Here is a 57671-nt window from a genome sequence, read left to right as displayed (position 1 = left end):
GCGAGGGCCCGGCTCAGAGCAGGTGCGCGGCGTCGTCGACCAGGGGCAGGATGCGGCGGGTCAGGTCGGCGACGGCGCCCTCCGAACCCTCCAGCGCGAGGGTCGCCCGCGCCACCCGCGCGGTCTCCTCGTCGCGCGCGGCGGTCGCCGTCAGCAGCGCCACGAAGTGGTCCACCAGCCAGGTGCGCAGCTCGTCCAGCGGCGGCTGCTTCCCCTCGTCGAGCCAGATGAGCGACGCGGCCTCCACCGCCGTGATCCACACCCGCACCATCATCCGCAGCCGTGGGCCGGGTTCGGGCGTGCCGAGGTGGATGAGGATCTGCTCGGCGGCGGCGCGGCGCACGCCGTCCACGATGGCGTTGGTCCGGGAGGTCTCGGCGACGCCGCCGCCCCGGAGCAGCGCGGAGAACCCCGCGTCGTGCTCGTCCACGAAGGTGAGGTAGCGGGTCAGGACCCGGCTCAGCCGCTGGGTGGGCGGCCCGGTCTGCGGCTCGGTGAAGCAGCCCCGCAACTGCTCGGCCGCGCTGCCGATGGCCGCCTCGTACAACTGCTGCTTGCCGCCGGGGAAGTACCGGTAGACCAGCGGCCGGGAGGCGCCGGCCGCCGCCGCGACGTCGTCCAACGAGACGTCCTCCGGCGGGCGGTGGGCGAAGAGTCCGAGCGCCGCGGCGAGCAGTTCGGCGCGGCGCTCCTCGACGCTGAGCCTGCGGTAGGCGCCACGGGGCGCGGGCCGTGCGGTGGCCGCGGGGGCGGTTCCGCCGCTGGTCATGAAGGGCTGCCTCTCATACGAGCAGCCTATCCGGCGGGTGCGGCGACGGGCCGGGACCTACGGGAGGCCCGGCGGCCGGCCACCCGTGCGAGGTGGCCGGTGCCGCGCCGGCGGGGGTGGCGTCAGGCCAGCAGTCCGCTGCTCTGCCACAGCTTGCGGCCCACGCCGCGCAGCACGCCGATGTCGTCCAGGAAGTCCGTCAGCCGCTTCGCGCCGGTCTGCATCACCTCGCGGCGGTGGCCGCTGGCCTTGACCTGGGCCACGGCCTCCCGACGGTCGAGCCCGACGTCCGAGTAGACCTTCGGGTTGATGAAGGCGACGGAGAAGATGCGGGCGAACTCGCCGGAGACCAGCCGGGTGTACTCGGCCTCCCAGCGCGGCGCGGTCACCATCTGGCGGCGCAACTCCTCGCGCGCGTAGCGCACGTGGCGGGCCTCCTCCACGACGTGGATGCGGGTGACGCCGCGCACCAGCGGCTGGATGCGCTCGTCCGGGAAGGTGAGCCGCTGCATCCAGTCGAGTATCTCCTCGCCCAGCAGGGTGGCGGTGAAGGAACCCGGCGTGGTGGAGATGGTCTTGAAGAGGCGACCGAGGTTGTGGTGCAGCCGCGTGACCGGGTACGCGGGGACGTCCGACTTCTGGATGAGCCGCGCGAACATCATCGAGTGCCGGCACTCGTCGGCGATCTCGGTCAGCGCGTACCGCACGTGCGCGCTGGTGGTCGGGCGGTCGTAGATGTGCCGGATCAGGAGCTGCATGAGGATGATCTCGAACCAGATGCCGAGCGAGGCCAGGGCCGCCGACTCGTGGCGGGAGAGCTGTATCCGCTGCTCCTCCGACATCCGCTGCCACATCGGGGTGTCGTAGAGCGAGACCAGCTCCGGCGGCCAGAACCACTTGCCCTCCTCGAAGGGCGCGTCCCAGTCCAACTCCTTGTCCGGGTCGAAGGAGTGCTTGGCGGAGGAGTCGAGGAGGCGCTCGGCCACCTGCTCGCGGTCCTTGAGCAGTCCGAGGGCGTCCCGGAGCATCTCGATCTCGTTCATCGTCGCAGTCATGGCTGAGGACACCTCGCTGATGGGTTACCCGCGGTCACGCTCTTATGAGACTGCGTGTCAGCAAGGCAGTCAATCCCTTGTGCGCAAGTTGTTGACTATGCGGTAACAACTGGGCGGGGCCCGCCTTCGCGCTGGTCCGGGTGGCGCGGCTCGGGGGCGTCATGCCCGGCGGGTGGGCCGGCGGGGGTCTCGCGTACGCTCCCCGCGTGCCGGTCGCCCGCTCGTGGCCGGGCCGAGCGCGCCCCGGCGTCCGCGAGCGCGCTGTTCAGTCGTAGCCGAGCCCCTTGCCGAACCGGAGTGCCGCCGTGAGCAGTGAGTCCCTCGTCCCACCCGACTGGAGCCGGCGGATCGACCCGCCGATGACCGGCGACGAGCGCGAGACGCTCCGCGCCTACCTCGACTTCCACCGCGCCACGCTCGCCATGAAGTGCGCGGGCCTGACCGAGGAGGAGTTGCGCGAGCGCTCCATGCCGCCGTCCACACTGACCCTGCTCGGCCTGGTGCGGCACATGGCCGAGGTGGAGCGCACCTGGTTCCGCCGGGTGATCGGCGGCGAGGACGTCCCGCTCGTCTGGTCCGCCGAGGGCGACTACCAGGAGGCGTACGACGCGCGCTCGGCCTCCGCGCCGGAGGCGTTCGCCGCCTGGCGCGCCGAGGTGGAGCACGCCCGGCGCGTCGAGCGGGCGGCCCCGTCCCTGGAGGTGACCGGCCACCAGCCCCGCTGGGGCACGGACGTGTCGCTGCGGCTGGTCATGCTCCACCTGATCCACGAGTACGCGCGGCACAACGGGCACGCCGACTTCCTGCGCGAGGGCATCGACGGCACCGTGGGGGCCTGACGTCCGCGCCCCGCCGCCGCGGCGACCCGGCGGGGCCACGTCGTGGCGTCGCGGAGCGCGGCGGGGCGGGGCGGGGCGGGGCGGGGTGCGGCGGGGCGGTGGCGGGTCGGGGGTGGCTGTCAGACGGCCTTGACCAGCCCGTCGTCCACCCGGACGTCGGCACCGGCGATGCTGGCCGCCTGGCCGGAGAGCAGGAAGGCGACGAGCGAACCGATGTGGGCCGGCTCCGCGATGTGCCCGGTCGTCAGCCCGAAGCGCTTCGGCAGGTGGGCCACCACCTCGTCCTGCGGGACGCCGAACGCCGCGGCCAGGATGGCCGCCGGGCCGTCCGGGTCGGTCCAGCGCTCGATGTTGATCGGGCCGGGCGAGACGGTCAGGGCCCGCACTCCCTGCGGTCCGAACTCCTGGTCCAGCGCCTTGGTCAGCGCGTTCAGCGCCGCCTTGGCCGCCCCGTAGTCCACCGTCGTGGGCGCCGGGACGCGGGCCGCCGTCGAGGAGATGTTGACGATGACGCCGCCTTGGCGCAGCAGGTGCGGCAGGGCGGCCCGGGTGACGCGCACGGCGCTGGTGAAGTTGAGGTCCAGCGTCCGCTGCCATTCGGCGTCGTCCAGGGCGAGGAAACCGCCCGAGTTGTAGGTGTCCTTGCCACCCACGTTGTTGACGAGGAAGTCGAGCCCGTCCAGCGTGTCCGCGGCCTCCGCGACCAGGTCGCGCGGCCCGTCGGGCGCGGTGACGTCGCACGCGATCGGAACGGCGCCGGATTCCTTCAGCGCGGGCGTGAGGGTGCGCGCGCAGCCGGCCACGCGCACACCCTCCGCCAACAGGGCCTTGGTGATGGCGAGACCGGTGCCGCGGCTGGCGCCGGTGACGAGGGCCTTCTTGCCGGTGAGGTGGAGGTCCATAGCTTCTGGTGCACTTCCTCCGAAGTAGCCCGCGAGAGGGCCTCACGGGGTGAACAGTGGTGAAACGCACGTAAGTTACCCATGCCGGGCAGAGGTCAAAGCGCGCCGCGTCTCCCGTACGCAGCGCGCCCCCGCCCCGCGCACCGGCGCGCGCCCACACGCGCTCCCGCCCCGCCCACGCGCTCCCGCTCCGCCCGCGCGCGTGGCCGGCCGGGGGTGTCGGGGCGCCGGGGCGCACGGGAGGGCGCTCGGCGGGCGGAACTGGCGTGCGTGGGGGACAGGGCGCCGCTACGGTCGCGGCATGCAGGACCGACCCGATCTCGATGAGCGCGCCGTGCGACAGGCCCTCGACGCCTGGGGGATGGGCGGCGCGCACCTCACCTACGCGCCCGTCGGCTTCGGCGACTACCACTGGGTCGCCGAGACCGGCGCCGGTCGCCGCGCCTTCGTCACCGTCGCCGACCTCACGCACAAGGACCAGTGGGGCAGCGGCCCGGACGCCGCCTTCGCCGGGTTGCGCGCGGCGATGGAGGCGGCCGTCGCGCTGCGCGCCCAACCGGGCCGCGACTTTGTCGTGGCCCCGCTGACCTGCCGGGACGGCGCGGCCATCCAACGCCTCGGCCCCCGGTTCGCGATCAGCGTCTTCCCGTACGAGAGCGGCGAGGCGGGCGCGTTCGGGCAGGAGCTGTCGCAGGACGAGCGTGGCGAGGTGCTCGACCTGCTGGCGACCCTGCACCGCAGCGCGGTACCCGAACCCCTCGCCGACCTCCCGCCGGAGTCGCCCACGGGCGAGGCGCTGCGGCGGGCGCTGGCCGAGTGCGGGCGCCCGTGGCACGGCGGCCCGTTCGCGGAGCCGGCGCGGGAACTGGTGGCCGGGGCCGCCGCCGCGCTGCGCGAGCGGCTGGCCGCGTTCGACGGGTTGGCGGCCGAGGTGGCCGGGCGGGGCGCGCGGCGTGTGGTCACCCACGGCGAGCCGCACCCGGGCAACGTGCTGTGGCGCGCCGGTTCGGGCCGCGCGGGCGGCCGGCCGCTGCTCGTGGACTGGGACACGGTGCGGCTCGCCCACCCCGAGCGCGACCTGTGGCTGGTGGCCACCGGCCCCGCCGACCTGGACCGGTACGCGCGGGCCAGCGGGCACACCCCGGACCCCTCGGCGCTGGCCCTGTACGCGCTGCGCTGGGACCTGGGAGACGTGGCCGAGTACCTGACCTGGTTCCGGGGGCCGCACGAGCGCACGTCGGACACCGAGGCCGGCTGGTCGGGACTGCGCGAGACGGTGGCGCGGTTGACGGCTGGCGGCTGACGCGCTGGCATGCCCCGCGCGGACGTCCGACACCCGCCGCGCGCTCCCCTAACCACCCCCACGCTCGTCGCCCCACTCGCCCCGGCGGGTGGCGCGCCACGCCGCCCCGCCGTGGGACCGCCCCGCGTGCCCCCTACGTGCCCCCACCCGCTCCGGCCCCACCGGTTGCCGTGAGCGCCCGGTCGGGAAGGGCTGCCAACAGGCCACGGGCGGTGCGGTGACGCGCCGCCGACGAGCCAGGGCGGCAGCGCGGAAAGGGGCGGCATGCGGGTCAGGAAGACGGGTTGGTACGACCGGGGAGAGGCGGGCCTGCCACCCTCGATGGCGCGGCTCGCCCCCAGGGGGCCGTACGCGGACGGCTGGTTCCCCCTCGCCACCAGCGGTGAGCTGCGGCGGGGGCAGGTGCTGACCCGGCGCCTGATGGACGAGGACGTCGTGCTCTACCGGTCGGCCAGTGGGAAGGCCCGCGCGACGATGGCGCACTGCCCGCACATGGGCGCCCACCTCGGCTACGGCGCCACCGTGTGCGGCGAGGACATCCGCTGCCCGTTCCACCACTTCCAGTTCGGTCCGGACGGGGCGTGCGTGCGCACCGGCTACGGTACGCCGCCGCCCGCCAAGGCCCGGCTGGCCACCCTGGAGTGCCGCGAGATCGAAGGTCTGGTGTTCGTGTGGCGGCACGCGCTGGGCAAGCCGCCGCAGTGGGAACTCGACGTCCGCTCGGGCGAGGGGTTCTCCCGCCCGTACCCCACGGTCCGGGCGCTGGTGGAGTATCCGCAGGACGTCATCGAGAACATCGTGGACTACGGGCACTTCGGGCCGATCCACGGCATCCGGCACGAGGTGGTCGAGGAGCCCTGGTTCGACGGCCACCGGATGGGCACCACCTACCGGTTCCACCCGGCCAAGGGCGCCGACGACTCCGCGCGGGTGTCCTCCGTCGCGCCCCTGGTCAAGGTGGTCGTCCAGGGCATCGGCGTCGGGTACACGGAGATCGAGGTGGCCAAGCTCGGCCTGCAGATGCGCACCCGGTTCGCCGTCACGCCCGTGGACTCCGCCCATGTCGACCTGCGCCTGACCACCAGCGCCCGCTGCGCCCGGCTCGGCCCGCGCGGCGCGGCCGGGCTGCCGGCCGAACTCGCCGCCAGGGTCCTGACCTGGCTGTTCTGGTTCGACACGCGCAAGGACTTCCCGATCTGGGAGCACCGCAGGTACGCCCAGCAGCCACGGCTGGCCAAGGGGGACGGGCCGGTCGTGAAGTTCCGCCGCTGGTCGCGGCAGTTCTACAGCGCCGAGGGGAGCGCCGACATACGGGCGGGGGCGGCCGACGCCGGCGACCCGCCGGCCGCCGAGGAGCCCACGGGCTAGCGAAACGCGCGGCGCGGAGCGCGGCCGAAGCGTCCGGGCCGCGACCACACCACGCCGCCAGCGAGCGGTACGGCACGAGACGGGCGTACATGACGAGCGTGACGAAGGGTGCACCATGAGCAGGTGGAAGCGGCGCGAGCGGGACCCGAAGGACCCGGCCCGCGCTCCGTCGCCGAGCAAGGAACAACCCCAACTTCCGTACGCCAACGGCTGGTTCGCCGTGGCCACCAGCGGTGAGGTGCGCCCCGGCAAGGTGCTCGCCCGGCGGCTCAAGGGCGAGGACGTGGTCCTCTACCGCACCACGAGCGGCCGGTTGAGCGTGACGCGTCCGTTCTGTCCGCACCTCGGGGCCCATCTGGGCCACGGCGGGACGGTACGCGGCGACAACCTCGTCTGCCCCTTCCACCAGTTCCAGTTCGACCCGGAGGGGGTCTGCGTCAAGACGGCCTACGGCACCCCGCCGCCCAAGGCCCGGCTGGCCACCCTGGACTTCCGCGAGGTGGACGACCTCGTCTTCGTCTGGTCCCACGCCGAGGGGAAGGCACCCCAGTGGGAGGTCGAGAGCATCATGGGGGACGGGTTCCGCACGCCGCGGTGCACCCGGTTCCCGCTGGCGGCCCACCCGCAGGACGTCGCCGAGAACTTCGTCGACTTCGGGCACTTCGGCACGCTGCACAAGGTCAGCATGGCCCCGCTGGGAGGCCAGGAGACCGACGGGCACCTGATGCGGTTCCAGTACGAGATCTGCCCCGGTGGCGAGCGCGCGGGCGCCAAGCGGTACGCGACCCTGCCCGCGATCCGCGTGACACTGGAGGGGATCGGCAGCGTCCGGGTGGAGGCCGACGCCATGAAGTTCGGCTTCGAGCTGCGGGCCCGGATGTCCGTCACGCCCGTGGAGGCCGACCGGAGCGACATGCGGGTCTCCGTCGCCCTGCGGCCGACGGGCTCCGGCCGCCGGCCGGTCGCCTCGCTGGTGGCCGTCATGGCGCCGTACGTCTTCGCCCCGGCCGCCGCCGTGGACATCCGCCGCGACGCCGCCATCTGGGCCTACAGCAGGTACCAGGAACAGCCCCGGCTCGCGCAGGGGGACGGCCCGGTCATGCCGTTCCGGCGCTGGGCCCGGCAGTTCTACAGCGATCCGGAGCAGGCCCCGGCGAAGGCCGGCTGACGGGCCCGGCGCGGGCCCGGTTCCGCCCCGCGCGGCAGCCGGGCCCGCGAAACGCGCTTTCCCGACCCGCGCCCCCGCCCCAGAATGGGCGCATGATCAACAGGTTGGCGCGCCGGGACGAGCTTCCGGTGCTGCGGGACATCGAGCGGGTGGCGGGGGAGAGCTTCCGGGCGATCGGCATGCCGGAGATCGCCGACGACGAACCGCCCTCGCTCACCGAGCTCACCCACTACCAGCGGGCCGGGCGCTGCTGGGTGGTCGTGGACGACGGGGACTGGCCGGTCGCGTACGGGCTGACCGACCCGGTGGACGGGCGGCTGCACATCGAGCAGGTCTCGGTCCACCCGGACGTGGCCCGCCAGGGGGTCGGCCGCGGCCTCATCGACCACCTCGCGGCGCGCGCCGGGGCCGAGGGGCTGCCCGGGGTGACGCTCACGACCTTCGCGGACGTGCCGTGGAACGCGCCGTACTACGCGCGTCGCTGCGGGTTCCGGGTGCTGTCCGACGCCGAGGTGACGCCCGGGCTGCGGGAGATCCGGCGCCGGGAGGCGGAGATCGGCCTGGACCGCTGGCCCCGGGTGTGCATGCTGCGCGAGCGCTGACCGCCCGGCGGTGAACGGGCCGACCCGGCCCTCCGGGGGCCGTGGCGGCGGGGCCGACCGGGCCTGTGGTCGGTTTATGTCCGATCCGTGGAACTGATCGTATGGTCGATCGTTGCTATCCTCGGGGGGCTAAGCGTGGCTGTGGTACGGACGTTCCACGGCGGTGAAGCCCTCACGGGGAGCGTGTAGGCCAGTGGACAAAGACGGTATGACAGTCGGCGTGACGGGCCGGGGGCCCGATCCGCGCGCGGAACGGAGCCGGGCCGCGGCGCTCGCCGCTGCCCAGGAACTGCTGATCGAAGAGGGCTGGGCGGCGGTCACCCATGTTGCCGTCGCGGCCCGTAGCGGCGTCGGCCGCACCACCCTCTACCGGCACTGGCCCGACTCGGCGATGCTCATCCGCCAGTTGCTCGCCCAGCTGTTCCAGATCGACCACTCCTCCCGCACGGGCGACCTGCGCGAGGACCTGATCTGTGAGCTGCGGGCCTTCCAACTCCTGCTGGAGAACCCGACCGGCGACCGCGCGCTGCGCGTGATCATCGACCAGGCGTCGATCGACGCGGAGTACGCCGAGGTCCTTGAGCAGTGCCGGCACAAGGGCGCCGAGGTGCTGACGGCGATCATCGAGCACGGCCGCGAGCAGGGCGACCTGCCGGCCCGGCTCGGTACGGAGGAGGCCATCGGGCTGCTGCTCGGGCCCATGTTCTTCCGCCGGCTGGTCGCCAACAGCGGCTTCGAGCGCGACTACGTGACCGAGTTGGTCGACGGCTTCCTGCGGGCGTACGCGGTGGAGGTGCCGCCGGAGTCGCAGCGCGAGCTGACCCCGGAGCGGCGGGCCGAGCCCGTGGCGGGCGCCGCGTACTGATCCGCGAGCGTGCGGGCCGGCCCCTCGGGGCCGGCCCGTGCCGTATCCGCGCGGGCGCGGCCCGTGGCGCGCGTGCCGTGGGCGTCCAGCGGTGCGGTGGCGGCCGTCGCGCAGCGCTTCCCGCCGGTCGCGCTCAGCGCTCAATTCGCGCCGCGATAGGGGTTTGACCAGGCCCAAAAAGCCCTCGTGGGGGCGGGCGAGGTAGGCGCCCAGTAGGGGTCTGGTGCAAACTGCTCCACATTAGTCAGTTCAGCGTGGAGCGTGATGCATGGCGAAGACGGACGGCGCGGCGGTCGGTGTGACGCACCGGGGGCCCGATCCGCGTGCGGAGCGCAGCCGGGCCGCGGCGCTCACGGCGGCGCAGCAACTGCTGATCGAGGACGGTTGGGCCGCGGTGACGCACGTCGCCGTGGCGGCGCGCAGCGGGGTCGGCCGGACCACGCTTTACCGGCATTGGCCGGAGTCGGCCATGTTGATCCGTGACGTACTCGCCCGCTCCTTCGAGGTCGAACATTGCGCGCCGACGGGCGACTTGCGGACCGATTTGATCTCTGAATTGCAGGCGTTTCGCAGCATGCTGCTCGATTCTGTGGCCGAGCGTGCGCTGCGAGTGATGATCGAGCGGGCCGCGGCCGACCGGGCCAGCGCCATCATCCTGGAAGATTGCCACCGCAAAGGTACGGAACTCATACGGGAAATTGTCGAGGCGGCGAAGGTTCGGGGCGAGCTGTCGCCGGACCTGCCCACGGACGCCGCGATCGACAAGCTGGCCGGCCCGATGCTCTTCAAGAGGCTGTTTTTCAACGGAACGTTCGATGACGGCTATGTAACCGATCTCGCGGACCGCTTCCTCGCCACCTACGCGCTTCCGCAGGTCCGGGGCACGGACTGACCTCGCGCGCCCGGGTCCGGGCGCGACGCACAAGCAAAGCCCGCTATGCTCGACGGCCAGATGTTTCAGTGAGACTCCAGCGGCGCTCTATTCGTGCCGCAGACCCTGGTGAAGTCTGCTCTATGAAACATCTTGTACCGCGCACGGGGGAGAGCGAACGGAGGCGCTCATCGGGGGGTCTGGCGAGCCCGGTGTCACAGGACTGATGAGTGTGCTCGTGTTGCTGCCCTTGGCCGGAGGCGACGTGGCCTGAAGTCATGGCGGGAGTGATTTCGTGAACCAGCTCATGGATAGCGGTGTCTGCGAGGCAATTCCCATATTGTCCGTAACGAACCGTGAGAAAATGCACCAACCCCGTTCTGCCCGGTTATTCGGAAGGGAAGGGGAAATTGCCGAACTCTGCGGAATGCTGCACGATCCCGGAATCCGGCTACTGACCATCACCGGACCCGCCGGCGTGGGCAAGAGCGCACTGGCGAACGCCGTGCTCGCCACGTCGGTGCCCTATGCCGCCGACGGCATCATCAAGGCCGACCTCGCGTCGACGGGCAGCCGCACCATCGCCTGGCGGCAGGTGGCGGCGGCGCTCGGCATCGGCGGTGACGCGGCGGCGCTCGCCCTCCCGGAGCTGGTCGGCTCCGAGATCGGCGATCGCGAGCTGCTGCTCGTCCTGGACAACTGCGATCTCGTGGCACCGCTGCTGTCCACCGACATAGCGGCGCTGCTGCGCGCTTGCCCGGCGCTACGCGTATTGCTGACCAGTCGCATTTCCCTTGAGGTGTACGCCGAGCACCTGTTCCCCGTGGCGCCCTTCCCCGTGGGTTCCGGGGGGCGGACTCCGTACAGCTCGGTGGCGGTGCAACTGTTCATCGACCGGGTGCGGGCGCATTACCGCAGCGACGTGTTGCACGGCGGCGAACTGCACAACATCGCCGAGATCTGCGAACTCCTCGACGGCGTGCCGTTGGCCATCGAGGTGACCGCGCGGGCCGTGGGCACGCTCAGCCCGCGGGCGCTGCTCGAACAACTGCGGCGCGGGGCCCACCCGTACAACAGCCGTCTCCTCGACGTGCCGACCCGTCACCAGTCGGTACCCGGGGCGCTGTCCTGGGGCGACCAGGCGCTCTCCGCCGAGGAGCGGGCGCTGCTCCAGCGACTCGCGGTGTGCGAGACCTCCATCGACCTGCCCACCGCGCAGCGACTGGGCAACCTGTCGCTGATGCAGGCGGCGCGCAGGTTGGATTCGCTGGTGCACAAGAGCCTGTTGGTGAGCGCCAAGCGGGAGGGGGGCGAGCCGGAGTTCCGGATGCTCACCGCGACCCGCAACTACTACCGCAAGCGGCTCGCGCAGGACCCCGAGGAACAGGCCGAGGCGCGGAACCGGCACGCCGACCACTACGCGAAGTTCGCCGTCGCCGCCGAACGCGGGCTGCGCATCGCGGAGGAGCGGGCCCACTGGCTCGCGCTCGCGCAGACCCGGCTGGCCGACATCCGCACCGCGATCCGGCGGCTCCAGGCCAAGGGGGAGCACGCCACCGCGGTCCGTACGCTGCTCGCCCTCGAAGAGGCGTGGGTCGTGCACAACGAGCTGCGCGAGTCCGCGGGGATACTGTCCCGCTCCGTCACCGCCCTGGAGGCGGCCGACGTACGGGACGCGCGGGACGCGGCGCTGCTGGCCGACGCGTTGGAGACGGCGGGTCGGTGGGCGATGGCGGGCGAGGAGCTCCAGAGCGCCCGGGCGTTGCTGACCCGGGCCGCCGAGCTCTACCGCGGCACGGGGGACCCCGGCGGGCGGGCCCGGGTGGCCACGCTCCAGGGGGAGCTGCTGCGGCGCGCGGGGGACAACGAGGCGGCCGAACGGCAGGCCGAGTTCGCCGTGACCGAGCTGGACGCGATCGGCGACGTCAGGAACGCGGCCGCCGCACGGCGCCTGCTGTCCCTGGTACGCGCCGCGAGCGGCAAGCCGGAGGCGGACGCACCGCTGGTGCGGGCCCTGGAGGAGTTGCGGTCCCTGGAGGAGCCGTACGCCCGGGCCGTCGCGCTGGTCCACCTGGCCCGGGTACGGCTGGCCACCGGCCGGTCGGCGGAGGCGTACACCACGGTCCGCGAGGCCATGGAGATCCTCACCCGGTACATCGGCGGCCCGGCCGATGTGGTGCTCGCGCTGGAGACAGCGGCTCGCTCGGCGCCGAGCGGAGGCGGCACGGAGCGAGCGCACGTCCTACGGTTGTTGGGGCTGGCCAAGGCGTTGCGGGAGCAGCACGAGCTGCCGCCGAGCGCGGACGGGGCCGCGCTGCGGTCGCTGACCGACCAGTTGCGGGAGGCCACGGGGGACGCGGCCGACGGTGACAGTGGTCGGACCGCCACCGCGGTGGACACGCCCACGCTCTACTCGGCGCTGGCCACCGCGCTGTCGGCGCCGGTGCCCAAGCCCGTCGAGGGCCCGGGGACCGACGCCAGGCTGGCCGGGCTCACCCCCCGGCAGCACCAGATCGCGGAGCTGGTCGCCGAGGGCATGACCAACCGCCAGATCGCCCGCTCGCTCGAGCTGTCGGAGTGGACGGTCGTCAACCATCTGCGCCAGGTGATGAACAAGCTGGAGTGCCCCTCCCGCGTGCACGTCACCCGCATCGTGCAGCAGACGGCCGCGGGATAGCACCACGCACCACCCTGCCGGGCCCGGCGCACCCGACGGTGCCGGGCCCGGCGCTTTTCTGCTCTGCCTGACCCCGGCCGGTCCTGGCCGGGCTGACCGGCCCCGCCCGGCCCCGCCCGGCTGGCCGGCCCTGCGAGCGAGCCTGACCGGCTTCGGCCGGCCCCGCCCCGCCCCGAGCGCGCGCCCGGCGCACGCGGTGGGGTGGGCGCGGGCCCGGCTCACTTCACCCGGTACGCCGCCGCCCGCGCCATCGCGTGCAGCTCGGCGGCCCACTCGGCCGGGAGCGCCGCGCTCACCGCGTCGTTGGCGACCTTCAGCCGCTCCTCGATGACCGACTCGACGCGGTCCTTCATGCCCGTCTTCAGGAGCAGCGCGTGCAACTCCTCGGGGTCCGTGTTCGGCAGGTCGTCACCGACCAGCGCCTTGACCTCGGGCTCGTCCTGGAGGGCGAAGGACATCAACAGCGTCATCTTGTGCTGCTTGAAGTCGAGACGGGCCGGCTTGCCCGTGATGTCCGTGTCGCCGAACGCGTCCAGCAGGTCGTCGCGCAACTGGAACGCCTCACCGAGCGCGAGCCCGTACTCCTCGAACGGGGTCAGCAGCTCGGGCGAGCCGCCCGCCAGCATCGCGCCCACCGCCAGCGGCCGGTAGACGGTGTAGCGGCCGGACTTGAACAGGGCTATCCAGCGGGCCAGCGGGATGTCCGGCTGGAACCTGGCGGCGGCCCGCACGTCCAGGAACTGGCCCACCATCAGCTCCGTCGACAGCTCGCCCCACACCGAGCGCGCGGCCGGCGGGCAGTGGGCGAGCAGCCGCTCGGCGTAGACGATGGCGAGGTTGCCGGCGAGCATCGCCACGCTCTGCCCGTAGTGCCGGGCGTCGCCGTGCCAGTCGCGCTCGCGGTGCAGCGTGGCGTGCAGCACGTGCGCGGTGGGCCCGCCGCGCCGCAGCTCCGACTCGTCCAGCACGTCGTCGTGGAGCAGCGCCGAGGTGTGCATCAACTCCAGCGCGGCGGCGGCGTCCACGGCCACCTGGGACTCGGGGTCGCCACCGGCGGCGAGGTAGGCCGCGATGCAGAACGCCGGGCGCAGCCGCTTGCCGCCGCTTTCGACCATGGCGCCGACGCAGTCCACCAGCTCCAGCGCGTCCGGGTTCTGCTCGCTCCAGTACGCCCGCTCCTGCGCGAGCAGCGCCGCCAGCCGCTCCTCGACCCGGGCGAGCATGCGGTCGCGCAGCTCCCCCGGTGTGCCCTGACGGGACGGTGTGCCCCGACCGGCGTCGGTGTTGGCCACGGTGGTCGTCGCCTCGATGGATGTCACAACAAGCTCCCCGGCATGGCGGAAGACAGAGTCCTCGGTGGTGGTCGTGCGGGTGTCGGCGCCGTGGCCGACGGTGTCGCGCTGTCGCGTCCGGCTCACCCGGGTCGCGGCCTGGCGCGTCGACGGTGATCTGGGTGATCTGGGCGTGCTAGGCGGTCTGGCGGCTCGGCAAGGATCTCAGGTGGCTGCCCGGTGGCGGTGTCTGCTCCGTGGCGGGCGGGAGCCAGGGTGGGGCGCCGGGGGCGCGTCTGGGGTGGGGGACTGGGGTGGCCCCGTCACCCGGGCCGCGCGGGACGCCGACCCGGGCCGGCCGGGGCGTTTGCCGCGCGGAGCGGCCCACGACGCCGCCGCCCGGGCCCGTCCCGGAGGCCGGTCCGGCCGGGGCGTGTGGACGGTGCGTACGAGCCTGTGCGTGCTGCGAGCGCCCGGCGTGCGCGGTGGTGCGGTCGTGGTCGTCTGAGTGGTCGCCGGGAGCGGCGGCGGGGTCGGCGAGTACGGCACGGTGCCGTGCTCCGGCGGCGGGTCGGCCGCCTGGGCAGCGCGACGTGGCCGCCGCGGCGCGCCAACGCGCCGGCGTCGCGGTGGCCTTCGCCCGCCTGTCCCGGTCCATGGGTCAATCCTGCGGTTCTGGGCTGCTCGGGGCCATGACAACGTCCTGCCAGCGGCCGGGGCGCGGCCTGGTCAGCGCGCGGTCCACCAGCGCGCCGGCGGCACCGGTGTAGTGCGTCGGCTCGACCAGGTCGGCCAGGCGCGCGGCCGACAGGTGCCGGGTCACCTCGGGCAGCTCGCCGAGCACGGCCTCAAGGGGGCGTCCGGAGGCCGCGGCGTCGGCGGACGCCCGGCTGAGCACCTGCCGGGCGGTGGCCTTGCCGAGCAGCGGCGCCAGCGCCGCCGCGATCCGTTCGGAGACGAGCTGGCCGCCGGTCAGGTCGAGGTTGGCGCGCATCCGGTCGTGGGCGACGGCCAGGTTCTCGGCCAGCTCCACGGCGTGCGCCGCCGCGCCGCCCGTCAGCCGCAGACACGCGCGCAGGGGCTCCCACTCGGCGTGCCAGCCGCCGGCCGACCGCTCGTCCTCGACGGCCATCGCACCGGTCACCGTGGCCGCGAGCTGCGGCACCTGGAGCGCGGCGGAGCGGATCACGGTGGCCAGCACCGGGTTGCGCTTGTGCGGCATCGCCGACGAGGCGCCGCGCCCGGCGACCGCGCCCTCACGCACCTCGCCGACCTCGGTCCGGGTCAGCGACTGCACGTCCACGGCGATCTTGCCGAGCGCGCCCGAGGTGAAGGCGAGCGCGGCGGCCAGGTCGGCCATCGGGGTGCGCAGCGCGTGCCAGGGCAGCACCGGCTGGGCCAACCCGGTCTCGGCGGCGAAGGCGGCGGTCAGCTCGTACGCGTACGAGGCCGCGCCCGGCGAGCCGTGCCCGTGTCCCGCGTACTCCAGGTAGCCGGCCAGCGTGCCGGCCGCGCCGCCGAGTTGGACCGGGAGCTGTTCGCGCACCCGGCGCAGCCGCTCCGCCGCGTCGAGCACGAGCCACATCCAGCCGGCCGCCTTGAGACCGAAGGTGGTGGGCACGGCGTGCAGGGTCAGGGTGCGGCCGGCCATGGCCGTGTCCCGGTGCCGCTCGGCGAGGCCGGCCAGCGCCTCGGCGGTCCGGTCGAGATCGGGGATGACCAGGCCGAGGGCCCGGTCGGCGACCAGCATCGCGCCGGTGTCGAAGATGTCCTGGCTGGTCGAGCCGCGGTGCACGTACTCGGCCGCCGCCGCGTCGCGCGCGGCGACCACCGAGGTGAACTCCCGCACGAGGCCGACCACCGGGTTCGCCGCCTCGCGGGCGCTTCGGGCCAGCGCGAACAGGTCCAGGTGCGTGGCGCGCGCCGCGTCGCTGATGGCCCGGGCCGCCGTGGCCGGCACCGTGCCGAGCCGGGCCTGGGCCCTGGCCAACGCCGCCTCCGCGTCCAGCATGGCCTGGAGCCAGGCGTGGTCGGTGACGGCCGCCTCCACGGGCGTGCCGGCGCGCACGGGCGAGAGCAGCCCCGCGTCGGCGAACTCGTCGCCGCGCGCCCCTTCCGCGCTCATCGGTCGGCCGCCCGCGCCGCGAGCGCCGGGGCCGGCGCGTCCGGCGCGCGGGTCGGGTCGTCACCGAGCACGGCCCGCGCGATGGCGTCCGAGTCGCTGAGGATCACCGAGCCCACGCCGGGCCGGATGCCGGCCGCCGTCACCCAGTGCACGGCCTCGGTGGGCACGCCGTACGCGAACCGCCGCGGGTGGGGCACGCCGTGCGCGTCCAGCAGTCGGTAGGGGCGCTCGGTGACGGCCAGCCCGCCGGTCTCGTACGCCGTGCCGTCCGTGGCCGGCAGCCGGTACGGGGCGCACTGGCCGGTGGCGAGCAGGTGGCGCAGCAGCGGATCGGCCGTGCGGCGCAGGTCGATCTCCGGCAGCCGCGCCTCGATCAACACCCGGGCGGTGACCCGCGAACCGGGCACGGCCGGCGACTCGGCGACGAACGCGCCCGCGTCAGTGTCGGCCTCGATCCGCAGCGCGGGCCCGGCCACGCGCAGCGTGCCCGCCTCGATCAGCGCCACCAGCTCCTCGATGCGCCGGGCGGGCGGGCCGATGGACAGGTAGGCGTTGAGCGGGGTGTACCAGCGGTCCAGGTCGGCGCGGTAGGAATCGCCGCTCAGGCCGCCGTGGTCGACCGCGAGCCGCAGCTCGTTGCGCAGGTCGCGCAGGACGTCGAGGGCGGCCTTGAGCGGGCCGCTGACGTTGCCCGCCCGGGCGGCCGCCAGGTCGCCGCGCAACTGGTCGAGCAGCCAGTCCCGGAAGTCGTCCGGGCCGCTGAACTCGCGCTCCGCGTAGGGCTGCTCGATGGCCGACCAGTCCCACCACTCGGCCGGTGGGATGCCGAACGCGGTCAGCAACTCCGCGTCGGCGGCGCTGACCGGCGGGTGGGCGGACGCGGGGCCGGCCGGCTGGCCCGCGCTGCCGGACGCGCCACGGGCGGTGTCGGGGCGGGCGTCATCGGGGTGGGCGGTGTCGTACGCCGTCGCCGCGCCGTCCGCCGCGTGCGCGAGGTAGCGCTCCCGGAACGTGGCGACCCGTTCGGCCTCGCCGCGCGCGGTCAGCAACGCGCTGTAGTAGACGGTCTCGACCTCGCGCGCCACCAGCGGCCACAGCGTCTCGCGGAAGGCGAGCCCGGGGGTGCCGGCCGCCTGCGCGCGCAGCTTGGCTATCAGCTCCGGGGTGAGCAGGAACGGCTCGTGGCGGCCCTCGACGCCCTTCTCGTTCTCGCCCCGCGCGTGGTACGGCATGCCCCGGCGCGAGCCGGCGTACAACCGTGGCTCCCGGCCCGACGGCAGGTAGACCAGGCGGCCCGCGCGGCGCTCGTAACGGCCGCCACGGCCCTGCGTCAACAGGGCCATGTGATCGAAGAAGTTGAGCCCGAGCCCGCGCAGCAGCACGGTGTCGCCCGGTTCGACGCCCGAGAGGTCGGCGTCGGCCGGGTTGGCCGGCGGCACGTACACCAGGCCGTGCCGGTCGGCGAAGCCGGCCAGCTCCGCCTGTGCCGGCGACGGCTCGACGGGCAGGTGGCCCTGGGCCAGGACGACCGCGTCCAACCCTTCGAGCCGGGTGCCGTCCTCCAGCGTCACGGTCTGGGTGCCCGCCACCCCGTCGTCCAGCGCCACGGCCCGCCCGGCGTGCACGCGGACCGAGACCCGCGCGGGGGCGCCGGCGACGACGCGCCCGAAGGCCCATATGAGGTAGCTGCCGTACAGCGCGCGGGTCGGATAGGTGTCCGGGCCCAGCGCGGCGGCCTCGGCCAGGGTGGCGGCGTCGATCGGGTCGCCCGGGTCCGGGAGGCCGTAGGCGCCGTGTGTCGCTGTCCGCGATGTCTGGCCTGGCGGCGTGGGCGACGTGGAGGGCGTGCCGGAGGGCTCGGCGGCGCTGGCGGGTGCCTCGTGCGCCCGTCGTGCGCCCGGTTGTGGGGGCACGAACCCGGGGGGCGCCGCGGCACGCGCGCCGATCGCGCGGGCCCACTCGTAGAGACTGGGGCCCGGGGCCAGCGGGCCCGCCATGTCCACGCTGTCGTCGGTGAAGACGGTCACCTGGCAGGCCACGGTATTCATCAACAGGTGCCGGGACTGGTCGGTTCGCCATACCTGCCCGGGGCCCGGCACGTGCGGATCGACCACGTGCACGGTCAGCGCCCCGAGTGCCGGAAAATGCCGGGCATTGGCACAGAGCCGTTCCAGGACGGAGAGACCGCGCGGGCCCACCCCGATGACGCAGACATCGAGGCGCGTGCTGGCCATGCCGCTCTCCATTCCCCGTACGACGTGTCGCCGAGCGGATCGGCCCGTCCTGAGCGAACTGGCCACCGAGTCTTGGGGAAAGTACTCGCGCACGGTAGCGGCTAGTTCTTGCTATCTGACATGGTGGAGCTTGCCATGGGGCTTGCTATGGCCATTCGTGCAGGTCGGAGCCTACTTTGTGACAACTTCTAGCCTTCATAACCCCGGGCGACCAGCGCCTGCACGCACGCTGCGCGGCCACCCGCGCGGCCCGTCGTGAAGGTAATCCCGTTCCTAGGTGGGGAGAGCTGGAATGTCCTATCGGAAACACCCGCTGAACATCGCTGAGCTGTTTGAATGGCACGCGCAGGCCAAGCAGCAGACCGTCGCTTACCTGGACCGGCCCTTTGACATAGCCCCCGATCAGGGCACGCGTTTTGACGCCGCACAACTCGCCCACACGGTACGGGACTTCTCCGCCCGCCTTTATGCGGCGGGGGCCCGCGCGGGCGATCGCGTGGCCATTGTCAAGGAAAACCACCTGGACATGACGCTGGCCGCCGCCGCGGCGGCGCGCTTCGGGGCGATACCCGCGACCATCGCCGGGGCCAACACCCCGGAGAACCACCGCGCGATGATCGCCAAGCTGAAGCCCTCGGTCCTGGTGGTCTCGCCCTCCGCGCTGGCCGCCGCCGCCCGGGCGGGCGTCGAGCTGAGCGACCCGGGCACCAAGGTGATCGTCCTCGGCGAACTGGGCGACGGAGCCCCCAAGGACGCGCTGACGCTGAGCGACCTCGACGGTGCCGACGCCCCGCCGACCCGGCTGCGCGCCCCGCACGAGTCCATGCTCATCATGCACAGCTCCGGCACCACCGGCGTGCCCAAGCTCGTCGTTCACTCCGGCAACTCGCTGCTGGGCGGCGTGGCCCGGATGGAGCGCATCCGCTTCCCCGTCCTGGCCAGCAAGCACCGCGACGTGGCCGCCACCTCCGTCTCGTTCGCGCACGGCCGGATCGTCTCGTGGGTGATGGGGCAGTTCGTGCTCGCCCCGAAGAAGATCGTCATCATCTCCAAGCACGACCCCGAGGTCGCCGAGCGGATGATCGAGGAGCACCGGCCCACCTCCCTTGAGGCGTGCCCGAACATCTTCCAGCGCTGGGAGGAGCTGGCCTACCAGCGGCCGGAGATCTTCCGCCAGGTGCGGCTGTACGTCGGCACCTTCGACGCCATCCACCCGCGCACGGTGCGCACCTTCCTGAACGTCTCCAAGCGGCGCTTCCCGGTGTGGCTCCAGGGCTGGGGCCAGAGCGAGGTCGGCCCGGTCTGCTTCACGCTCTTCACCCGGAGCCGGATGAAGAAGATCTCCGACGACGCGTCGGTCACCAGCGACATCGGCTGGCCCTCGCCCGGCTTCAACAAGGTCAAGGTCGTCGACATCGAGACCGGCCGCAAGGTCGCCAAGGGCGAGCCGGGGCTGATGATGGTCGCCACCAAGGCCCAGTGCCTGGACTACGTCGGCGAGAGCGACCGGCACGCGGAGAAGGTCGACGGCCAGTGGTGGAACACCGGTGACGTCGGCGAGATGGACGCGCTCGGCCGCCTCAAGCTGGTCGACCGCGAGGTGGACATCATCCCCGGCACCAGCGGCATCGAGCTGGAGAGCATCCTGCTCGACCGGCTGCCCCGCGCCTCCGACGTGACCGTGCTCGGCGTGCCGGGCGAACTGCCCGTGCCCGTGCTGTCCATGGCCGACGACACGCTCGACCCGCAGGAGTGGGCCGCCGCGACCGCCGGGCTGCCCCCGATGGCCGAGCCGAAGCTCGTGCCCTGGGACCAGGTGCCGCGCACCGCGACCTGGAAGGTGCGCCGGCTCGACCTGCGCGAACAGGTGCTGGGCAGCAAGGAGGCCATCGGCTCCGGCCGCTGGACCTGACGGGACCTCGCGTCCGGCGCGGGGCCACGCCCCGCGCCGGACGCCGCCGCCGGCCCGCTCGCGGCCGGCCGGCGGGGGACGGGCGGCGCGGCCCGCGTGGCCGCGCGGCGACGCCCGGCAGACGACGAACCACCGACGAACCACCAACCGACGGGACCGGCCCGCGCGAGCACGCGGGCGGCACGACGCCGCCCGCGCCGCGCACCCGGGGCCGGGCCCCGCGGGAGCAACGCGTATGAGGAGCAGGAGTGGCTGACATCGACATAGCGGTGATCGGCGCCGGCATCGCCGGCCTGACCACCGCGTACCGGTTGACACAAGAGGGCCACCGGGTGGAGGTGTTCGAGTCCGAGGACGCGCCCGGTGGGCGGATGCGCTCCAGCCGCGTCGACGGCTACACCACCGACCGTGGCGCGGAGACGATCTCCCCGTACGGCTACCCGGCCACCTGGGAGTTCATCAGGGAACTCGGCCTGGACCGGGGCAACCAGATCCACCAGATCGAGCACCCGGTCGGCCTGTGGGACCAGGGCCGCAACCACCCGTGGGTGGGGCACCCCAAGGGCATGGTGCTCGGCGCTGGCCTGTCCGTCAGCGGGCGCGTCCAGTCCTTCCGCTCGATGCTGGGCGGCATGCGCCGCTCGGGCCAGGTCGACCCGGAATGGCCGGAGAACTCCAAGTACGGGAACATGACGCTCGCCGAGTTCGGCGCCCGGTACGGCCAGGAGATGGTCGAGCGCAGCCTCGCCCCGATCGCGCACACCGCCTTCGGCTGGCAGCCCGAGGTCAGCACGGTGGCCCCGCTGCTGGCCATCATGCAGGGCACCAAGGGCATCTTCCGCTGGCAGACCTACCGCGACGGCCAGGACACCATGGCCCGCACGCTGGCCAGCCGGGTCAAGGTGCACCTGTCGCGCTCGGTGGAGCGCGTGGTGCGCGAGGGCGACGAGGTGCGCGTCCACTTCGCCGACGGCACCGACCTGACGGCGCGCGCCGCGGTCCTCACCCAGCCGTCGCCGGAGATCCCCGCCGTCCACCCCGGACTCCCGGACGACGAGCGGCCGTTCATCGAGGCGTCCACCTTCACCACCATGATGCGCGTCGCGGTCCGCCTCGACCGCCCGCTGGAGCCGCGCCGCGACCCGAGCAACCCGCGCTCGTACGCGGTCGTCCTCGGCCCGAAGGAGGACTCGCTCTTCTCCGGCTGCACCATCGAGCACAACAAGTGCCCCGACCGGGTGCCGGCCGGCCGCGGCCTGGTCACCCTGCTGATCTCGCCGCGCCGCGTGCACGAGGTGTACGACCTGCCGGACGAGGAGGTGCTGGAGCGGGCGTTGGACGAGAGCACCCACTTCATCGACGGCCTGCGCTCGGCGTACGTCGGACACCACATCGTCCGCTGGCCCAACGGCCTGCCCGCCGCCCCGCCGGCCGCGCTCCGGCTGCGCGGCCGCTTCGTCCGCCGCTCGCCCCGGCCCATCGAGTACGCGGGCGACTGGCTCTACCTGCGTCCGAGCAGCGAGGCCGCCGTCGCCTCGTCGAAGCTCGCGGTGGACCGGGTGCACGCCTGGCTCTCGGGCCGGCGCTGACCCACGGGCGGCCCGCCGCCCCCGCGTGAGACTCGACCGACGGGCCCCGCCCGCCGGCCCGTTGAGGCCGGCGGGCGGGGCCTTCGGCTCGCCGCCGCCCGCCCGTACCTCAGCGGAAGGCGTCCGCGTGGTCGGTGACCCACTCGCGGAACGTCAGCGCGGGGCGCCCGAGCAGCCGCTCCACCGTGTCGGTGACCCGCTCCGGGGTCTCCACGAAGGACTTCCAGGCCCGCAGCCGGCCCGCCACGAACTCCGCGTTCCCCCACGCCGCGGTGAACTCCTCCCGCGCCACCTCCGCCGACATCTCCTCCCAGCGCACCCCCCGCCCGATCACCTCGCCGATGATCCGCACCTGCTCGACATGGGTGAGCGCGGCCGGCCCGGTGAGCAGGTGGGCCACCCCGTCGTGCCGCCGCCGGTCGGCGCCCTCGGCGGTGAGCGCGCGCACGGCGACCTCGGCGATGTCCCGCTCGTGGATGAGCGACCTGGCGGCCTGCCCGTACGGATAGCGCACCGTGCCCCGCCGTACCTGGTCCGCCCAGCGCAGCGCGTTGGCCGCGAAGTCGATGGCCCGCAGGAAGGTCCAGGTCACCCCGGAGTGCCGCAGGTGGCGCTCGATGGCCTGGTGGTACGACGTGGGCTCCTCGTCGTCCGCGAGGTCGGCCACGTCCGTCGAGAGGTAGACCACCCGCTGGGCCCGCTCGGTGATCACCTCAAGCACCCGCAGGTCCACCGGCAGCCCCGGCCACATCAGGTACACCCGCTCCACCCCGCGCACCGCCGCCGCCAGCGAGTCCGGGTCCCCCAGGTTCCCCCGTACCGCCTCCACCCCGCCCGGCAGCCTCGCCGCCCTCGGGTCCCGCACCAGTGCCCGTACGTCCACGTCCGCCCGCGCCAGCCCGGCGACGACGTGCCTGCCTACGGTGCCGGTCGCCCCGGTCACCAGGATCTTGGTCATACGAGGACCGTAGAACCTCAACCGTGGTTCAACTCAAGGGGGAGCCGGGCGGGGGAGCGCGGCGGGCCCGTGTGGACGGTGGCGTTGATCACATGGCCGTTGCCGACGTCGTGTTCCGTCAATGACTAGGTTCGTGACCACTCTTCCCGCCACACAGGCCCCCGCGACCACTCCACCCGCGGGCGCCACGCCTCGCCCGCCCGAGGCCCATGCCACCACCGCCGAGCTGACCCGGCTGCTCTACGGCCCCGACCGCGACCGGATCCACCGGCCCTGGCGGACGCTGGCCGCCGACCCGGACATGCGACGGCGCGCCGATGCCGCGATATCCGACCAGTTAGCCGACTCCTACCGCAGGTTACGCCGCGTCGGCGCGGCCACCGACCCCGTCCAGGTGGCCACCGACCCGCGCGCGCTGGCCGCCCTGCACGAGTGGCTGGCCCCGGTCGACGGCGCGCTGGCGGTACTGGCCGGCATCCACTACAACCTCTTCCTCGGCAGCCTCCACGACCACGACCAGCGGCCCGACCGCCCGTTGGACGACTTCCTCCGGATGCGCCGGATCGGCACCTTCCTCTGCACCGAACTGGCCCACGGCAACGATGCCGCCGCCCTGGAGACGGTGGCCACCTACGACCCGGGCCAGCGCACCTTCACGCTGCACACGCCCCACCCCGGGGCGCGGAAGTTCATGCCCAACACCGGTCCCGTCGGCGGCCCGAAGTCGGGCCTGGTCGCGGCGCGGTTGCTCGTCGAGGGCCGGGACCACGGCGTCTTCCTGTTCCTGGTCCCGCTCACCGACGCCGCCGGCCCGCTGCCCGGGATCACCGTCCGCCCCCTGCCGCTACGCCCCGGCAGCCCGGTGGACCACTGCCTCACCTCGTTCGACACCGTCGTGCTGCCGCGCTCGGCGCTGCTCACCGGCGAGCACGGGCGGCTGGCCGACGACGCCACCTTCACCAGCGCCTTCGGCAGCAGGCGCAAGCGGTTCCTGGCCGCCATCGGCCGGGTGGGGGTGGGCAAGCTGTGCATGGCGGCCAGCGCGGTCGGTGGCGCCCGCACCGCACTGGCCACCGCCCTCCGCTACGCCCACCACCGCCACGTCACCGGCGCGCGCCCCGACGACCGCGTCCCGCTGTGGGCGCACCGCACACACCACGGGCCCCTGCTCGACGGCCTGGCCACCACGTACGCGATGACCGCGCTGCACCGGGCCACCGTGGCCGCCTGGGTCGACCGCACCCCGGCCGACGCCGAGGCGGCCGAGCGCCAGGTGGCGATCGCCAAGGGGTGGATCACCTGGCGGGCGCGGGACCTGATCACCGAGAGCCGCGAGCGCTGCGGCGCTCAGGGGCTGCTCCCGGTCAACGGGCTGGTGGCCCTGCTCGGTGACGTGGAGGGCGCCATCACCGCCGAGGGCGACAACCTCGCGCTGTGGGCCAAGGCCGGGGCCGAACTGCTGCTGGCCGAACCGTCCGCGCCGCCGGCCCCCGTGACCGGCCGCGCGCCGACGCCGGGCCGGGCCGGGCCACCCGACGGCGACGCGCCCGCTCGCGCCCTGACCGACCCGGCGGCCCGGCAGACCCTGTTGGCCTCGGTCGTACGGCTGCACCTGGCCCGGGCCCGGGCCAGGATGCGTACGTCCCCCGCCGGCGACCGCCTGCGGCGGTGGAACGCCGCCGCCCCCGACGCGCTGGCCGCCGTCACGGCGCGGGCCGAGCACGACGCGGCGGCGGCCCTGCTCGACTGGGCGGTCGCGGCCGACGCGCCGCTGGCCCGTGAACTCCTGCTCGACCTGCACCAACTGTTCACCCTGCGGCGGATCGGCCAGCACAGCGGGCTGCTCGTCGGCTCGGGCGAACTGACCGGCGGGCAGGCCGTCGAGTTGGCCGCCCTGTTGGAGCGGTCGCTCGACCGCCTGGCCGACCACGGGCTGACCCTGGTCGCGGCCTTCGACCTGCCCGAGGCGTTGCTCGCCGACCGCCCCATCACCGGCCCGCACTACCAACACCATCTCCTCGCCCATACCGAGGAGATGACCTGTGCCTGGCGGCCCGCCGGCTCCCCCGGTACCGCCCCCGTACCCGCGCCACCCACACCCGCCACACCCGCCGCGCCAGAGGCGACCACGGCGGTGGGGGCGGTGGAGCACTCAGGCGGGACCCGCTAGCGCGACCCGGCGTGGCCCGCCAACGCTGGCGGGCAACGCCGGGCGGTCGGGCGGGCCGACGTCGGATGTCCGGGCGATCGGGGGCCGTGCCGGGTGCGGCGCTGGTCTGGGGTGAGGGTGAGGGGGTGGCCGCGCGTGGGGTGCCCGGAACATGGCAGAGCCCCGCTCGCCGGGCGAACGGCGAGCGGGGCTCTGCTGGGAAGCCGCGCGTCCACGGGGGTCGGTCGCGCGGCGGGTCTGTTAGACGCGGTCCACGGTGCGCTCCGGTGTGACGTCGCCACCGGCGCTCGCGCCGGGCGCCGCCGGCACGGGGTCGCCGCCCTCGCTGATGCCGAACCGGTCGTGCAGCTTGCGCATCGGGCCCGGGGCCCACCAGCTCCTGGTGCCGAGCAGGCGCATCGACGCGGGGAGCAGGATGCCGCGGATCAGCGTGGCGTCCAGCAGGATCGCGAGCGGCACGCCGAGGCCCAGGGCCTTCATGTAGCTGATGCCGGAGGTCAGCATGACGATGAAGACCAGCGACAGGATGATCGCCGCGTAGGTGACGACCTTGCCGACGCGCTCCAGGCCGGTGGCGACGGCCAGTTCGTTGTCGCCCGTGCGGTCGTACTCCTCCTTGACGCGGGAGAGGATGAAGACCGCGTAGTCCATCGAGAGGCCGAAGCCCAGGGTGCCGACGAGGACCGGGACCGTCCAGTTGATGGCGCCGGTGTTGATGAAGTCGCCGACCAGCCACTGCAGGTGGCCGTCCTGGAAGACGAAGACCAGCGAGCCGAAGGTGGCGCTCAGGCTCAGCACGCTCAGCAGCATGGCCATCAGCGGGAGCAGCAGGCTGCCGGTGAGCAGGAAGAGCAGGATGTAGGTGCCGATCGCCATGATGCCGAGGGCGATCGGCAGGTTGTCGGCGAAGACGTCGAAGGTGTCCACGGAGATGGCCGGGTGGCCACCGACCTTGACCGGGAACGGGGCCTCCGCGTCCCGGATGTCGCGGACGATGTCCTCGCCCTTGGGGGAGAGGCCGTCAACGGCGGGCACCACGCTGAGGTAGGTGGCCGAGTCCGTGCCGTACTGCTGCGAGAACCGGGTGGCCGGGGCGACTTCCTTGCCGCCGGCGTAGCTGCCGGTCAGCGCGTCAACGCGGGCGACGTTGGGCAGTGCGGAGAGCTGCGTGGCGTAGGCGGCGATGTCGTTCGTGCGGTCGGCCGTCTTGCCGATGTCCACGGCGACGACCTGCATGGCCTGCGCCTCGCGGTTGTTGAAGTCCTCGCGGACCGTCTGGGCGACCTCGGCCGACTGGGCCGACTTGGGCAGGATCTGCTCGTCCGGCAGGCGCAGGTTCAGGTCGCGGACGGGGGAGCCGAGCAGTGCCATCAGGGCGAGCACCGCGACCACCAGCGGCACGGGCTTGCGCATCACGAACAGGGCCAGCCGGTGCCAGCCGCCCTCGTGCGAGGCGGTCACCGGGCGCGGCTTGCGGCGGACCAGGCGCAGCTTGTCGATGCGCGGGCCGGCCCAGGCCAGCAGCGCGGGGACGATGACCAGCGTGGCGAGCGCCGCCATCAGCGCGGTGGCCGCGCCGCCGATGGCGATCGACTGGAACATCCCGAACGGCATGACCATCAGCGCCATACAGGCGATGGCCAGCGTCACGGCGGAGAAGATGACCGTGCGGCCCACTTGGCGCATGGTGGCGCGGATGGCGGGCTCGGTCTCCTGGCCGCGCTGGAGTTCCTCGCGGTAGCGCGTGATGAACAGCAGGCTGTAGTCGATCGCGAGGCCGAGGCCGAGCAGCGTGGTGACGTTGGTCAGCAGGTTGTTGGCGTCGAACCCGAAGGTGATCAGATACAGCAGGCCGAAGACGAGGAACATCGTGGCCAGCGCGACGGCCAGCGGGAGGGCCGCCGCGACGAGCGAGCCGAAGATGACCACCAGCACGATCAGGACCAGCGGGAAGACCAGGGTCTCCGCGGTGGCGGCGTCCTTGGCGGACTGGTCGACGTTCTCGAAGTTCATCAGGGCGATGCCGCCCAGTTCGACGTCGAGCCCCTCGACCTTGCCCGAGTACTCCTTCTTCAGGTCCTGCACCCGGTCGTTGACCTCGTCGAAGTCGCCGAGGATGCGACCGCTGACGAGCGCCTGCTTGCCCGACTCGCCCTTGAGGGAGGGGGCCCGGTCCATGGACCAGTACGAGGCGACGTTCGCCACGTGCTCGTGGTCCTGGAGGCCCTTCGTCAGTTTCAGGCCAGCGGCGGTCACCGCGGGGTCGTCGACGCCGCGCGGGTCGCTCACCACGATGGAGAGGTTGGGGGTGCCTTGCTTGAACTCCTTCTCCAGGAGTTCCTCGGTCTCGTGCGACTCGGTGTCGGTGTTCTCGTAACCACCCATCGTCAGCCGGTCCGTCAGACCCATCGATGCACCACCGACGGCGAGCGCGATGATCAGCACGGCCAACAGCACTTTCTTTGGCCTGGGGAGGATCAGACTCGCTAGTCTGTCGAGCATTTTCGGAATCTCCTGACGGGCGGCGCGAGAGAGGGGAGCACCGTGCGAGGACTTGTGGAACAGATTGCACTAGACCTATGGGGCAGTCTGCACCTCTCGCTGGCTCCGGTGCAAGTCGTTCCATAGATCGCCGGGTTACTTCCCGGGCACGGCGGGGGCCAGCCCGGCGTGGTGATCCGGACATTGGTGGCATGTCCGGTTCTAGGCTCGGCGCTGGTCGCCGAACACCCTCCCCCACGTGGCCAGTTCCATGCCTGACCCACTGCCGAATGTCACCGGAACGTGATCCACATCTTTCCGGCCGGCCATCCAACGGCTTCGTGTGTGGCTTCCTGCACGGGCGTTGGGCGCGACGGGAGGGACCCGTCGCGCGAGGGGCCGTATCGACCAACGCTTCTGACGGGGCCACAGTCACCACGGTCGGCGAGGGTCGGCGCGCGGCGGGGGGAGGGGGCGGCGACGGGGGCGTGGCGCGGGCCCGGGTGGTGGTCGTCCGCGACCGTCCCGCCGCCACGGGGGAGGCGGGACGGTCGCGGACGGTCAGGGGTTGCGGGGGCGGCTCGGTTCCGGGCGGCTGCGCGCGCGGGTCACACGTGCAGTGCCAGCACGTTCGCCAGCAGCAGCACCGGAACGCCCCAGCGGTGCAGCTTGATGCCGAGCATGCGGGCCTGGAGCAGGTTGCCCTGGCTCACGCCCGAGCGGGCCTGCGACACCCGCATCGCCCACAGCGGCACCATCAGCGCGACGAACCACACCGGCACGGCGCCCACGGCGATGGCCACCGCCACCGCGAGCGGCTCCAGCAGGTGTGCCCCGACGATGATCTTCCGGTAGGTCGGCGCGGTGGTGAGGGTGGCGAGGTTGCGCCGGCCGGCCAGCCGGTCGCCCTCCACGTCGTTCATGTTGGAGTAGATGGAGACCAGCAGGCTCCACAGGCCGAACAGCACCGACTCCAGGATGACCAGGCCCGTCGCCTCGCCCGTCAGCAGGACGTAGGGGATCAGGATGGCCAGGCCGGGGCTGACCAGGATGAGTTCCTGGCCGAAGTTGTAGCTGATCTTCAGGCCGTACGAGTACTGCACGTTGGAGACCAGCACCGCCACCATCAGGAGCCCGACCCACAGCGAGTTCTCCGGTGCGATGACGAAGACCAGGGACCACATCACCGCGCCCCAGGCCATCGCCCCCCAGCCGAACAGCTCGGCCTGCCGCACCGTCAGCGCGCCGCTCAGCAGCGGCTTGCGGGACAGGTCGCGCAGCGCGCCGGACTCCGGCGAGTAGTTGCGCGCGTCGCTGCCGTCCCGGATGCCCGTGACGTCGTCCAGCGCGACGGTGGCGGCCACCACGCCGACGTAGCCGGCTATGTAGAGCAGGATGACGGCGAAGGTCGTACCGTCCCACGTCAGCGCACCGGGCAGCGCGGCCCACACGATGAAGGCGCTCAGGTAGTAGTCGTAGAACGAGAGCTTGCCGAGCTTGACGAACGCGCTCAAGCGGTCCTTGGCGACCGGCGACGCGGCGATGTTCAGCGACATACGGATGCTGCCTTCTGTGATGGTTTCTTCGCGTTGTGGTGGGTGTGTCTTCCCGGTGTGCTCGGAGCGTGCGGGGCACGCCGGCGGGAATCGGTGCCTGTTCGCGGCGCGGGACGTCGGTCGGCGTGGGTGGGGGTGCCGCGATGCCCCACCCCGGGGCTGTCGTCCGACAGTCCTACGAGTGGTGCGGAGTCTTACCGAGCCGGCCGGGTCCTACGGGCCCGACCGGGAACGCGCTGGGGCGTACGCGGTGGTGCGGAGGTGGAGCGCGGCGCACGCCCCGGGCCGGCGCGCGGTGGGCGCGGCGCGGGGCCGTGGCGCGCCGACGGTGGTGCGCCGCCCGCGCGGCGCGCGGGCGCGGCGCCGTGGACACGCGCCGCGAGGGGTACGCGCCGGGCCCCGGCGCCGCGCGGTGGCGTGCTCGCGCACGCCACCGCCGGCGCCTGACGGGGCCGGGCGTGCTACCTGGGCTTGCGGCCGAAGCTGGAGATGAGCACCTGGGTCAGCCAGTGGTGGGCCGGGTCGCCCATCTCGGCCAGCGCCTCGTCCACCCGCTCCGCCGACACCTCGCCCTCGGCGACGATGCGCGGCTTCATGAACTCCAGCCACAACTGGTAGTGCCGGGCCTGGAAGGAGCCGCCCCGCACCATGACGGCCCGGCCCTCGGCCGACACCTCCTCCAGCTCGGTGGCCAGCATCGCCTCGAGGTCGAAGTGGCCACCGCGCGGCTCGTGGCCCGAGCGGCGCATCAGCCCGTACCCGGCCGCCCGCACGTCCTGGAGGAAGTCCTCCGAGGTGGCGCTGCGGAACAGCGGCAGCGAGTCGGTGTCCTCAAGGAAGAGCCAGCCGCCCGGCTTGAGCGCGCGGACCATGTTGGCCACCGCGGCGGGGCGGTCCTCCAGATGCTGGACCACCATCCGCGAGTGCACGAGGTCGAAGGACTCCGCCGGCAGTTCCTCGGTGCGGATGTCGATCCGGGCCACCTCCACGTGCGGCGCCCGCAGCGCTTCGAGCCGCCCCGTCTCCAGGTCGGCGGCGAGCACCCGCCCGGTAGGCCCGACCCGCTCGCCGAGCCAGCCGGCGATGGACCCGGAACCGGCGCCCACCTCCAGGGCGTGCCAGCCGGGGGCCACGCCGAGCCGCTCCAGGCGCTCGATGGTGCCCGGGTCCCAGATGGCCTCGTTGGCGCGCAGCCGCTCCGTCTCCTGGTCCCAGGTGGGGTCGAAGACGTACTCCTTGGAATCCTTGGACTCCTGAGTCGCCTGGGTTTCCTGGGACGCCTGGTCGGTCACGCTCATATCGTTCTTCGCCCTCCGTGGACCTCGTATCCTCCGTGGACCTCGTTCCGCTGCCGCCCACGCCCAGCTTGTGTGGGGCTCAGGCTAGGAAGCCGGGCAAGTCCCTGCCATGGCAAGAGAGTGCGGGCCAAGGGGTAATCCAGGCAGTTATCTGCTAAGGACCCGCAGGTCACGCCTCGCGTACGGTGGTCGCCCCGCTACGCGCATCCATGAGGAGTTCGCGGTGCTGCACACACTGCTCGTCGGGCTGGGACGGTCAGGACGAGAGCTGCATCTGCCGGTGCTCCGCCGTCTGCGACAGGACGCCGGTGCCGGCGGTGACAACACAGTCGCCGGCTCCGTCTTCGCCGCCGCCCCGCCGGTCGGCTTCGACCTGGCGCCCCTGCCGGCCGGCCAGGCGACGCCCGGACTGGTCACCGTGGGCACGCTCGCCGAGGCGCGCGCCCGGCTGGACCCCAGGACCACCGTCGTCCACCTGTGCACGCCCCCGGGCCACCGCGCCGAGGTGCTGCGCGACCTCGCCGAGCTGGGCTTCACCCAGTTCCTGGTCGAGAAGCCGCTCGGGGTCGACAGCGAGGCCGTCGCCGAGACCCGCGCCGTGCGGGACGCGTACGGCCTGCGGCTCGCCGTCGTCGCGCCCTGGTTGCACAGCACGCTGACCGCGCGGCTGAGCGAGACCGTGCGCTCCGGCCGGCTCGGCGCGCTGCGCCGCGTCACCGTGCGCCAGCACAAGCCCCGGTTGCGCCGCTCGCTGTCCACCCCGAGCCACCCCACCGCCTTCGACGTGGAGCTGCCGCACTCGGTCGGCGTCGCCCTGCGGCTGGCCGGCGGCGGCACGGTCACCGACGCCGCCTGGTCCGACGCCATCTGCGGCGACCGCGTCGTGCCCCGGATGGGCACCGCCGAACTGACGCTGGCGCACGACGCGGGCGCCACCACGCGTATCGTCTCCGACCTGGTCTCCCCGGTGCGCGAGCGCAGCATGGTGCTCGACTTCGACGCGGGCCGGGCGATCGGCCACTACCCGGTCAGCGGCGAGGACAACTTCGCCCATCTGCGGGTGACCCCCATCGGGCTGCCCGAGGAGTACGAGATCTTCCAGGACGACGCCCTGGACGCCTGTCTCCTCGACACCTACCGGGGGTTCGCCGCGCGCACCGACTTCACGGCCGACTTCGAGCTCCAGGCCCAGGTCGTGCGGGTCCTGGAGAGCGCCAAGCAACACGCCGCCGCGGCCGAACCGGACGCCGCGCCGACGACGGCCGGCCCGGCGGCGCACGAGCGCCCGACCGCGGCCGGGGAGCAGGTCACGTCCACGAAGAACGGGAGCATCCATGTCGGTTGACGCCACCGGGACCAGCGCGGGCACCGCGGTGCCGCCGGGGATCACGCTGTGCGGGATCGGCGACGAGGCGGGCGCCTCGCTCGACGAGCAGATCAGCGCGCTCACCACGCTCGGCTGGGGCCACATCGAGCTGCGCAACGTGGACGGCACAGCGGTGGCCGACCTCGACGACGCCGCCTTCGAGCGCCTGGTCGACCGGCTCGCGGCCGCCGACCTCACGGTGACCTGCGTGGACTCCCGCATCGCCAACTGGGGCCGGCCCATCACCGCCGACTTCGACGCCGACCTGCGCGAACTCGACGCCCTCGGCGACCGCTGCCACCGCCTCGGCACCCGCTACGTGCGCGTCATGTCCTACCCCAACGACGGGCTCTCCGAGGCCGACTGGCGGCAGGAGGTGCTCACCCGGATGGGCAAGCTCGCCGCCCGCGCCGAGGAGGCCGGCCTCGTCCTGCTGCACGAGAACTGCGCCGGCTGGGCCGGCACCGAGGCCGCCCGCATGCGGGAGCTGCTGACCGAGGTCGACAGCCCCGCGCTGCGCCTGCTCTTCGACGTCGGCAACGGCGTGGCCTACGACTACGAGGCGTACGACCTGCTCCCGACGATCGCCCCGTACGTCGAGCACGTGCACATCAAGGACGCCGTCGGCACCCCGGAGGACGCCAGCTACCTGCTGCCCGGCGACGGGCGCTGCCGCGTCGAGGACTCGCTGCGCTACCTCCTCGACCGGGGCTACACCGGCGTGTGGTCCATCGAGCCGCACATCAACGTGCGCCCGCACGAGTCGCTGGCCACCGAGGGCAAGGACGGCGTGGACGCGTTCGTGGAGTACGGCCGGGCCCTGGAGCGGATGGTCGCACGGCTCGCGGGGGAGCGCGCGTGACCGACGCCCCGGCGCGGGACCCGCTCACCGAACGCCCCACCACATCCGCCGGCGCACGCTCCGGCGAGGCAGCCGGCGCCGCCGACGTCACCCTGACGACGGCCGAGCGCGAACTGCTGCTGCGCCTGATCGGACTGCCCACCGCCGGCCCGCTGGAGGTGGGCCCGGACGGACCGCGCCCGCAGCTGTGGGCGGCCCAGCGCGCGTACGCGGAGGCCGCGGCCGAACTCGGCTTCACCGTCGTGCACCACGCCGCCGCCGACCCGGCCGTGCTCGAACTCGACGGCGTGCCCGTCACCGTGCGCGAGGCCGCGGCGGCCACGCCCGACTTCCTGGAGTGCCAGCCCAGCATGGTGCTGCGGCTCGGCCCCGAGCTGCCGCCCGAACGGACGGTGATGTTCAACGTCCACCTGGACACCGTCGCGGGCTTCGAGCCGCCCCGCTACGCCGACGGCCGCTTCCACGGCCGTGGCGCCATCGACGCCAAGGGCCCCGCCGTCGCCCTGCTCGCCGGGTTGCGCGCGGCCCGCGCCGCGGTGCCCGCGCTCGGCGAACGCGTCGGCGTGCTCGTCCAGCTCGTCGCCGGCGAGGAGGGCGGCGCCATGGGCGTCTTCGGCACCCGCCCACTGGTGGCGGCCGGCTACACCGGGCGGCTCAACGTCTTCTGTGAGCCCACCCGCCAGCTCCTGCTGCCGCGCTCGACCGCGGCGGCCACCGCCCGAATATCCGTCGCGGGCCAGGACTCCATCGACGACCGGCCGGGCGGCGGCCACAACGCCACCGTCCTCCTCGGCCACCTCGCCCAGCACCTGGCCCGACGCCTGCCCGGGCGAGTGCCCGGCGGCCGGGTCTGCGTCGCCGGCCTGCACACCGGCACCCTGCACAACAAGGTGTACGGCAGCGGCCACCTGCTGCTCAACCTCGCCTACCCGACCACGGAGGCCGGGCGCGCCCTGCAACAGGCGCTCGAGGACGAACTGCGCGCCGGGCTCGCCAGCTTCACCGAGACCTTCGCCGACCTGCCCGACTTCGCCCTCACCGCCCGCGAGGCGGCCCGGGTCACCCGGCTCGACTGGCTCAAGCGCGGCCTGCCGGCGCTGGCCAGCACCGACCCGTGGGCCGAGCGCCTGCTCACCGAGGGCGCCGGGCTGCGCTACGCGCCGGCCGACGCCGACGCGTTCACCTGCGACGCCATCTGGACGCACGACGTGCCCGGCGCGTACACCGTCGTCTACGGGCCCGGCGACCTCGACGCCAACGGCGCGCACGCGGACGGCGAACACGCCGACCTCGCGGACCTGGAGTCCTTCGCCACCGGCGTCCGCGCGCTGCTCACCTCCTTCGCCCGGGCCAGCGAGGCCGGCGACCCGCCCGCCCCGGCCGCCACGACGCCCGACCAGCCCGCGGGCGCCACCACCCCCGCCGGCAGCACCAGCCGCACCGCCTAGCCAGGAACGGAAGGTCATGACACCTGCGTCGCCCCAAGCAGCCGAGGAGAGCGCCCCGCGCGTCGCGTACGAGGACCTGGTCGGCTTCGCCGCCGACGTCTTCGCCGCCTGCGGCGTGCCCACCGGCCGCGCCCGCACCGCCGCTAAGGCCCTGGTCTACGGGGACCTGGCCGGCATGCGCTCCCACGGCCTCACCAACCTGACCCGGCTCTACCTGCCGCTCTTCGACGACAAGCGGGTCGAGCCGGACGCCGAGCCCGAGGTGCTCGCCGACAAGGGCGCCTCCGTGCTCCTGGACGGCAAGAAGGGCCTCGGCCTGTGGCTGGCCAGCGAGGCGATCGACCTGGCCGCCGACCGGGCCGCCGAGTACGGCATCGGCCTGGTCTCGGTGCGCGACGCCACCCACTTCGGCTGCGCCGGCCACCACACGCTGCGCGCCGCCGAGCGCGACATGGTCGGCATCCTGGCCTCCAACTGCGGCGGCCAGCGCATCGCCAGGCCGCCGGGTGGCAAGGTCGCCATGCTCGGCACCAACCCGATGAGCATCGCGTCCCCGGCCGGCCCCGACCTGCCCCCGTACTGCCTGGACATGTCCACCACGGCCGTGCCCACCGGCAAGATCCGCCAGGCGGCGCGCGCGGGCCAGTCCATACCCGAGGGCTGGCTGACCGACGCGCAGGGCCAGCCGGTCACCGACCCGCACGCGCTCGACCGCGGCGACGGCTTCCCGACCTGGCTCGGCGGGCGCCCGGAGACCGGCGCGTACAAGGGGTACGGCCTCGCCCTGCTGGTCGAGGTGTTGGCCGCGCTCGTCCCCGGCGCCGGGCTCGGCCCCGCGCCCGAGGCGTACGAGGGCACCGGCGGCCCCTCCGGACGCGACGACGACATCGGCATCCTGGCCATCGTGGTCGCACCGGGCGCGCTGCGCCCGGTGGAGGGCTTCCTCTCCCAGGCGGGTGGCCTCTTCCAGTCGCTGCTGGACTGCCCGCCGATCGACCCGGCCCAGCCCGTGAGCTACCCCGGCGCCCGCGAGGCCGCCACCGCCGAGGCCGCCCGGGCCGGCGGCGTACCGATCACGCCCGCGCTCTACGGAGAACTGCGCGAGGTCGCCGAACGATGGGGCCTTGAGGTCCCGGTTGGAGTGGACGCATGAGTGGCGCGCTGCGCGTGGGAATCGTCGGACTCGGCGTCATCTCGCGCTTCTACGTGAAGGCGTTCGACGAGCTGCCCGACGTGGAGCTGGCGGCCGTGTGCGACCTGCGGGCCGACGCGCTGGCCCCGTTCGAGGGGAAGGTGCCCACCTTCGCCGACTACCGGGACATGATCGCCGCCGGTGGCCTGGACGCCGTCGTGGTCAACGTGCCCAACGACGTACACGCCCTGGTCTGTGGCGACCTCATCGCCGCAGGGCTGCCGGTCTGCGTGGAGAAGCCGCTGGCCACCCGGGTCGAGGACGGCCGCGAGCTGGTCCGCGCGGCCCGCGAGAAGGGCGTGGTCCTCTTCACCTCCTTCCACCGCCGCTACAACGACAACGTCCTGGACCTCATCGCCCGCGTCCCGGCCGGCGCCGAACTCCGGCACGTGACCGTGCGCTACCTGGAGATGATCGAGGAGCACGCCGGCGACGACCACTGGTACCTGGACCCGGAGCGCTGCGGCGGCGGGTGCGTGGCCGACAACGGGCCCAACGCCTTCGACACCGTCCGGCAGATCGTCGGCGAGGTCACGGTCACCGACTCCAAGGTCGTACGGGACGCGCAGGGCACCGACCGACAGGCCACCGTCGAACTGCGCGCCGAGTCGGGCGCGACGGCGCGGGTGCTGCTCGACTGGGCCTACCCCGGCGAGACCAAGGACGTCGAACTCACCCTGGCCGACGGCACCGTGCTCGTCGCCGACATGCTCGGCGGCCACGACGGGTTCAAGACCTCGCTGTGGCACGAGTACGTGGGCGTGCTGCGCGACTTCGCCTCCGCCGTGCGCGCGGGCGAGGACCGAAGCCACGGCGGCCTGGCCGCCCTGGAACTGGTGGCCGACGTCTACCGGCGCGAGGCCGGGGCGGCCGGCGCCGGCAGCGAGAACACCACCGTGCGGCACGCCGATGGAGGCGCCCGATGAACCCCGCGGAAGACGGTGCCAAGCGCCCCGTGACCGGCGAACTCGTCAAGATCCTCACGCACAAGCGGGACGACCGGGGCATGGAGCTGACCGAGTTCGCCAGCCGCTGCGTGCGCCGTGAGGAGGTGCACGAGCTGGTCACCACCGACCACGACGACACCAGCACCGGCGCCGTCATCGACCGGGTCGGCTTCCTCGGCTTCGTGGAGCTGGCCCGTGGCGGCGTCATCGACCGGGGCGACGAGGTGCGCATCAACGGCCACCTGGTCGGCACCGTGCTCGGCTTCGACTCCTGCCACTACCCGAACCACTACAACATCCTGATCAACGTCGACAAGACGGCGTCGGGGCCGGATCTCGGGCTACAGCCCGAGATGGAGGTGCGCTTTGACCCTGCGCCCTGACGGGCCGCGCCCGGCCGTGGCACCGCTGCTCGACACCCTCTCCGGCCCCGACACCCTGCGGGCCGTCCCCGCGTCCCGGCTCCCCGGGCTGGCCGCGGAGATCAGGGAGTTCATCGGGCGGGCGGTGCCGCGCCAGGCCGGGCACCTCGGGCCCGATCTGGGCGTGGTGGAGCTGACGCTCGCACTGCACCGGGTCTTCGACGCGCCGCGCGACCGCCTGGTGTGGGACACCGGGCGCCAGGCGTACGTCCACGAACTGCTCACCGGGCGCAGGGACTTCACCCGGCGCCGCCACCGCTCCGAACCGACCTGGTACGCGGCCCCGCACGGGGCCGTGGAGAACGCCCGCACGGCCACCGCCCTCTCCTACGCCGACGGCTTCGCCAAGGCGCACCGACTGCGCGGCCTGCACGACCGGCACGTGGTCGCGGTGATCGACTGGGACGCGCTGGCCTGCGGCATGGCCTGGGAGGCCCTGAACAACCTGGCCGCCAGCCGCGACCTGCCGCTGGTGATCGTGATCCACGAGGCCGTCCCCGCCCCCGCTCCCGCGCCCGCCGCCGACGGACTCACCGACCGCCGGCTGCTGCTACGCCCCGCGCCCGGCCGCGCCGTCCCCGACCGCCCCGCGCGGTCGCCGGCCGACGCCCCGCCGGGCGCCGCCGCCTCCGGTGGCGGCACGCTGGTCCAGGCGCCACCGGAGCGGGCCCGGGCCGAGGAACGGCACCGGCCGACGCCCCGTAGCCTCTTCGACGACCTGGGCTTCGGCTACTTCGGGCCGCTGGACGGCCAGGACGCGGTGGCGTTAGAGGTGGCGTTACGCCGGGCCAAGGCGCTCGGTGGGCCCGCCGTCGTGCACTGCGTCACCCGTGGCGACCCGGACCCCGGGCCCACCACCACGCCCCTGGGCCCCGCCCGCGCGCCCCGACCGGCCGAACCGGCCCCCGGTCCGTCGTGGACGTCGGTGTTCTCGGAGGAGATGGTCAGGCTCGGTGGTGAGCGGGAGGACATCGTCGGGATCACGGCGGCGATGTCGCGAGCGGTGGGGTTGGAGGCGTTCGCCAAGGCGTATCCCAAGCGGGTCTTCGACGTCGGCATCGCGGAGCAGCACGCGGTGACGTCGGCGGCGGGGTTGGCCCTTGGTGGGGTGCATCCGGTGGTGGCGGTGTACGCGACGTTCCTCAACCGGGCCTTTGACCAGGTGTTGATGGATGTGGCGTTGCATGGGTGTGGGGTGACGTTCGCGTTGGATCGCGCGGGTGCGACGGGTAATGACGGGCCGTCGCACAACGGTATGTGGGACATGTCGATTTTGCAGGTGGTGCCGGGGTTGCGGGTGGCGGCGCCGCGGGATGGTGCGCGGTTGCGGGCGTTGTTGCGGGAGGCGGTGGAGGTGGAGGACGCGCCGACGGTGGTGCGTTATCCCAAGGGCTCGGTGGGTGCGGATATCGAGCCGGTGGCGTCGGTGGGTGGGTTGGATGTGTTGGCGCGGCCGCAGGGTGTGTCGCGGGTGTTGTTGGTGTCGGTGGGGGCGATGGCGCAGGTCTCCTTGGAGGCGGCGGCGTTGTTGGCGGAGCGTGGGGTGGGGGTGACGGTGGTCGACCCGCGGTGGGTGAAGCCGGTGAACTCCGCGTTGGTGGGGTTGGCGGCCGAGCACGAGTTGGTGGCCACGGTGGAGGACAACGGCCGCGTCGGCGGCGTCGGCTCCGCCATCACCCAAGCCCTCCGCGACGCGGGAGTGACCACGCCCGTGCGCGACTTCGGCCTGTTACAGCGCTTCTGCGAGTACGGCAGCCGCGACGAGGTGCTGGCCGAGGCCGGCCTGACCGCACACTGCGTCGCGGAGACCGTCGAGGACGTGCTGACCCCCGTCGACTGGCCGCCCCTGCGTGGTGCCTCCTGACCACACCTGTTTGCTGACCCACCCCGTCCCCTGCCCGACCCGCCTCGTGCGACAGGCGCCCGGCGGCGCCAGGCGCGGCGAACGTCAGCCGGCCGGCGCGGGCCCGGCCGGGTCGAGGGGGCGGGCCGGTGTCACGCGCCGCCGGTGGACGAGGACGTCGAACCACTCGGCCAGCGAGCCGCCCGCCATGTGGTGGGCCGGGTCGCGGCGCGGGTCGTGACGCGGGCCGACGAGCCGGGACGTGACGGGCTGGGCCAGCCACTCGGCGACCCGCCGCGGCGCCCGCTGGCGCAGGTCGAGCAGGAAGTCGCCCGCCCCCGCGCCGTCCAGGACCGCTTCCACCAGCGGTGGCACGGGAGCCGGGACCCGGTGGGGCGGTGCCCCGGTGTACGGGGCCAGTTCGCCGGTGCCGAAGGTGAGGCCGATCGACAGGTACCGGTCCCCGAGGTCCGCGTGCAGGTGGCTGCCGGCGTTCGGGGACGCCCCCGGCGGGTTGGGCGGGAAGCTGACGACCCGTCCGGGCGCCCTGGCCGTGTGCGAGCTGGAGGACCAGAACAGCACCCGGTGCCCGGTGTGCCGGTGCCACCACAGCACGTTCTCGGCGAAGTACCACTCGTAGTGGGCCATGTTGTGCGGGTCCAGCGGGTCGTGGCCGTGGTCGTGGAGCGCGTGGTACTGGACGATCAGCCGGGCCTGGTAGCGCGCCCAGGCGTGACCGTCGTGCCCCGGCACCGCCGCCACCAGGTCGTGGGCCGCCCGCGCGCGCTCGCGCCAGGGCCGCCGGTCGGTCAGGGCCTGGTAGCGGCGGGTGTGGTCACTGACATCGCCGGGCGGGCGGAGTTCGGCGTAGTGGGACGCCAGCTCCGCCAGCCGCCCGGGCGCGGCCCGCCGTACGTAGTCGGTCACCGCGTCGTACGCCGAAGCCCCCGTCTCCCGTGGGCTGACCCCGACGACGCCCGGCGCGGCCCGTGGCCGGGTCTGCCGCAGGGCGCGCAGCCAGCGGACGAGGGCGAGCGTCTCGCCGGTACGGGAGAACGGTTCGGCGGCCTGGAGCAGCGCCGCGACGTCCCCGGCGCCGGTGCGCACGTACGCGTCGAGCGCGGCGCCGAGCCCCGCGTCCTGGTCCAGGGCGAGCACCCGGAAGTCGGCCTCGGCCAGCAGCAGTCGGGCGACGCGCACCTGGAGGGCGAGGAGTTCGCGCGCGCCCCGGGTCCCGGCGCCGAACCCCGCCACGGCCGTCCGCTCACCGACCATGGCGAGGAGCGGGCGCAGGTCGTCCAGGGGCGCCAACGGGTCAGCGGTGCGCAGGGGGTGCGCCGCGCCCCTGATCCACTCGCCCACCGCCGCCTGGTCCGTCGCTGAGATCGTCATGCGGCCACCCTCGGACCTGAAGCGCGGTTGAGGTCAAGCTCCGCTTGCCGGCCCGGCCGCCGGCCGCTCCGGCCGGGGGATTCCGCCTCTGCCCCACGCCCGCCCGCGAGCCGTGCGGCGACACACGCGGGATTACGCCATGCTGGGCGCACGACCAGCGGCGCCGGCCCGGTCGGTCCCGGTAGGTGGACCGGCGGAGTGGGACATCCGACACGGGGTGTACAGGACGGCGTGTGGAAGCTTGAATACGGAGTGAAGCCGCTCGTGCACGCCAGGTGTGGGCGGCGCGTGCGAGGGATCGCGCGTGACGGGGGAAGCCCCTGACGGCTGGCAAGATCTTGCCGTATCGCCGACCGGAGCGCCTGTGTATGACAGGTTCGGCGACGGAGCGCCCAGCTCCAACCGGCTGGCCAGGAATGACTGCTACCGGCAAGTTCTTGTCCGTAGCGACGTCACAGAACCGCTCCATAGCGTCACTCCCATGGTGTCCACGCTTACCGATGCTCCCGCCGCGCCGGTTCCGTTCTTCACTCAGGCGGAGTCCTTCAAGGAGCTATGGCCGCTCATCACCCGACATACGGATGATGTGTTCGACCGGGGCAAGTTCTCCCACGGCCGCAAGGTGGCGGAGCTTGAGCGGGCCATCGCCGACTACACAGGTGCCGGACGGGCCATCGCCGTCAACAGCGGCACCGACGCCCTGGTGATCCTGCTCCGCGCCGCCGGCATCGGGCCCGGCGACGAGGTCATCGTCCCGGCCTTCTCCTTCTTCGCCTCGGCCTCGGCCGTCAGCCTCGCCGGCGCCACGCCGGTGTTCGCGGACATCACCAACGACGGCGACTACGGGATGGACGCCGCCTCGGTCGAGGAGCTGATCACCGAGCGGACCAAGGCCATCATGCCGGCCCACCTCTTCCACCAACTGGTTGACCTGACAGCGCTGTCAGACGTCGCCCGCCGGCACGACGTCATGCTCCTCGAAGACAGCGCCGAGGCGATCGGCATGCGCTGGGACGGCACCCACGCCGGACTCATCGGCCGCGGCGGCGTGCTCTCCTTCTTCCCGACCAAGACGCTCGGCGCCCTCGGCGACGCCGGCATGATCCTCACCAACGACGAGGAGCTGGCCGAACAGGCGGCCGTGCTGCGCCACCACGGTCGGATGGGCAAGACCATCGACCACATCGCCGGCATCTCCAACCTCTCCGGCGTCTCCGGCACCAACAGCAAGATGGACGACGTGCAGGCGGCCATCCTGCTCGCCAAGATGACCCGCCTGGAGCGCGACATCGCCCGCCGCGCCGAACTGGCGGCGGCCTACTCCGAGCGGCTGCGCGAGACCGACGGCGTGCTCGCCGTGCCGCGCGTCCTGCCGCGCGACGTGCCGACCGAGCCGGTCTTCTACGTCTACCAGGTCGAGTTCGAGGCCCGGGACGAGCTGGTCGCCCACCTCACGGCCCGTGGCATCGGCACCGAGACGTACTACCCGCGCCCGCTGCACACCCAGCCCTGCTTCGCCGGCACGGACACCGGGCTGCGCCCCGGGAGCCTGCCCAACGCCGAGGCGGCCTGCGAGCGGACGCTGGCGCTGCCGCTGTACCCGGACCTGACCGAGGCGCAGTTGGAGACGGTCTGCGCCGCCATCTCGGACTTCTACGCCGGAAGGCGATGACATGGCCACCATTCCCTTCTTCCCCCCGGACCTCTTCGAGACGGACCGGCAGGCGTTCAAGGATCTGCTCTTCGAGGTGGGCACGGACGCCGAGCAGAAGTTCATCCTCGGTCGGCGCACCGCCGAGCTGGAGGAGGAGCTGCGCCGCACGACCGAGGCGGAGCACGTGATCGCCTGCTCCAGCGGCACCGGCGGCCTCAACCTCGCCGTGCAGGCCCTGGGGATCGGGCCCGGCGACGAGGTCATCGTGCCGGCGTTCTGCTGCCAGCCGGTGGCCAGCTCGGTCGCCAACTTCGGCGCCACGCCCGTCTTCGCGGACGTCGACCCGCACACGATGGTGATCGACCCGGACTCGGTCGAGGCGCTCATCACGAGCCGGACGCGCGCGGTGATGCCCGCCCACGTCTTCTCGATCATGGCCGACATGCCCCGCATCAACAAGATCGCCCACGACCGGGGCCTGAAGGTCATCGAGGACGCGGCGGTGGCCCAGGGCGCGGTGCTCGACGGCGTGCCGTCCGGCCGCTGGGGCGACCTCGGCGTCTTCTCCTTCTTCCAGGTCAAGGCGTTCGGCACGGCCGGCGAGGGCGGCGCGGTGCTCACCGACGACCCGGAGCTGGGCCGCACCGTACGGATGCTGCGCAACCACGGGCAGGACGGCATCACCCGCTTCCTGCACCACAAGATCGGCCAGAACAGCCGGTTCGACGAGATCATCGCGGCCTTCCAACTGCACCGGCACGCCGGCTTCGAGGACCGCCTGGAGCGCCGGGCCCGCATCGCCGACTACTACACGGAACGCTTCGAGCCGCTGGCCGGCCGGGGCGTGCTCGCGCCGCCCGCCGGCCGCAACGGCCGCTGCTACTACGTCTACTCGCTGCTCGTGGAGCGGCGCGCGGACCTGCGCGCCTGGCTGAGCGAGAAGGACATCGGCACGCACGTCTACTACCCGGTGCCGCTGCCCCTCCAGCCCGCGTTCGCGCGGTACGCGCCCGAGGGCGTCCAGTGGCCCGGCGCGCAGCGCGCCAGCGACCAGAACCTGGCCATCCCCATCTGGCCCCACCTCTCCGACAGTCAGGTGGAATACATCGCCGACTCGGTCTGTGAATTCTTCGACTAGGGAGCGTCCTTTGACCACGAAACTGGTCGTAGTGGGGCAGGGGTACGTCGGCCTGCCGCTGGCCGTGGCCGCGGCCGAGCACGGATACCAGGTCGTCGGCTACGACACCGACGAGTCCCGCGTGAAGAAGCTGGCCGTGGGCGACTCGTTCGTCGGTGACGTCACCTCGCAGCGCCTGGGCGCCGTCATCGACCGGGGTACGTACCGGGCGAGCATCGACACCGAGGACCTGGACGCCTTCGACATCGCGGTCATCACCGTTCCCACCCCGCTGCACGAGGGCGTGCCGGACCTGTCCTTCATCGAGGCGGCGGGCAAGGCGCTGGCCGCCCGGCTGCGGCCGGGTGCCACCGTCATCCTGGAGTCGACCAGCTACCCGGGCACCACCGAGGAGGTGCTCGCGCCGATCCTGCGCGACGGCTCGGGACTGGAGCCGGGCGCCGACTTCCACCTCGGGTACAGCCCCGAGCGGATCGACCCCGGCAACCCGGAGTGGACCTTCGAGACCACGCCCAAGGTCGTCTCGGGCATCGACGCGGCCTCGCTGGAGCGGGTGCGGGCCTTCTACGCGGACATCGTGCACGAGGTGGTGCTGGCGAAGGCCCCGCGCGTCGCCGAGCTGGCGAAGGTCATGGAGAACACCTTCCGGCACGTCAACATCGCGCTGGTCAACGAGTTGGCCACGCACGCCGAGGGCATCGGCGTCGACGTGTGGGACGCCCTGGAGGTGGCCGCGACCAAGCCGTTCGGCTTCATGCGCTTCACCCCGGGCCCCGGGGTCGGCGGCCACTGCCTGCCGGTGGACCCGCTGTACCTGTCGTGGAAGGTCGAGCGCGCCTCCAGCAAGCGGTTCCGCCTGGTGGAACTGGCCGACGAGCTGAACAACGCCATGCCGGAGTACGTGGTCCGCAAGCTGACCCGGGGCCTGGACCGGCGGCACCAGACGGTGACCGGCGCGCGCATCCTGATGCTCGGCCTGGCCTACAAGCCGGGCACCGGCGACATCCGCGAGTCGCCGGCGCTGCCCATCGCCAGGCTGCTGATCGAGGCCGGCGCCACGGTGCGCTTCGCCGACCCGCACGTCACCGAGGAGCCCGGCATACCGGGGCTGACCCAGGTGAAGCCGGACCCGGAGGAGGTCTCCCGGGCGCACGCCGTCCTGATCGTCACCGATCACGACGAGTTCGACTACGAGGCCATCGCCGCATCGGCCCGCTACATATTCGACTGCCGACACCGTCTGCCGACCTCGAAGGACATCGAGTCGCTATGAGCCCGGCCGCCCCAGGTCACCCCGCGCCCGCCCCCCGCCGTCGAACCCACCTCGGGCACGGCACCGTCCCCCGCCGGGCCGCCGCCCGAGAAGGCGACCGAGACACTGCACCGAGTCATTATCCGTTTCGCGGGTGATTCGGGTGATGGTATGCAGTTGACGGGTGATCGGTTTACTTCGGAGACGGCGTCGTTCGGGAATGACTTGTCGACGTTGCCGAATTTCCCGGCGGAGATCCGGGCACCGGCTGGAACGTTGCCGGGGGTGTCATCGTTCCAGTTGCATTTCGCGGATCATGACATCCTGACTCCGGGGGACGCGCCGGATGTGTTGGTCGCGATGAATCCGGCGGCGTTGAAGGCGAACGTGGCGGACCTGCCTCCGGGTGCGGTGTTGATCGTGAACACGGACGAGTTCACCAAACGCCCGATGGCGAAGGTGGGATATGCGAGCCATCCGTTGGAGGACGGGTCGCTGGACTCGTTCCAGGTGCACGGGGTGCCGTTGACGACCTTGACGGTCGAGGCGCTGAAGGAGTTCGGTCTCAGTCGCAAGGAGGCCGAGCGGAGTAAGAACATGTTCGCCCTGGGCCTGTTGTCGTGGATGTACCACCGCCCGACGGAGGGTACTGAGGCGTACTTGCGGAAGAAGTTCGCGAAGAAGCCGCAGTTGGCGCAGGCGAACGTGACCGCTTTCAGGGCGGGGTGGAACTTCGGGGAGACCACGGAGGACTTCGCCGTCTCCTATGAGGTGGCCCCGGCCTCGTCCGCCTTCACCGCAGGCCTGTATCGCAACATCTCGGGGAACCTGGCGTTGGCCTACGGCCTGATCGCGGCCTCGGTGCAGGCGGAGTTGCCCCTGTTCCTGGGGTCGTATCCGATCACGCCGGCCTCGGATATTTTGCACGAGCTCTCGCGGCACAAGAATTTCGGGGTGCGCTCGTTCCAGGCCGAGGATGAGATCGCGGGGATCGGGGCGGCGTTGGGAGCGGCCTTTGGTGGGTCGTTGGCGGTGACGACGACCTCGGGGCCTGGGGTGGCGCTCAAATCGGAGACGATCGGGCTCGCGGTCTCCCTGGAACTCCCGTTGGTGGTGGTGGATATCCAGCGGGGTGGGCCCTCGACGGGGTTGCCGACCAAGACGGAGCAGGCGGACTTGTTGCAGGCCATGTACGGCCGTAACGGGGAGGCCCCGGTACCGATCGTGGCTCCCTCGACGCCGGCGGACTGTTTCGATGCGGCCGTGGAGGCGGCGCGGATCGCGTTGGTGTATCGCACGCCGGTGTTCCTGCTCTCGGATGGGTATTTGGCCAACGGGTCGGAGCCCTGGCGGGTGCCGGATGTGAAGGGGTTGCCGGATTTGCGGGTGCGGTTCGCCTCAGGGCCGAATCACGAGTTGGCGGATGGGTCGCGGGTCTTTTGGCCCTACAAACGCGATGCGGTGACGTTGGCGCGACCGTGGGCGGTGCCGGGAACGGCGGGCTTGGAACACCGGATCGGTGGGATTGAGAAGCAGGATGGTAGTGGGAACATTTCCTACGATCCGGCGAATCACGAGTTGATGGTCCGTACCCGTCAGGCCAAGATCGACGGTATCGCGGTGGAGGACGTGCGGGTGGATGACCCGGGCGGTGCCCGGGTGTTGGTGTTGGGGTGGGGTTCGACGTATGGGCCGATCGCGGCGGCGGTTCGACGGTTGCGGGGTGAGGGTGTGGCGTTGGCGCAGGCGCACTTGCGGCACATCAATCCCTTCCCAGCGAATCTGGGTGAGGTGTTGGCCTCGTATGAGCGGGTGGTGATCCCGGAGATGAACCTGGGACAGCTCGCGACGTTGATCCGCGCCCGGTACGCCATCGATGCCCGCTCCCACACCCAGGTCAACGGAATGCCGTTCAAGGCCGAGGAGTTGGCCAACGCGTTGAAGGAGGCCATCAATGCCTAACCCCACCACACCTCAAGCGTCCCCTGCCGCCGGTGCTGTCCAATCCGCTGTTGCTGGCGAGCCTGCTGTTTCCCCTGAGGGTGGGGGGCGGGGGTTGTTGTCGTTGGTGCCGCGGGCTGAGGGCAAGCAGTCGATGAAGGACTTCAAGTCCGATCAGGAAGTGCGTTGGTGTCCGGGGTGTGGGGACTACGCGGTGTTGGCGGCCGTGCAGGGCTTCATGCCGGAGTTGGGCCTGGCGCGGGAGAACATCGTGTTCGTGTCCGGGATCGGGTGTTCCAGTCGTTTCCCGTACTACATGAACACCTACGGCATGCACTCCATCCACGGACGAGCGCCGGCGATCGCGACGGGGTTGGCGACCTCGCGACGGGACCTGTCGGTCTGGGTGGTCACCGGGGATGGCGACGCGCTGTCCATCGGGGGTAACCATCTCATTCACGCGTTGCGGCGAAATGTGAACCTGAAGATCTTGTTGTTCAACAACCGGATCTACGGGCTCACCAAGGGCCAGTACTCCCCGACCTCGGAGGTCGGGAAGATCACCAAGTCGACACCGATGGGATCCCTGGACGCCCCGTTCAACCCCCTCTCCCTCGCCCTGGGCGCCGAGGCTTCGTTCGTGGCTCGGACGGTGGACTCAGACCGGCAGCACCTGACGAGCGTGTTGCGGGCGGCGGCCGCGCATCCGGGTACGGCGTTGGTCGAGATCTACCAGAACTGCAACATCTTCAACGACGGTGCCTTTGAGGTCCTTAAGGACAAGGAACGCGCGCTGGAGGCCGTGATCCGACTGGAACACGGTCAACCGATCCGCTTCGGTGTGCCCGCCGAGGACGGACTGGGCTCCAAGGGCGTGGTCCGCGACCAGACCACAGGCGACCTGCGGGTGGTGGACGTGCGGGAGGAGGGCACGGAAGGGGTGTTGGTCCATGATGCGCGGGCCGTGTCCCCGACCACCGCGTTCGCCCTGACCCGCCTCGCCGACGCCGACACCCTCCACCACACCCCCATCGGCGTACTCCGCAGCGTGCAACGCCCGGTCTACGACACGTTGATGAGCGACCAACTCGACCGAGCCATCGAAGCCCAAGGCAAGGGCGACCTCGCCACCCTCCTCGCCGGCAACGACACCTGGACCGTCCCCAACTGAACCAGTGGTCACTTCGATGTGGCCGCGCGACGAGCCTGGCCGCACCGCCGGTCGGGCAGGTTCGCGAGCTGCCCGACGAGAGGGACATCGGGCAGCGGTGCGCGTGGGCTGGAGCGTACGCGCGCTCGGTGGGAACGCGCGTAGCACCCGTACGACCCGGACGGGCCGAGGGAGAGTTCGGACCATCCGCCGCGTGTGCGGAAACGGTTACGCCACGGCGCTACTTGCCGTGCGCGTGCGCGTGCACCGACGCGGGGTGGGGGGTGTGAAGGGTGGGCGATGGCTGGTTGGGCAGGGTGGGCGACGACGAGTAGCGCGCGAGGTCGAGCGCCAGGACGGAGTCGGTGCCCGCGGGGCTGTCGATGACCGGGTCGCAGGCCAGTACCGCCTGGTGCAGATTGCGCATCCGCGGCGACGGTTCCAGGCCGAGTTCATCGTGCAGCACCTGGCGCAAACGCTTCACGACCTCAAGGGACTGCGCGCGCCGGCCCGAGCGGTAGAGAGCCAGCATGAGCTGCGCGTGCAGGTTCTCGTGCGTCGGGTACTTGGTGACCAACGCGCTGAGTTCGCCCAGGAGTTCGTGGTGCCGTCCCAGTCGCAGGTCCGCGTCGATGCGCTGTTCGTGGACGCTGATCCGGTCCTCTTCCAGGCCCACCAGGTGGGCTCGGAGTACCGGACCCGCCTGAACGTCGGAGAGCGCGGAACCCTGCCACATGGTCAGCGCACGGGTCAGGAGCGCGGACGCGGTGTGGTCGTCGCGGTGCAGTTGGGCACGGCCCTCGCGTACCAGCGACGTGAAGATATTGACGTCGAGTTCATCGTTGCGGACCGCGAGCAAATAGCCACCATCGCGGGTCTCCAGAACGCGACGCGCAGCTTGTAAACTGCCGATGCGCGGGACTCTGCGCAGTGTGCGCCGCAGTTGGAGGATATAGGACTGCAGGGTGGACAGCGCCGTGTTGGGTGGCGAGGTTTCCCACAGTTCATCTATGCAGGTGCTGGTGGAAACGACCTGATTGGCGTTGAGGAGCAGCAGGGCCAGAAGCTGCCGTTGTTTTGGTGCGGTCGGGGTATAAGAACGCCCCTGTTCGTTCATGCGAAGCGGGCCCAATATGGCAAATTCCATGACGTTCTCGTTCACCTTCCAGAAGAGTGTGACGAGAGGCTCGATGAGAGGGACGCGTGGAGAGGCCACGCAGACAAGACGCCATGACAGCACCGGGATTCGCCTTGTCGCTGGTCCCCGTGTGGGCCGCTCCGCTGGGGGACGGGCGTCCGTCGCTGTTCCGTCGTGCCTGTTTTCGTATGGCCTTGCTGCGCCGCCTGTTCATCCCCCCGTGGCTGAAAGTCGAGCAAATCTGGAGCCAGCAGGCAGTCTATGTCACCTCAAGTCGGTCGTTCAACAGTTCACCAGTGAGTCGATAGTTCCGCATGATGGGGCGCCTTCGGTCTTCGAACGATCCAGATAGTAACCCGCTTTGAGCCGAGCACCTATGGTCCTTCCAGCTCTGCGGTGGATGGCCATCCCACTGCCTAATTCGCCCCGTCGCCGACCGCCTTGGCCCGCTGGTCTAGGCCAGATGCGGAGTGGATCAGCGTACCCGGTCGGTGACGATGGCGTACGGGGCGATCCGCAATGCCGGGACACGCGAGAACCCCCGGCGCCGGCGGGGGCGTCGGGGGTTCCGCCTGTATTCAAGAGATGAACGGAGAGGGGTGCTAACGACCTTATGCGTGACGGGAGTTGTGCGGCGCGTGACCCGCGGAACCGGTGGCCGATTCGCGCGTTCCGGCCTCGCGGAACGCCTTACGCGGCGCTGGCCAACTCCCAGTGCGGAACGCGCTCGTAGCGCGGCTGCCACACGGTGCGGCACAGGAAGCGCAGCGGCGGCGAGAGCAGGTCCAGGATCTGCCTCCGGGTGCTGTCCGGCGCGCCGTCGAGCAGCCAGGGGAAGAAGGACGGGGCGCCCTTATAGCCGACCTGGCGGCGCTGCTCGTCGCAGTAGGCGCGCCATTCCTGCTGGCTGAGCACGCTTTGCAGGAGCGGAAGCGCCTCGGCCTCCTCGTGGTCGAGGTGGCTCAGGAGCGAGGTGGAGAAGTCCTCGGCGTACTCGCGCAGCCGAAAGCGGCGGTCGTGCGAGAGGGCCGCGTCGATCTTCCGGATCAACGGGTCCATCTCGGCGTTCTCGGCCTCCATGGCCTCCAGGAGTTCCAGCTCCCGGGGGCGGCCGGCCAGTCGCGCGCGCAGCGCGGGCCACAACACCGAGTCCTTGGCGGAACGCTGCATCGCCATATGCCGCTTGAATGTCTCCCAGCCCGCGCGAATGGACGCGCCGTCGCGCACGTCTTCGCTGTAGGAGGCAGACATCAGCAGGGCCGCGTCGCGCCGGAAGGCATTGTGTACCGCGTACGTCAGCGTCAGATCGGGCCGGCACTGGTCGCGAGTTCCCGCTATGGCGCTCAAGAGCTGCCTCCTCATGGTGAGAAGTCTGGTGCAGGTTGCTCCGAATCTTTGGAACAGTGTGCACCCCAAATACCTCCGGTGCAAGTTGTTCCATACCGTGGAATGGACGGTTGACCGGCGAACTAATTCGACGGGTCTCCGGAATTCCGGCAATTCGGACTGCGGTGCGGGTCGGTCACGCGTTGCCATAATCGCGCCACGTCGCCGCGCGAGTACAGCGCGTATCTCAACGGGACTCGTTATCGCGTGAATTGACCGGCCGCCGATCGCGACCGTGCGAGCGCGCGCGCCGCCCCGCGGCGGTACGTCGGTTTCAGGCCGCGCGCCGGTGGCCGGGAGGGGACATGGCGGATGGACGCCATCCGGCCAACCCATCGCCGGCCTGCCCACCGCCGGCCTGCCTCGGGGCGGGCGGGCCCGACGGGCGCCCCAGGGGCACGCGCCGAGGCGCCTCGCGCGAAGGCGCTACGCGCCGACGGGGGTGGCGAGTTGGTCGGCCATGAGCTGGCTCAGGGCGCGGTGACGCGCGCTCTCCCGCGAGTGCGGCCAGATCAGCGCGAGTGCCGACGGCGGCAGGCCGGTGACCGGGACGAAGGCGATGTCGCGTCGGTTCTGGTGGGTGGCGGTGGGGGCGCAGAGCAGCATGGTGCCGAGTCCGGCCGCCACGGCGGTCAGCCCCTCCTGGAGGGTGCGCACCCGTGGCCCGGGCGCGACGGGCCGCCCGCCCGGGGTGGTCGTCGGGGCCATGAACTCCCGCCAGTAGCGGGGGGCGGGGCCGCGCAGGCCGACCAGGCGACAGTCGGCGAGCTCCTCCGCGCCGAGCGTGGCGCGCCCGGCCAGCGGATGGCCTAGCGGCACGGCGAGCAACTGCGGCTGCCGCGAGAAGACGGACCCGATCACGAGGTCGGGCTCCGCCACCGGCAGGCAGACGATCGCGGCGTCCACGTCACCGCGCCGCACGGCCCCGAACGGATCGGCCAGCGGGATCTCCACCGGCGCCACCTCGCAGTACGGGTGGCGCTCGCGGAAGGCGCTGAGCGCCCCCATCACGCGCTCGTCGGCCGAGCCGAGGAAGCCCACCCGCAGCGTGCCCTCAAGGCCGCCCCGGGCGCTGACGCGGGCCCGTTCCACCGTGGCGCGCAGCGCCTCGTAGGTGGGCCGCAGCTCGGACAGGAAGGTCTCGCCGAGCGGGGTCAGGGACACCCGGCGGCTGGTGCGCTCCAACAGGCGCCCCCCGATCCGCCGTTCCAGGGCGCCGAGCAACTGGCTGACCCGGCTCTGCGAGACGTACAGCCGCTCGGCGGCCCGGCCGAAGTGCAGCTCCTCGCTCAGCACCAGGAAGCACTCCAGCTCCCGGATCTCCACGCCGCTCATGCCCAAGCCCTCCTCGCGCGGACCCCTGCCGCCCGTCCTTCCCGTCCGCGCGCGGCGCGCCAGGCGCCGGCCCGCACCGCGAGCCGGCGCCCGCGTGCCCATCGATGAGCCTGGCTCATTCAAGGATGAGGGGTTCGGCGTTGTTCCCGGTCGGGCCCGGACCAAGGCTTGAGCCATGTCCGAGAACCGCAAGCCCGCGCACGCGCCGGGCGCCGCCGCGCCCCCGACCGCCTCCGAAACCGCGCCCACGTCGCCCGCCACCGCCCCAGCCGCGCCAACCACCCCAGGTCCCGGGGAGCGGGAGTGGCTGGCCGTGCTGTCGGTGGCCGTCGGCATCTTCGCCGTGGTCACCACCGAACTGCTGCCGGTCGGCCTGCTGACCTCGATCAGCTCGACGTTGCACGTCAGCGACGGCACGGCGGGGCTGGCGATGACGCTGCCGGGGCTGGTCGCTGCGGTCGCCGCCCCACTGCTCGCCGTGTTCGTCGGGGCGCTGGACCGCAAGCGGGTGCTGATCGCGCTGATGGCGCTGCTCGCCGGGGCCAACCTGGTCTCCGCCCTCGCGACCAGCTTCCCCGTACTGCTCGCCGCGCGGGTGCTGGTGGGACTGAGCATCGGCGGCGTGTGGGCCATCGCCGCGGGGCTCGCGGTGCGGCTGGGGCCGGCGAGGTCCGTCGCCACCGCCACCTCGGTGATCTTCAGCGGGATCGCGGTGGCCTCGGTGCTCGGCGTGCCGGTCGGCACGCTCATCGGCGACCTGGCCACCTGGCGGGCCGCGTTCTGGGTGATGAGCGCGCTGGCGCTGGCGGTGCTCGTGGCGATGGCCGTACTGCTGCCGCCCCTGCCGGCGGCCAGATCGGTCCGGCCGCGCGAGTTGCCCGCGCTGCTGCGCGACCCGACGCTACGGGTCGGACTCGTCGCCACGGCGCTCCTCGTCACCGGGCACTTCGCCGCGTACACCTACGTGCGCCCGGTCCTGGAGGAGATATCCGGCGTCGGCTCGGGGCTGATCAGCACGCTGCTGCTGGTGTACGGGGTGGCCGGCATCACCGGGAACTTCCTGGCCGGCGCCCGCGCCCAGCGCGACCCGCGTGGCGCGCTGATGGCCCTCTCCGGGCTGCTGACCACCGCCGTCGTGCTGATCGCGCTCGTCGGCGCGTCCACGCCCGGCGCGGCGGTGCTGCTCGTGGTGTGGGGGCTGGCGTACGGGGGCGTCTCGGTCAGCGCCCAGGCGTGGATGCTGCGGGCCGCCCCGCAGGCGCGCGAGGTGGGGTCGGCGCTGTTCGTGTCGGTGTTCAACCTGGCGATCTCGCTGGGCGCGCTGCTCGGCGGGCGGGCCGCCGACGGGGTGGCCCTGTCCGCCGTGCTCTGGTTCGGCGGCGCGCTCGCCGCGCTGGCCCTGGCGAACCTGTGGGTGCTCGGGCGGCGGGTGATGCCCCGGCGGACGTAGCGCCGGGCGCGGCGGCCCGACGCGCGTCGCCGCGTTGTCCGGCGGGGCTCACCACCATGCGTCGCTGCGCGGCGCGCCGTCAGCCGCACGGCGCGCCCGAGCGCCGGGGCCGGCGGGAGCGCGGCACCGGCCCGGGTGTGGCGAGCCCGGGCCGGTGAGCCGGCGTGCCGGTGCGCGGGGTGACCGGGCTCTGCCCGGCGCTCACTCGGCGGCGAAGATTCCCAGCGCGTCGTACGCGATCCAGGAGCCGCTGGTCTTGCGCAGCCGCAGCACGTTCTCGCCGGCCGTGAACAGGTCGGCGGCCACCGGGAACTCGTAGTACGAGGGCCGCAGCGCGCTGCCCACGCGGGTGGCGTCGCCCTCGAGCGAGCCACGGGTAGCGCCGCCCTGGAACTGGAGGGTGCGCACCGGGCGGCCGTTGAGGGTGACCTCGGCGGCGCCGGCGGCGGTCGCGTGCGCGTCGATCAGCCACAGGGCGCAGGCCAGGTCGTCCTTGGGGGCGGCGGCCAGGTCGAAGCGGAGCGTGAAGGTGTGCTCCTTGCGGCCGCCCCACGCGTCGCTCGGGCCCGGGTGGAGGTAGCTCCAGTCGCGGCCGGGTGTGGAGGTGCCGTACCGGTAGTCGACGCCGGTCGGGAAGGCGGTCCGGTAGCGCGCGCTCTGGTCCGGTGACAGGGCGAACTCCAGGCCCTTGTGGTCGAAGTCACCGACCCGCGCCACCGCTCGGCCGGCCGCCACGGAGCGCGCGTTCGCGGCCGACACGGGGCGCGCCGGGCGGGTGCGCGCGCCGGAGGAGAGGACGGCGACGACGGTGTAGTGCCGCTTCCGTGGCTCGGGGCCCACCCGGTGGCTGAGGTGCGGGTAGAGGGTGCGCCCGAGCAGCGTCGCCGGGTGGGTGAGGTCGCCGCGGTCGGCGCGCTCGGAGACGTACACCTCGTAGTGGTCCACGAGTTGCCCGCGCTGGGGGCGGTGGGAGCGCCAGGTCAGTTCGACGGTGGCGAGCCCGCCGGTGGCGGTGAGGCCCGAGACGGCGCCCGGTGCGTGGTCCCAGCGCCCGCGCCCCGCGCGGGTGGCGCTGGCGGCGGTCGTGGCCGGGTCGGTCGTGTCGCTCATGGTCAGCTCACCTTCTGCATGCCGGGGCGGCCGTGCTCGACGCGGAAGCGGTCGAGGGAGATGCCGGCCGCCTGGTTGTCGGCGCGAACGTAGGGGACGGCGCGGTACTCGGCGGTGACCGCGCCCGCGTCGGCGTGGCCCAGGACGTAGCCGCGACGGCCGTCGTAGAACGACATCCAGGGGTGCTGCATCCAGTCCTTGGCGTAGTTGTCGCTCGGTGCGCCGTCGCCGTCGGAGGCGATCGAGGTGCCGAGGAACTCGCTGCTCACGACGGCGGAGTCGGGGTCGGCGAAGTCGGCGAGCAGGTCGCCGGCGATGGAGCGGTGGCAGTCGCCGGTGAAGACGACGGAGGGCGCGACGCCCCGCTCGCCGAGCACGTCGAGCAGCCGCTGCCGCGCGGCCGGGTAGCCGTCCCACTGGTCGACCCGGTTCTCGGTCACCTTGACCATGCCGACCTGCTGGAGCAGCAGGTTCCAGCGGGTGTCGGCGGTGCGCAGGCCGTGGTAGAGCCACTGTTCCTGCGCGGCCCCGAGCATGGAGCGGCCGGGCGCGTACTGCTCCTCGGTGTTCGCCGGCTTGGGGTCGCGGTACTGGCGGCCGTCGAGCACGTGCAGCGTGGCGAGGCCGCCGTAGCGCAGTCGGCGGTGCAGGCGCGCGTCCGGGCCGTGGGCCAGCGCGAGCGGCGGCAGCGGGCAGTTCTCGTAGTACGCGCGGTAGGCCACCGCCCGGCGGAGGAGGAAGTCCTCCTCGCTCAGGCCGTAGTAGGACTTCTCGTCGGCGTAGTCGTTCTGGACCTCGTGGTCGTCCGGGGTGAGTATCCAGGGCGCCGCCGCGTGCGCCGCCTGGAGGTCCGGGTCGGACTTGAACAGGGAGTAGCGCACCCGGTAGTCGGCCAGGGTGTTGGTCTCCAGCTCGTGCCGGGGGCCGGGGGCCGGGGCGTCGCGCCACATGTTGGTGGCGGTGATGCCGTACTCGTAGACGTAGTCGCCGAGGAAGAACACCACGTCGGGGTCCTGGGCCACCAGGTCGCGGTAGGCGGAGAAGTGGCCGTGGTACCACGCCTGGCAGGAGGCGGTGGCGAAGCTGAACGCGGCGCGCGAGCCGGCGCCCGGCGCGGTGCGGAACCGGCCGACGGGGCTGGTGTGGCCCTGGGCCTGGAACCGGTAGAAGTACTGCCGCCCCGGGCGCAGGCCGCGCACCCACGGGTGCACGGAGTGGCCCAGCTCGGGCAGGGCGAGCGCGGTGCCGGAGCGTACGACGCGGCGGAACCGCTCGTCCTCGGCGACCTGCCAGCGCACGTCGTAGCCCGCGCGGGCCATGCCGCCGTGCCCGTCGTCGGCCAACGGCCGCGGCGCCAGCCTGGTCCACAGCACGATGCCGTCGGAGGCCGGCTCGCCGCTGGCCACGCCGAGTCGGAACGGGTCCTCGCGCAGCCGCGGAGCGCCCCCCGCCGCCTCGGCCTGACCGGCCAACCCGGCACCGGCGAGCAGCGCGCCGACGCCGACGCCGGCCGCTTGCAGGAACAGGCGCCGATCCAGGCCGTTGGACGAAGGGGGTGCAGCACTCATGTGTCTCTCCCAGGCGGGGGTGCGGATCCGGGGAGATGGTGGGCGCGCGGGGTGGCCGGCGTGCGGCAGGCAGGCGAAGTCGCGCCGGACGGGAGGGAGACGTTTGGGCCCGTACCGAGGCCGTGACCGAGGGTGTGCGCCCGGCTCGGGGCGCCGTCCGCCCCCGGGCCGGGCGCTTCGGGGGCCGTCCGCTCCCGGGTCGGAACGCTTCGGGGGCCGTTCGTTCCCGGGGTCGTGCGCCGGTACGGGCGGGGCGCCTCAGCCGGGGAGTTCCGTGTCCGCCGGCAGTTCGATGCCGAAGTCGGTGGCCAGGGTGCGCAGTACCTCCGCGTTGTCGCGCAACGCGCGCTCGTGCACGGTGCCGTCGCCGTGCGTGCGCACGAGTTGGCGGTCGAAGAGGGCCAGATGGGATTCGACGCCGGGGCGCTGCGCGTAGAAGCGGTGCCGGAAGGGGGAGCGCGGGTACGTGGCCACGAACCAGTTGGCGACCTCGAAGTCGGGGGCTTCGAAGGGTTCCTCGGTGAACTCGTAGAGATCGCCCCAGGGGCCCTCGTTCGGCGCCAGTTGCAGCACCCACAGATCCTGTTGGCCCGCGTGCGGCTCGTGCACCAGGCGCACCCGCCACGCGCCGCGCTCCCGGACGGTGTCGGGCACCAGCGGAACGGCCTCCAACAGCCCCGTCGTGCCGAATCCGACATCGGCGAGATAGGGCGTTTCCTCATCCGGTACGTGGACCATGAGCGCCATATGCGTACGCGGTCTTGTCGGGGTTTCCCCGCGGACGCTCACCCGTACCCGGGTGGCAAGGTAGGTCACCTTGAACCCGAAGGCGCGCAGCGCCGCCGCGAGCAGCGTGTTGTGTTCGTAGCAGTAGCCGCCACGGGCCGAGCGGACGAGTTTGTGCTCCAGGTCGGGCAGGGCCAGTGAGGGCACCGAACCGCTCACCGCTTCGGTGTTCTCAAAGGGTATGTGGAGCACGTGTGCGCGGTGCAATGAGCGCAACGTCCGCGCGTTCGCCACGCGTTCACCCGACCACTGAATCCGCGCCAGATAGGCGGTGAGATCCAGTTCACTCGATCCGTGGGTGGTGGACATGGTCAACTCCTCGGGTAGGGGCCGAAAAATCCCGGCGCCGGCGTCATTGACGCTAGTTCGCCCAGCTCATGTCGGCGTCGGGCCGGTGGGGGACCCGGCCTACTCCGTCGGGCTTAGGGCCGGGCGCGTACCCACCCCTCCGTCGGGGGGCGGAGGCGACGCTGCGTGCGGAAAACGGACGGCCCGCCGGGTCCCGCACGGCTTTCCGTGTTACGCGGTGTAACTCCACGTCCGACGGGGGTGATGAGGGTGGCGCTTATTCCCTCGCGAAGGCGACAAAGAACGACCCTTCGGAAGTCTCGGTCAGACGGGCTTAATACTTCGCCCGCTGTGCCGCGTGGGTTACGATGGCCGCGTCGGATCAGTAATGCGCAGCGCCGCCACGACCCTGCCGGGCGTATGGTAATGCGCGGGACAACGGGGGATTTGACGGTTTTGCTCCAACGCTACGCCTATTTTTCGTGGCCGCAGACCGATTCGCATTCGGCGAATTTCGTGCCAGCGCGCCGGTGTTGCATCCTGCGCGCGGCTGGCAAGTGACTCCTGACTTCCCCTATCTAGTTTCCGAAAAGCAGTTGAAGCGGGATATCCATATTCGCGGAGCGGCCATCTCTTTGTGAAAGGGTGGAGGGAGCACCGTAATGCGGCTTGAGCGCGGTCCTTTTGTTGAGCGGCATGGCGAATCCGAGGCAATCGATACGGCGATCAAGAACTGTCACGCCGGGGACGGGCAGCTCCTGATATTTGAGGGTGCCCTGGGCCTCGGTAAAACGGCCCTGCTCAACGAGGCCAAGAAGCGGGCCCTGGACGCGGGTTTCGTGCTGCTGTTCGCGCGCGGGAGCGACTTCGAGGCCGGGTTCCCGTACGGCATCGTGCGGCAGCTCTTCGAGCCCTGGTTGGCCACGGCCAGCCAGGAGGAGCGGGACGCGGTGCTCTCGGGTCCCGCGCAACTGGCGGCGCCCCTCTTCGAGTACGGCACCGGCGGCGTCGCCACCGGCGCCGGGCCCGAGCAGCGGCAGGCCGTACTGCACGGGCTGTACTGGATGTGCGTCCACCTCGCCCGCCGCGCGCCGTTGCTGCTGCTCCTGGACGACCTGCACTGGGCCGACGTCTCCTCGCTCCAGTTCCTGCACTACATGGAGGGCCGCCTGGAGGGGCACGCCATCGTGGTGTGCGCGGCCACCGAGTCGGTGGACGGCGGCCAACGAGCCGACATCAACCAGGCGTTGCTGTCCTCCACCTCCGCGCGCCTGATGCCGGTGAGCGCGCTCAGCGAGGAGGGCGTACGCGCCTTCGTCTCCGGCACGTTGGCGGTGCCAGGGCCCGACGACGCGTTCGTACGGGCCTGCTACACGGCCACCGGCGGCAACCCGTTCTTCCTGCGCGAACTCCTCGCCGACGCCGGGGCCGGCGCGCCCGGCGACGCGCGGGCCATCGCCCGCACCGGGCCGCGCAACATCGCCCGCGTCGTGCTGCGCCGGCTCCAGCAACTGCCCGAGCCGCTGGCCGAGCACGCCACCCGGCTCGCCCGCGCCCTGGCCGTGCTCGACTCGCCCGGCGAGCCCGCTCCGCCGCACGCGGCCCACGTCGCCCACGTCGCCGAACTCGACGCGGCCGAGGCGGCCGACGCCATCAGCACGCTGATGGACCTCGGCATCGTGCACGACCAGGCCCCGCTGCGCTTCGCCCAGCCCATCGTGCGCACCGCCATCTACGAGCACCTGCCGCTGCCCTACCGGCACCGGGCGCACGCCCGCGCGGCCAAGGCCCTGCACGCTGCCGGCGCCCCCAGCTCCCAGGTCGTCCCGCTGCTGCTGCCACTGCCGCCGTCCGGCGACGCCTGGACCGCCGGCGTCATCGCCTCGGCCGGGCGCGAGGCCCTGGCGGCGGGCGACCCGGCCGCCGCCGCGCCGCTGCTGCGCCGCGCGCTGAACGAGCCGGCGCCCACGAGCGCGCTGCCCGCGCTCCT

The 57671-nt window shown here is 72.6% G+C and carries 41 protein-coding genes and 1 pseudogene (1 of these 42 cut by a window edge); 25 read left to right on the top strand and 17 right to left on the bottom strand.

Translation table 11 applies throughout. The annotated features are described in order from the left end of the window. Positions 1-13: 13 nt before the first annotated feature. The gene (locus tag OYE22_RS09380) at positions 14-769 is read right to left on the bottom strand and encodes a TetR/AcrR family transcriptional regulator (protein ID WP_277319981.1); all 756 of its coding nucleotides are present in this window, start codon (positions 767-769) and stop codon (positions 14-16) included. 122 nt (positions 770-891) lie between these two features. After that, positions 892-1824, bottom strand: coding sequence for a diiron oxygenase (locus OYE22_RS09375; protein ID WP_187060165.1), 933 nt, complete (start codon positions 1822-1824; stop codon positions 892-894). Between the two features lie 359 nt (positions 1825-2183). On the opposite strand from OYE22_RS09375, the gene OYE22_RS09370 reads away from it, so the two are divergent. Then, entirely contained in the window at positions 2184-2663 is a 480-nt protein-coding gene (locus tag OYE22_RS09370) for a DinB family protein (protein WP_277324060.1), read from the top strand. 119 nt (positions 2664-2782) lie between these two features. On the opposite strand, the gene OYE22_RS09365 is transcribed toward OYE22_RS09370, so the two are convergent. Continuing rightward, positions 2783-3565, bottom strand: a complete 783-nt coding sequence (locus tag OYE22_RS09365; protein WP_277319980.1) for an SDR family NAD(P)-dependent oxidoreductase — start codon at positions 3563-3565, stop codon at positions 2783-2785. Between the two features lie 301 nt (positions 3566-3866). Between OYE22_RS09365 and OYE22_RS09360 the strand changes: the two genes are divergently transcribed. The 7 genes from OYE22_RS09360 to OYE22_RS09330 all read left to right on the top strand — a co-directional run bounded on the left by OYE22_RS09360 (position 3867) and on the right by OYE22_RS09330 (position 12419). Next, positions 3867-4868, top strand: a complete 1002-nt coding sequence (locus OYE22_RS09360) for a phosphotransferase (RefSeq protein ID WP_277319979.1) — start codon at positions 3867-3869, stop codon at positions 4866-4868. Positions 4869-5132: 264 nt separating this feature from the next. Next, positions 5133-6236: a Rieske 2Fe-2S domain-containing protein gene (locus OYE22_RS09355; protein WP_277319978.1), complete on the top strand. Its 1104-nt coding sequence runs from the start codon at positions 5133-5135 to the stop codon at positions 6234-6236. A gap of 115 nt (positions 6237-6351) precedes the next feature. Next, positions 6352-7404, top strand: a complete 1053-nt coding sequence (locus OYE22_RS09350; protein ID WP_277319977.1) for a Rieske 2Fe-2S domain-containing protein — start codon at positions 6352-6354, stop codon at positions 7402-7404. A gap of 92 nt (positions 7405-7496) precedes the next feature. Beyond that, complete coding sequence (locus OYE22_RS09345; RefSeq protein ID WP_277319976.1) at positions 7497-8006, top strand: GNAT family N-acetyltransferase; 510 nt, start codon at positions 7497-7499, stop codon at positions 8004-8006. A gap of 208 nt (positions 8007-8214) precedes the next feature. Beyond that, on the top strand, positions 8215-8871 hold the full coding sequence (locus tag OYE22_RS09340) for a TetR-like C-terminal domain-containing protein (protein WP_176164072.1): 657 nt from the start codon (positions 8215-8217) through the stop codon (positions 8869-8871). Positions 8872-9139: 268 nt separating this feature from the next. Next, complete coding sequence (locus tag OYE22_RS09335) at positions 9140-9763, top strand: TetR-like C-terminal domain-containing protein (RefSeq protein WP_277319975.1); 624 nt, start codon at positions 9140-9142, stop codon at positions 9761-9763. A 406-nt stretch (positions 9764-10169) separates the two neighbouring features. Continuing rightward, positions 10170-12419 carry a LuxR C-terminal-related transcriptional regulator gene (locus tag OYE22_RS09330; RefSeq protein ID WP_277319974.1) on the top strand — a complete coding sequence of 750 codons (2250 nt, stop codon included), beginning with the start codon at positions 10170-10172 and terminating at the stop codon, positions 12417-12419. Between the two features lie 218 nt (positions 12420-12637). Here the strand turns inward: OYE22_RS09330 and OYE22_RS09325 are convergent, their stop codons facing one another. The 3 genes from OYE22_RS09325 to OYE22_RS09315 all read right to left on the bottom strand — a co-directional run bounded on the left by OYE22_RS09325 (position 12638) and on the right by OYE22_RS09315 (position 18049). Continuing rightward, the gene (locus tag OYE22_RS09325) at positions 12638-13738 is read right to left on the bottom strand and encodes a polyprenyl synthetase family protein (RefSeq protein WP_277319973.1); all 1101 of its coding nucleotides are present in this window, start codon (positions 13736-13738) and stop codon (positions 12638-12640) included. 613 nt (positions 13739-14351) lie between these two features. Then, positions 14352-15815: a 3-carboxy-cis,cis-muconate cycloisomerase gene (gene pcaB, locus OYE22_RS09320; protein ID WP_277319972.1), complete on the bottom strand. Its 1464-nt coding sequence runs from the start codon at positions 15813-15815 to the stop codon at positions 14352-14354. After that, complete coding sequence (locus OYE22_RS09315) at positions 15812-18049, bottom strand: FAD/NAD(P)-binding protein (RefSeq protein WP_277319971.1); 2238 nt, start codon at positions 18047-18049, stop codon at positions 15812-15814. Before OYE22_RS09315 ends, pcaB begins: the two co-directional genes overlap by 4 nt. Positions 18050-18341: 292 nt before the next feature. Between OYE22_RS09315 and OYE22_RS09310 the strand changes: the two genes are divergently transcribed. Next, positions 18342-19961 (top strand): AMP-binding protein, encoded by a 1620-nt coding sequence (locus tag OYE22_RS09310; RefSeq protein WP_277319970.1) that lies wholly within the window; start codon positions 18342-18344, stop codon positions 19959-19961. A 248-nt stretch (positions 19962-20209) separates the two neighbouring features. After that, positions 20210-21550: an FAD-dependent oxidoreductase gene (locus tag OYE22_RS09305; RefSeq protein ID WP_277319969.1), complete on the top strand. Its 1341-nt coding sequence runs from the start codon at positions 20210-20212 to the stop codon at positions 21548-21550. A gap of 109 nt (positions 21551-21659) precedes the next feature. On the opposite strand, the gene OYE22_RS09300 is transcribed toward OYE22_RS09305, so the two are convergent. Next, entirely contained in the window at positions 21660-22508 is an 849-nt protein-coding gene (locus tag OYE22_RS09300; RefSeq protein WP_277319968.1) for an NmrA family NAD(P)-binding protein, read from the bottom strand. 133 nt (positions 22509-22641) lie between these two features. On the opposite strand from OYE22_RS09300, the gene OYE22_RS09295 reads away from it, so the two are divergent. Next, positions 22642-24678, top strand: coding sequence for an acyl-CoA dehydrogenase family protein (locus OYE22_RS09295; RefSeq protein ID WP_277319967.1), 2037 nt, complete (start codon positions 22642-22644; stop codon positions 24676-24678). A gap of 240 nt (positions 24679-24918) precedes the next feature. Here the strand turns inward: OYE22_RS09295 and OYE22_RS09290 are convergent, their stop codons facing one another. The 3 genes from OYE22_RS09290 to OYE22_RS09280 form a co-directional block, all read right to left on the bottom strand. Further along, positions 24919-27180, bottom strand: a complete 2262-nt coding sequence (locus OYE22_RS09290; protein ID WP_277319966.1) for an MMPL family transporter — start codon at positions 27178-27180, stop codon at positions 24919-24921. Positions 27181-27767: 587 nt separating this feature from the next. After that, positions 27768-28715: a UbiA family prenyltransferase gene (locus OYE22_RS09285; protein WP_277319965.1), complete on the bottom strand. Its 948-nt coding sequence runs from the start codon at positions 28713-28715 to the stop codon at positions 27768-27770. Between the two features lie 461 nt (positions 28716-29176). Then, entirely contained in the window at positions 29177-30007 is an 831-nt protein-coding gene (locus OYE22_RS09280; protein WP_277319964.1) for a class I SAM-dependent methyltransferase, read from the bottom strand. A 229-nt stretch (positions 30008-30236) separates the two neighbouring features. Between OYE22_RS09280 and OYE22_RS09275 the strand changes: the two genes are divergently transcribed. The 7 genes from OYE22_RS09275 to OYE22_RS09245 are packed head-to-tail and all read left to right on the top strand — an operon-like array spanning position 30237 to position 38114. Then, positions 30237-31358 carry a hypothetical protein gene (locus OYE22_RS09275; protein ID WP_277319963.1) on the top strand — a complete coding sequence of 374 codons (1122 nt, stop codon included), beginning with the start codon at positions 30237-30239 and terminating at the stop codon, positions 31356-31358. Beyond that, positions 31348-32241, top strand: coding sequence for a sugar phosphate isomerase/epimerase family protein (locus OYE22_RS09270; RefSeq protein ID WP_277319962.1), 894 nt, complete (start codon positions 31348-31350; stop codon positions 32239-32241). Before OYE22_RS09275 ends, OYE22_RS09270 begins: the two co-directional genes overlap by 11 nt. After that, positions 32238-33689 (top strand): M20/M25/M40 family metallo-hydrolase, encoded by a 1452-nt coding sequence (locus tag OYE22_RS09265; RefSeq protein ID WP_348652194.1) that lies wholly within the window; start codon positions 32238-32240, stop codon positions 33687-33689. Before OYE22_RS09270 ends, OYE22_RS09265 begins: the two co-directional genes overlap by 4 nt. Before the next feature lie 16 nt (positions 33690-33705). Further along, complete coding sequence (locus OYE22_RS09260) at positions 33706-34842, top strand: Ldh family oxidoreductase (RefSeq protein ID WP_277319961.1); 1137 nt, start codon at positions 33706-33708, stop codon at positions 34840-34842. Next, positions 34839-35807 (top strand): Gfo/Idh/MocA family oxidoreductase, encoded by a 969-nt coding sequence (locus tag OYE22_RS09255; RefSeq protein ID WP_277319960.1) that lies wholly within the window; start codon positions 34839-34841, stop codon positions 35805-35807. The genes OYE22_RS09260 and OYE22_RS09255 overlap by 4 nt, the downstream gene beginning before the upstream one ends. After that, positions 35804-36211, top strand: a complete 408-nt coding sequence (locus OYE22_RS09250; protein ID WP_176164086.1) for a hypothetical protein — start codon at positions 35804-35806, stop codon at positions 36209-36211. Before OYE22_RS09255 ends, OYE22_RS09250 begins: the two co-directional genes overlap by 4 nt. Continuing rightward, entirely contained in the window at positions 36195-38114 is a 1920-nt protein-coding gene (locus OYE22_RS09245) for a 1-deoxy-D-xylulose-5-phosphate synthase (RefSeq protein ID WP_277319959.1), read from the top strand. Before OYE22_RS09250 ends, OYE22_RS09245 begins: the two co-directional genes overlap by 17 nt. Positions 38115-38198: 84 nt before the next feature. Here OYE22_RS09245 and OYE22_RS09240 read toward each other — a convergent pair whose 3' ends face one another. Further along, the gene (locus tag OYE22_RS09240; protein ID WP_277319958.1) at positions 38199-39485 is read right to left on the bottom strand and encodes an erythromycin esterase family protein; all 1287 of its coding nucleotides are present in this window, start codon (positions 39483-39485) and stop codon (positions 38199-38201) included. A 481-nt stretch (positions 39486-39966) separates the two neighbouring features. On the opposite strand from OYE22_RS09240, the gene OYE22_RS09235 reads away from it, so the two are divergent. From OYE22_RS09235 to OYE22_RS09215, 5 genes and pseudogenes are all read left to right on the top strand, one after another. After that, positions 39967-41157 carry a DegT/DnrJ/EryC1/StrS family aminotransferase gene (locus OYE22_RS09235; protein WP_277319957.1) on the top strand — a complete coding sequence of 397 codons (1191 nt, stop codon included), beginning with the start codon at positions 39967-39969 and terminating at the stop codon, positions 41155-41157. Between the two features lies 1 nt (position 41158). Continuing rightward, a complete protein-coding gene (locus tag OYE22_RS09230; RefSeq protein ID WP_277319956.1) occupies positions 41159-42277 on the top strand; it encodes a DegT/DnrJ/EryC1/StrS family aminotransferase in 1119 nt (372 codons plus the stop codon). A gap of 10 nt (positions 42278-42287) precedes the next feature. Further along, complete coding sequence (locus OYE22_RS09225) at positions 42288-43550, top strand: nucleotide sugar dehydrogenase (protein WP_277319955.1); 1263 nt, start codon at positions 42288-42290, stop codon at positions 43548-43550. A 111-nt stretch (positions 43551-43661) separates the two neighbouring features. Next, positions 43662-45491 (top strand): annotated as a pseudogene (locus tag OYE22_RS09220) (2-oxoacid:acceptor oxidoreductase subunit alpha); the annotation flags it as partial. Between the two features lie 133 nt (positions 45492-45624). Further along, the gene (locus OYE22_RS09215) at positions 45625-46641 is read left to right on the top strand and encodes a 2-oxoacid:ferredoxin oxidoreductase subunit beta (RefSeq protein WP_277324058.1); all 1017 of its coding nucleotides are present in this window, start codon (positions 45625-45627) and stop codon (positions 46639-46641) included. 220 nt (positions 46642-46861) lie between these two features. Here OYE22_RS09215 and OYE22_RS09210 read toward each other — a convergent pair whose 3' ends face one another. From OYE22_RS09210 to OYE22_RS09200, 3 genes are all read right to left on the bottom strand, one after another. After that, on the bottom strand, positions 46862-47782 hold the full coding sequence (locus tag OYE22_RS09210; RefSeq protein ID WP_348652193.1) for an AfsR/SARP family transcriptional regulator: 921 nt from the start codon (positions 47780-47782) through the stop codon (positions 46862-46864). Positions 47783-48448: 666 nt separating this feature from the next. Continuing rightward, complete coding sequence (locus tag OYE22_RS09205) at positions 48449-49120, bottom strand: hemerythrin domain-containing protein (protein ID WP_277319954.1); 672 nt, start codon at positions 49118-49120, stop codon at positions 48449-48451. A 450-nt stretch (positions 49121-49570) separates the two neighbouring features. Beyond that, complete coding sequence (locus OYE22_RS09200; RefSeq protein ID WP_277319953.1) at positions 49571-50479, bottom strand: LysR family transcriptional regulator; 909 nt, start codon at positions 50477-50479, stop codon at positions 49571-49573. A 175-nt stretch (positions 50480-50654) separates the two neighbouring features. Here OYE22_RS09200 and OYE22_RS09195 point away from each other — a divergent pair, with 175 nt between their 5' ends. After that, complete coding sequence (locus OYE22_RS09195) at positions 50655-51929, top strand: MFS transporter (RefSeq protein ID WP_277319952.1); 1275 nt, start codon at positions 50655-50657, stop codon at positions 51927-51929. Positions 51930-52130: 201 nt separating this feature from the next. On the opposite strand, the gene OYE22_RS09190 is transcribed toward OYE22_RS09195, so the two are convergent. The 3 genes from OYE22_RS09190 to OYE22_RS09180 form a co-directional block, all read right to left on the bottom strand. Next, entirely contained in the window at positions 52131-53039 is a 909-nt protein-coding gene (locus tag OYE22_RS09190; protein WP_277319951.1) for a polysaccharide lyase family protein, read from the bottom strand. Positions 53040-53041: 2 nt separating this feature from the next. Then, positions 53042-54607, bottom strand: a complete 1566-nt coding sequence (locus tag OYE22_RS09185; RefSeq protein WP_277319950.1) for an alkaline phosphatase D family protein — start codon at positions 54605-54607, stop codon at positions 53042-53044. A 258-nt stretch (positions 54608-54865) separates the two neighbouring features. Continuing rightward, on the bottom strand, positions 54866-55702 hold the full coding sequence (locus OYE22_RS09180; protein WP_277319949.1) for an arylamine N-acetyltransferase: 837 nt from the start codon (positions 55700-55702) through the stop codon (positions 54866-54868). 641 nt (positions 55703-56343) lie between these two features. Between OYE22_RS09180 and OYE22_RS09175 the strand changes: the two genes are divergently transcribed. After that, on the top strand, positions 56344-57671 hold the beginning of the coding sequence (locus OYE22_RS09175; RefSeq protein ID WP_277319948.1) for a LuxR family transcriptional regulator. 1534 nt of this gene lie beyond the right edge of the window; the window shows 1328 of its 2862 coding nt (coding positions 1-1328); its start codon is at positions 56344-56346; its stop codon lies off the right edge, out of view.

The organism is Streptomyces sp. 71268, assembly GCF_029392895.1.
Taxonomy (GTDB): Bacteria; Actinomycetota; Actinomycetes; order Streptomycetales; family Streptomycetaceae; genus Streptomyces.
The sequence above is the reverse complement of the archived record's forward strand: the minus strand, read 5'-3'. Positions and strand labels throughout refer to the sequence as shown.

Excerpts from the sequence above, each read along its gene's own strand:
- OYE22_RS09380 (WP_277319981.1), bottom strand. The coding sequence starts at position 769 with ATGACCAGCGGCGGAACCGCCCCCGCGGCCACCGCACGGCCCGCGCCC.
- OYE22_RS09375 (WP_187060165.1), bottom strand. The coding sequence starts at position 1,824 with ATGACTGCGACGATGAACGAGATCGAGATGCTCCGGGACGCCCTCGGA.
- OYE22_RS09370 (WP_277324060.1), top strand. The coding sequence starts at position 2,184 with ATGACCGGCGACGAGCGCGAGACGCTCCGCGCCTACCTCGACTTCCAC.
- OYE22_RS09365 (WP_277319980.1), bottom strand. The coding sequence starts at position 3,565 with ATGGACCTCCACCTCACCGGCAAGAAGGCCCTCGTCACCGGCGCCAGC.
- OYE22_RS09360 (WP_277319979.1), top strand. The coding sequence starts at position 3,867 with ATGCAGGACCGACCCGATCTCGATGAGCGCGCCGTGCGACAGGCCCTC.
- OYE22_RS09355 (WP_277319978.1), top strand. The coding sequence starts at position 5,133 with ATGCGGGTCAGGAAGACGGGTTGGTACGACCGGGGAGAGGCGGGCCTG.
- OYE22_RS09350 (WP_277319977.1), top strand. The coding sequence starts at position 6,352 with ATGAGCAGGTGGAAGCGGCGCGAGCGGGACCCGAAGGACCCGGCCCGC.
- OYE22_RS09345 (WP_277319976.1), top strand. The coding sequence starts at position 7,497 with ATGATCAACAGGTTGGCGCGCCGGGACGAGCTTCCGGTGCTGCGGGAC.
- OYE22_RS09340 (WP_176164072.1), top strand. The coding sequence starts at position 8,215 with ATGACAGTCGGCGTGACGGGCCGGGGGCCCGATCCGCGCGCGGAACGG.
- OYE22_RS09335 (WP_277319975.1), top strand. The coding sequence starts at position 9,140 with ATGGCGAAGACGGACGGCGCGGCGGTCGGTGTGACGCACCGGGGGCCC.
- OYE22_RS09330 (WP_277319974.1), top strand. The coding sequence starts at position 10,170 with ATGCTGCACGATCCCGGAATCCGGCTACTGACCATCACCGGACCCGCC.
- pcaB (WP_277319972.1), bottom strand. The coding sequence starts at position 15,815 with ATGAGCGCGGAAGGGGCGCGCGGCGACGAGTTCGCCGACGCGGGGCTG.
- OYE22_RS09315 (WP_277319971.1), bottom strand. The coding sequence starts at position 18,049 with ATGGCCAGCACGCGCCTCGATGTCTGCGTCATCGGGGTGGGCCCGCGC.
- OYE22_RS09310 (WP_277319970.1), top strand. The coding sequence starts at position 18,342 with ATGTCCTATCGGAAACACCCGCTGAACATCGCTGAGCTGTTTGAATGG.
- OYE22_RS09300 (WP_277319968.1), bottom strand. The coding sequence starts at position 22,508 with ATGACCAAGATCCTGGTGACCGGGGCGACCGGCACCGTAGGCAGGCAC.
- OYE22_RS09290 (WP_277319966.1), bottom strand. The coding sequence starts at position 27,180 with ATGCTCGACAGACTAGCGAGTCTGATCCTCCCCAGGCCAAAGAAAGTG.
- OYE22_RS09285 (WP_277319965.1), bottom strand. The coding sequence starts at position 28,715 with ATGTCGCTGAACATCGCCGCGTCGCCGGTCGCCAAGGACCGCTTGAGC.
- OYE22_RS09270 (WP_277319962.1), top strand. The coding sequence starts at position 31,348 with ATGTCGGTTGACGCCACCGGGACCAGCGCGGGCACCGCGGTGCCGCCG.
- OYE22_RS09260 (WP_277319961.1), top strand. The coding sequence starts at position 33,706 with ATGACACCTGCGTCGCCCCAAGCAGCCGAGGAGAGCGCCCCGCGCGTC.
- OYE22_RS09255 (WP_277319960.1), top strand. The coding sequence starts at position 34,839 with ATGAGTGGCGCGCTGCGCGTGGGAATCGTCGGACTCGGCGTCATCTCG.
- OYE22_RS09250 (WP_176164086.1), top strand. The coding sequence starts at position 35,804 with ATGAACCCCGCGGAAGACGGTGCCAAGCGCCCCGTGACCGGCGAACTC.
- OYE22_RS09240 (WP_277319958.1), bottom strand. The coding sequence starts at position 39,485 with ATGACGATCTCAGCGACGGACCAGGCGGCGGTGGGCGAGTGGATCAGG.
- OYE22_RS09235 (WP_277319957.1), top strand. The coding sequence starts at position 39,967 with ATGGTGTCCACGCTTACCGATGCTCCCGCCGCGCCGGTTCCGTTCTTC.
- OYE22_RS09230 (WP_277319956.1), top strand. The coding sequence starts at position 41,159 with ATGGCCACCATTCCCTTCTTCCCCCCGGACCTCTTCGAGACGGACCGG.
- OYE22_RS09215 (WP_277324058.1), top strand. The coding sequence starts at position 45,625 with ATGAAGGACTTCAAGTCCGATCAGGAAGTGCGTTGGTGTCCGGGGTGT.
- OYE22_RS09205 (WP_277319954.1), bottom strand. The coding sequence starts at position 49,120 with ATGAGGAGGCAGCTCTTGAGCGCCATAGCGGGAACTCGCGACCAGTGC.
- OYE22_RS09200 (WP_277319953.1), bottom strand. The coding sequence starts at position 50,479 with ATGAGCGGCGTGGAGATCCGGGAGCTGGAGTGCTTCCTGGTGCTGAGC.
- OYE22_RS09195 (WP_277319952.1), top strand. The coding sequence starts at position 50,655 with ATGTCCGAGAACCGCAAGCCCGCGCACGCGCCGGGCGCCGCCGCGCCC.
- OYE22_RS09190 (WP_277319951.1), bottom strand. The coding sequence starts at position 53,039 with ATGAGCGACACGACCGACCCGGCCACGACCGCCGCCAGCGCCACCCGC.
- OYE22_RS09185 (WP_277319950.1), bottom strand. The coding sequence starts at position 54,607 with ATGAGTGCTGCACCCCCTTCGTCCAACGGCCTGGATCGGCGCCTGTTC.
- OYE22_RS09180 (WP_277319949.1), bottom strand. The coding sequence starts at position 55,702 with ATGTCCACCACCCACGGATCGAGTGAACTGGATCTCACCGCCTATCTG.